Origin of the sequence: Actinoallomurus oryzae, assembly GCF_039541955.1 — a bacterium.
GTDB classification, from domain to species: Bacteria; Actinomycetota; Actinomycetes; order Streptosporangiales; family Streptosporangiaceae; genus Actinoallomurus; species Actinoallomurus oryzae.
The window spans coordinates 1-42,229 of sequence record NZ_BAABHF010000036.1 but is presented as its reverse complement, the minus strand read 5'-3'; the positions used below and the strand labels follow the sequence as shown (position 1 = coordinate 42,229).

At 71.0% G+C, this 42,229-nt stretch carries 28 protein-coding genes; 16 read left to right on the top strand and 12 right to left on the bottom strand.

Annotated features, from left to right (window positions below; genetic code table 11):
- Positions 1 to 83 precede the first annotated feature (83 nt).
- From ABEA10_RS29890 to ABEA10_RS29875, 4 genes are all read right to left on the bottom strand, one after another.
- Positions 84 to 695 (bottom strand): methylated-DNA--[protein]-cysteine S-methyltransferase, encoded by a 612-nt coding sequence (locus tag ABEA10_RS29890; RefSeq protein ID WP_345469559.1) that lies wholly within the window; start codon positions 693 to 695, stop codon positions 84 to 86.
- Complete coding sequence (locus ABEA10_RS29885; protein ID WP_345469557.1) at positions 692 to 1,180, bottom strand: RNA polymerase sigma factor; 489 nt, start codon at positions 1,178 to 1,180, stop codon at positions 692 to 694. Before ABEA10_RS29885 ends, ABEA10_RS29890 begins: the two co-directional genes overlap by 4 nt.
- Positions 1,181 to 1,400: 220 nt before the next feature.
- On the bottom strand, positions 1,401 to 2,135 hold the full coding sequence (locus ABEA10_RS29880) for a PIG-L deacetylase family protein (RefSeq protein WP_345469555.1): 735 nt from the start codon (positions 2,133 to 2,135) through the stop codon (positions 1,401 to 1,403).
- A gap of 163 nt (positions 2,136 to 2,298) precedes the next feature.
- Positions 2,299 to 2,658, bottom strand: coding sequence for a DUF805 domain-containing protein (locus ABEA10_RS29875; RefSeq protein WP_345469553.1), 360 nt, complete (start codon positions 2,656 to 2,658; stop codon positions 2,299 to 2,301).
- Between the two features lie 324 nt (positions 2,659 to 2,982).
- Here ABEA10_RS29875 and ABEA10_RS29870 point away from each other — a divergent pair, with 324 nt between their 5' ends.
- Together ABEA10_RS29870 and ABEA10_RS29865 are read left to right on the top strand one after the other, a co-directional pair.
- The gene (locus ABEA10_RS29870; RefSeq protein ID WP_345469551.1) at positions 2,983 to 3,762 is read left to right on the top strand and encodes an SAM-dependent methyltransferase; all 780 of its coding nucleotides are present in this window, start codon (positions 2,983 to 2,985) and stop codon (positions 3,760 to 3,762) included.
- Positions 3,713 to 4,453: an SAM-dependent methyltransferase gene (locus tag ABEA10_RS29865; RefSeq protein WP_345469549.1), complete on the top strand. Its 741-nt coding sequence runs from the start codon at positions 3,713 to 3,715 to the stop codon at positions 4,451 to 4,453. The genes ABEA10_RS29870 and ABEA10_RS29865 overlap by 50 nt, the downstream gene beginning before the upstream one ends.
- Before the next feature lie 154 nt (positions 4,454 to 4,607).
- On the opposite strand, the gene ABEA10_RS29860 is transcribed toward ABEA10_RS29865, so the two are convergent.
- The gene (locus ABEA10_RS29860) at positions 4,608 to 4,934 is read right to left on the bottom strand and encodes a hypothetical protein (protein WP_345469547.1); all 327 of its coding nucleotides are present in this window, start codon (positions 4,932 to 4,934) and stop codon (positions 4,608 to 4,610) included.
- Between the two features lie 323 nt (positions 4,935 to 5,257).
- Positions 5,258 to 6,313 (bottom strand): hypothetical protein, encoded by a 1,056-nt coding sequence (locus ABEA10_RS29855; RefSeq protein WP_345469546.1) that lies wholly within the window; start codon positions 6,311 to 6,313, stop codon positions 5,258 to 5,260.
- A gap of 123 nt (positions 6,314 to 6,436) precedes the next feature.
- Here ABEA10_RS29855 and ABEA10_RS29850 point away from each other — a divergent pair, with 123 nt between their 5' ends.
- The 5 genes from ABEA10_RS29850 (at position 6,437) to ABEA10_RS29830 (ending at position 21,156) form a co-directional block, all read left to right on the top strand.
- Entirely contained in the window at positions 6,437 to 6,925 is a 489-nt protein-coding gene (locus ABEA10_RS29850; RefSeq protein ID WP_345469544.1) for a pyridoxamine 5'-phosphate oxidase family protein, read from the top strand.
- A 106-nt stretch (positions 6,926 to 7,031) separates the two neighbouring features.
- Positions 7,032 to 13,523 (top strand): HEAT repeat domain-containing protein, encoded by a 6,492-nt coding sequence (locus ABEA10_RS29845; RefSeq protein ID WP_345469542.1) that lies wholly within the window; start codon positions 7,032 to 7,034, stop codon positions 13,521 to 13,523.
- A gap of 118 nt (positions 13,524 to 13,641) precedes the next feature.
- Entirely contained in the window at positions 13,642 to 14,220 is a 579-nt protein-coding gene (locus tag ABEA10_RS29840; protein ID WP_345469541.1) for a hypothetical protein, read from the top strand.
- A 28-nt stretch (positions 14,221 to 14,248) separates the two neighbouring features.
- Positions 14,249 to 16,255 (top strand): SPFH domain-containing protein, encoded by a 2,007-nt coding sequence (locus tag ABEA10_RS29835; protein ID WP_345469539.1) that lies wholly within the window; start codon positions 14,249 to 14,251, stop codon positions 16,253 to 16,255.
- Complete coding sequence (locus ABEA10_RS29830) at positions 16,252 to 21,156, top strand: DNA repair ATPase (RefSeq protein WP_345469538.1); 4,905 nt, start codon at positions 16,252 to 16,254, stop codon at positions 21,154 to 21,156. The genes ABEA10_RS29835 and ABEA10_RS29830 overlap by 4 nt, the downstream gene beginning before the upstream one ends.
- On the opposite strand, the gene ABEA10_RS29825 is transcribed toward ABEA10_RS29830, so the two are convergent.
- Positions 21,146 to 22,318: an FxsB family cyclophane-forming radical SAM/SPASM peptide maturase gene (locus ABEA10_RS29825; protein WP_345469563.1), complete on the bottom strand. Its 1,173-nt coding sequence runs from the start codon at positions 22,316 to 22,318 to the stop codon at positions 21,146 to 21,148. The two genes, ABEA10_RS29830 and ABEA10_RS29825, sit on opposite strands and share 11 nt — an antisense overlap.
- 381 nt (positions 22,319 to 22,699) lie before the next feature.
- Between ABEA10_RS29825 and fxsT the strand changes: the two genes are divergently transcribed.
- Positions 22,700 to 26,389, top strand: coding sequence for an FxSxx-COOH system tetratricopeptide repeat protein (gene fxsT / locus ABEA10_RS29820; protein WP_345469537.1), 3,690 nt, complete (start codon positions 22,700 to 22,702; stop codon positions 26,387 to 26,389).
- A gap of 186 nt (positions 26,390 to 26,575) precedes the next feature.
- Positions 26,576 to 27,616 (top strand): hypothetical protein, encoded by a 1,041-nt coding sequence (locus ABEA10_RS29815; RefSeq protein ID WP_345469535.1) that lies wholly within the window; start codon positions 26,576 to 26,578, stop codon positions 27,614 to 27,616.
- A gap of 1,141 nt (positions 27,617 to 28,757) precedes the next feature.
- On the opposite strand, the gene ABEA10_RS29810 is transcribed toward ABEA10_RS29815, so the two are convergent.
- Genes ABEA10_RS29810 through ABEA10_RS29800 form a run of 3 tightly spaced genes read right to left on the bottom strand, consistent with a single transcriptional unit; the run spans position 28,758 to position 32,778 of the window.
- Positions 28,758 to 31,007: a hypothetical protein gene (locus tag ABEA10_RS29810; protein WP_345469533.1), complete on the bottom strand. Its 2,250-nt coding sequence runs from the start codon at positions 31,005 to 31,007 to the stop codon at positions 28,758 to 28,760.
- Positions 31,007 to 31,939 (bottom strand): hypothetical protein, encoded by a 933-nt coding sequence (locus ABEA10_RS29805; protein WP_345469531.1) that lies wholly within the window; start codon positions 31,937 to 31,939, stop codon positions 31,007 to 31,009. Before ABEA10_RS29805 ends, ABEA10_RS29810 begins: the two co-directional genes overlap by 1 nt.
- Positions 31,936 to 32,778, bottom strand: coding sequence for a hypothetical protein (locus tag ABEA10_RS29800; protein ID WP_345469529.1), 843 nt, complete (start codon positions 32,776 to 32,778; stop codon positions 31,936 to 31,938). The genes ABEA10_RS29805 and ABEA10_RS29800 overlap by 4 nt, the downstream gene beginning before the upstream one ends.
- A gap of 413 nt (positions 32,779 to 33,191) precedes the next feature.
- Between ABEA10_RS29800 and uidA the strand changes: the two genes are divergently transcribed.
- The 6 genes from uidA (at position 33,192) to ABEA10_RS29770 (ending at position 38,248) form a co-directional block, all read left to right on the top strand.
- Positions 33,192 to 34,958, top strand: coding sequence for a beta-glucuronidase (gene uidA / locus ABEA10_RS29795; protein WP_345469527.1), 1,767 nt, complete (start codon positions 33,192 to 33,194; stop codon positions 34,956 to 34,958).
- Positions 34,959 to 35,003: 45 nt separating this feature from the next.
- Positions 35,004 to 35,447, top strand: coding sequence for an RrF2 family transcriptional regulator (locus ABEA10_RS29790; RefSeq protein WP_345469525.1), 444 nt, complete (start codon positions 35,004 to 35,006; stop codon positions 35,445 to 35,447).
- A gap of 72 nt (positions 35,448 to 35,519) precedes the next feature.
- Positions 35,520 to 36,722 carry a globin domain-containing protein gene (locus ABEA10_RS29785; protein ID WP_345469524.1) on the top strand — a complete coding sequence of 401 codons (1,203 nt, stop codon included), beginning with the start codon at positions 35,520 to 35,522 and terminating at the stop codon, positions 36,720 to 36,722.
- A 219-nt stretch (positions 36,723 to 36,941) separates the two neighbouring features.
- The gene (locus ABEA10_RS29780; RefSeq protein ID WP_345469523.1) at positions 36,942 to 37,151 is read left to right on the top strand and encodes a hypothetical protein; all 210 of its coding nucleotides are present in this window, start codon (positions 36,942 to 36,944) and stop codon (positions 37,149 to 37,151) included.
- Positions 37,148 to 37,417, top strand: coding sequence for a DUF6406 domain-containing protein (locus tag ABEA10_RS29775; protein ID WP_345469522.1), 270 nt, complete (start codon positions 37,148 to 37,150; stop codon positions 37,415 to 37,417). Before ABEA10_RS29780 ends, ABEA10_RS29775 begins: the two co-directional genes overlap by 4 nt.
- 60 nt (positions 37,418 to 37,477) lie before the next feature.
- Entirely contained in the window at positions 37,478 to 38,248 is a 771-nt protein-coding gene (locus ABEA10_RS29770; protein WP_345469520.1) for a hypothetical protein, read from the top strand.
- Positions 38,249 to 38,298: 50 nt separating this feature from the next.
- On the opposite strand, the gene phoA is transcribed toward ABEA10_RS29770, so the two are convergent.
- Together phoA and ABEA10_RS29760 are read right to left on the bottom strand one after the other, a co-directional pair.
- Positions 38,299 to 39,657 (bottom strand): alkaline phosphatase, encoded by a 1,359-nt coding sequence (phoA, locus tag ABEA10_RS29765; RefSeq protein ID WP_345469518.1) that lies wholly within the window; start codon positions 39,655 to 39,657, stop codon positions 38,299 to 38,301.
- A 207-nt stretch (positions 39,658 to 39,864) separates the two neighbouring features.
- Complete coding sequence (locus ABEA10_RS29760) at positions 39,865 to 41,484, bottom strand: CehA/McbA family metallohydrolase (RefSeq protein WP_345469517.1); 1,620 nt, start codon at positions 41,482 to 41,484, stop codon at positions 39,865 to 39,867.
- A gap of 191 nt (positions 41,485 to 41,675) precedes the next feature.
- Here ABEA10_RS29760 and ABEA10_RS29755 point away from each other — a divergent pair, with 191 nt between their 5' ends.
- Positions 41,676 to 42,179, top strand: coding sequence for an LURP-one-related/scramblase family protein (locus ABEA10_RS29755; RefSeq protein WP_345469561.1), 504 nt, complete (start codon positions 41,676 to 41,678; stop codon positions 42,177 to 42,179).
- Positions 42,180 to 42,229: the final 50 nt, after the last annotated feature.

The window sequence follows — 42,229 nt, the reverse complement described above, 5'->3', positions numbered from 1 at the left end:
GAGAAGGCCCCGGCCGCTCCCGACGCGGGCGGCATGGACTTCTAAGTCCCACAACGTCAGGGGCGGCCCTCAGTGTCCGGCGCTCAGCCGGTCTCGAGGGTCAGCAGGGCGCGCTTGGCCTCGGGGCCGCCCGCGTAGCCGCCGGGCGTGCCGTCGGAACGCACCACCCGGTGGCAGGGCACGACGATCGGCAGCGGGTTGGTGGCGCACGCGGTGCCCACCGCCCGCACCGCGCGCGGGCGGCCGGTGGCCGCCGCCACCTGGGCGTACGTCTCGGTGCGGCCGTAGCCGATGTCCGGCAGGTGGGCCAGCACATCGCGCCGGAAACCCCGGGACAGCCGCCAGTCGAGCGGCAGATCGAACCCGGTTCGCCGGCCGGTGAAGTACTCCTCGATCTGCCGGCTCACCTCGTCCAGGCGTACGGGCGCGTGGAGGACGCGGGGGCTGACCTGGTCGGCGAGCAGCCGCAGCGCCGCGTCGTGGTCCTGGACGGCGAAGGCCACCCGCACCAGCCCCCGTGCGGTGGCGGCGAGCAGGAGCGTGCCGACCGGTGTGTCCAGCGTGCGGTACGCGACGTCGAGGATCCCCTCGCGCTCGGCCCGGTCCGCGAGACGGTCGTGCAGACGGGCCAGCGCGGGCCGGTCCTCCACGGGCAGCGCCGAGAGCGGGTGCCGCGGGTCGGATGCGGTGTTCATGGAGCCATCTCCTCCTGGTCGGTGGCCGGGTAGGTGGAGCGCAGGGTCTTCAGGCCGTCGGCGGCGGCCCTGCGCGCGGCGTCCGTGCTTCCGCCGAGCAGGCCGGCGATCTCCTTGTACGGCAGCCCGGCGAGATAGTGGTACGCCACCGCCTGGCGCTGTTTGGCGGGCAGGCCGCGCAACGCCTGCCACAGGTCGCCGTCCCAGTCCTCCGGCCGGCCCGTACGGCTGGGGTGTTCCGGCAGGGTCTCGACGGGCGTGGGCCGGCGCGCGGCGGCGCGGGTGACGTCGATCGCCTTGCGGTGGGCGATCGTCACGAGCCAGGCCTCGACGTTCGCATCGGCGGGGAGTCCGGGATAGGCCCTCATCGCCGCGACGAAAGTCTCGGACCAGGCGTCATCGGCGTCTGCCGGCCCGAGCACGGCCCGGCAGACGCGCAGCACCATCGGGCCGTACTCGGTCACGATCTGCTCGAACGGTCGCATGGTCACATCCTGCAGACGCCCGACGGCGCGGAAACGTGAGATCGAGAGCGGCGGGCGCCGGGGCCGGCAGGATGGGGGGAGGGCGCTGGCGGCCCCGGCGTCCGCCGGGGGGATCCCGTCGCGGCCTGGCCGGTGACACCACCTTCCCTCCGGCACCGGCGGGGGACACCGGGATTAATACCCGTGTCGCTACCCGTGCCGTGACGAGGGAGTCCGGCTCTCAGAGGTCGATGACCTCGAACGCGACGCCGTAGCGGGCGCCGAGCCGGGTTCCGGCCGGACCGGCGATCGATGCGAGGAACTCCTCCGGGTCGGCCATCGCGTTCTCGCCGAGCCCCCGCAGGTACTCCGCGTGCGCCCGCAGGGACGCGACCCCGTCGGCGAAGGTGTCGGTGACGTCCACGCCGTGCGCCGCCAGCGGGCTGGAGGCCACGAGCACCCGCCCGGCGCGCCACGGCGGCAGGCCTTCGTCGAGCAGTTCGCGGAACACCCACCGGTTCGCGGCGTCGCGCACCCCGTCGATGACCGCGCGGCCCACCGCGATGTGGTCGGCCTGGTTGGGCGCGCCGGGCGCCCACGTGTCGTGGTGGTTGCCGGTGATCACCACGTCGGGCCGGTGCCGCCGTACGGCACGGGCGATGTCACGCCGCAGGTCCAGGCCGTACTCGATCACGCCGTCGGGATGACCGAGGAACTCGACCTCGTCGACGCCGACCAGCGCCGCGCCCGCGCGTTCCTCGGCCTCGCGCAAAGGCCCGGCCTCTTCGGGCTCGATCGCGTCGATGCCCGCCTCGCCACTCGTGGCCAGGCAGTACACGACCTTCTTGCCCTGGCGCGTCCAGCGGGCCACGGCTGCGGCGGTCCCGTACTCCAGGTCGTCGGGGTGCGCGACCACGGCCAGCGCACGCGACCATGACTCGTCGACCGTGTCCAGCCGGTCACTCGGATGACTCATGTCCGCCGACCCTACTCGGCGGCGGGAACCACCCGGCTCGCCGCGGCACGTTTTCGGGCCGGCGGTGAATTCTCGTTCGCGGAGCAGGGAATGCGCGGGGAGGAAAAGGTGAGGCCCGGGAGAAGAGACTTCTCCCGGGCCTCGGGTTCACTGGGTGGCCGGTTCAGGCCACGGCCGTGGCGTACTTGGGATTCGGCCCGTATTGGTTGTCGCCCGGCTGGCCGTCGGTGACCAGGAAGACGAGCAGGATGATCGTGCCGATGATGGGAATGAGGCCGATCAGCAGCCACCATCCGGTCCGGCCGGTGTCGTGCAGGCGGCGCACGCCCACCGCGATGGCGGGGATCAGCACCGCGAGAGCGTAGAGCAGGTCGATGATGCTGAACGCCCTGACCCAGGTCGCGAGGATGTTCAGCACGACCGAGATGACGAAGTTGACGAGGACGAACATCCAGTATTCGGTGCGGCGCGCCCGGCCGCTGAAACCCGCGTAGTTCTTGAGTACCGCCAAGTACCAGTTCACGGCATTCCCCTTCTGCCCCGCGTCGCGTTCAACCCCCAGGTTTCCGCGAGAGCAAAAACAGGGTAAATCGAATAATGTGCGGTGGCCAGTGAGATTCGCCGGGAAAGTCGGCGGATTTCATTCGATCTTCCTGGTGGCCCGCCGTAATGATCCGGACCGTACGGCCCGGTGTGGCGGAATAAGGTGATCCGGCGCCGGGCTGGTGCCGGCCGCCGCCTTGGCGATCCCCCCCGTGCGCCCGCGCCACGCCCTTGATTCGCGTCAGCGTCTGCCAGATTCCGCCCGTACGTCCGTTGTTACCTGGGCGGCAAGGACAATTACCGGGTGGACCGTGAGGCGGTCGACCGCGTCGCCGAGGCGATGCCCGAGATCCGGCAGTTCATCGACATCGGCTCGGGTCTGCCGACGGTGGGCAACACCCATGAGATCGCGCAGGAGATCAACCCGGACGCCCGGGTGGTGTACGTCGACAACGATCCGGTGGTGCTCGCTCACGGCCGCGCGCTGCTGGCCGCCGACGACAACACCACGGTGGCGACGGCCGACATGCATCGCCCGGAAGAGGTGCTCGAGCACCCGAAGACGCGGAAGCTGATCGATTTCAACGAGCCGGTCGGGGTGCTGATGATCGCCATGGTCCATTTCCTGACCGTGGAGGAGCGTCCGGCGGGCATGGGCCGCCTGCGCGACGCGCTCGCACCCGGCAGTCACCTGTCGGCGACACATGGCACTGCCGACGGTAAGTCCGCGGAGGCCGCTGCGGACATCGAGGCGGTGTACGCGACGACGCCGACGCCGGTCTCCTTCCGTAGCCACGAGGAGGTCAGCCCGGCGTGCCGCGGCACGTTCTCGTCGGGCCGGCGATTCGCGTCAGTGTCTGCCAGAACTTCTCGTACGTCCGTCGCTTCTCCGACTAAGATCATTTACTGCGGCGGGGAGGTATCGTGTCGGCGCGACCGGCCGCCGGCATGGCTTGGACGGAGGCATTCCCATCGGACAGCAGAGCGATCCCACGATCCCTCAGATCGACGTCAGCCGACCGAGTGTCGCGCGGATGTACGACTACTACCTGGGGGGCAAGGACAATTACCGGGTGGACCGTGAGGCGGTCGACCGCGTCGCCGAGGCGATGCCCGAGATCCGGCAGCTGGCACAGGAGAACCGCGCGTTCCTGCGGCGCGCGGTGCGGTACATGGCGCGGCAGGGGATCCGGCAGTTCATCGACATCGGCTCGGGTCTGCCGACGGTGGGCAACACCCATGAGATCGCGCAGGAGATCAACCCGGACGCCCGGGTGGTGTACGTCGACAACGATCCGGTGGTGCTCGCTCACGGCCGCGCGCTGCTGGCCGCCGACGACAACACCACGGTGGCGACGGCCGACATGCATCGCCCGGAAGAGGTGCTCGAGCACCCGAAGACGCGGAAGCTGATCGACTTCGACGAGCCGGTCGGGGTGCTGATGATCGCCATGGTCCATTTCCTGACCGTGGAGGAGCGGTCGGCGGTCATGGGCCGCCTGCGCGACGCACTCGCACCCGGCAGCCACCTGACGGCGACCCACGTCACGACCGACGGCAAGTCGGCGGACGCCGTCGCGCAGATCGAGGCGGTGTACGCGACGACGCCCACGCCGATCTACTTCCGCGACCGGGAGGAGATCGGCCGTTTCTTCGACGGGTTCGACCTGGTCGACCCGGGCCTGGTGACGCTGGACGTGTGGCGGCCGGACCCGCAGGACCCGGCGCCGGACGCCACCGGGTGGCTGTACGGAGGGGTCGGCCGCAAGAGCTGAGGTTCTCCCGCGTCACGGTCCTCCCGCGTCACGGTCCTCTCGCGCCACGGTCCGTCCGGCCGCCGGTCGCAGACGACGGCGGACGGACCGGCGGTAGGCGGACCCGCGGACCCGGGGCAGGGCCCCGGATCCGCGCGTCACCGGTGGTTCCCGCTCAGCGGTGGTCCCAGTGGTAGCGGCCGACCCGCGGGTCGTACCGGTAGTACCCCCAGCGCGGGTCGTGGCGGTAGTAGCCCCACCGCGGGTCGTAGCGGTTGCCGTTGCGCGGGTCCCAGCGCGGGTCGCGGTGGTGGCCCCAGCGGTCCCAGCCGTGGTCGTGGTCGTGGTCCCAGCCCGGCCATCCGGTGTGGCCGGCGGGGACGGCGGAGGTGTGCCCGGCGGGCGTCGCCGCTTCGGCGGCCTGCGCGGCGCCCGCGAGCGCCCCCGCGACGATGGCCGGCCCGACGAGAAGGCCCGCCACAGTGGACCGAGTCGATTTCATGGATCCCCCTGATGATGTGGTCCGTACTGACCAACGGCTCTCTACCCGCGTGCGACGGAATGGCAAGCCCAACGAATATTCAACCCAAGGCCGAGAATTGCGGTCCGCTATATCCCGCAAAAGCGCGCCGCGGCGTCATCGGTTACGCCAACTAATGGTTCTGTCGCGAACCTAGAATATGGCCAGGTAGCAGGCCTGGTCTGACGGGTGATATCGCCGTCGCCCGCACGAAGAGGCGGAAAACCGGCGCTCCGCGGAAGGGCGTCCGCAGGGCCGGTCGCTCATTCCCTTACCCGCTGTTCTCGCGTCCGTCACTTGCCGTACTAGATGGCGGCCACGTTCGCCTGTTCGGCGAAGACCCAGTTGCCGGCGTTCGTCCGCAGCCCGGGCAGCCAGGCGCCCGGAGTGTCGCGGCAGGCGGCGAGCTGCTGCGCCGCGTGTTCGCGCATGACGCTGTGGGCGTGGGCCAGGTGGAGGCCGACCAGGCCGAAGCCGGGGTAGCCCACGTCGTTCCCCTGCGCCTGGTCGTACGCGTCGGCGAGTGTCTTGGCGGCGCCGCGGTCCAGGTCCCGGCCCAGGGCCGTGATCGACGCCGGGTCGATCTTTTTGATCGCGTCCTGGTCGGCCGCGCTGGCGGCGCGGTAGCCGGTGGGCAGGGCCTCGCCGGGCTTGAGCCGCCGGGGCCAGTGCAGCGTGGTCTGGGTCTTCTCGAAGGCCGGCTCTGCCCGGGCGCCGATGTAGTACCCGCTCAGGCCCGCGCCGGCCCCGGTGAGAGCGGGCAGGGCCTTGATCTCCGCGGTGATGCGGCCGATGATCGACCCGGCCACGTCGTTGACCTTCGCCAGACCGCTGATCAGATCCCGGACCACCTGGGACGCATTGAGCATCCGTTCGTTGGCCACGAAGGTCGTGGCCACGTTCGCGCCGGGCACGGCGGCGGCCGCGAGCAGGCTCGCGACGTAGTTGAGGACCGCCGCCCCGATGACCGCCGACGCCAGGCCCGCCATCGTGTAGCCGACCGCGCACCCGAGGAGGGTGTCATGCACGTTGTCGTACATCTTCGCGGCCTGGTCGAGCGTGTCCTGGTAGGGCTTGACCCGGTTGGCGACGAAGGCGTCCCTGCCCTTTTCCCTCCAGTGGTCCGCGGAGGCGTGCCGGTCCACGGCCTGCGAGATCTCCGAGCTCGCCGTCCGGATGTGCTCGGCGACCGTGCCGTACCGCTTGCCGGCATGCCACATCTGCGCGGGATCCGACACGACCGCGGCGAGCGGCACCGCGACGAACGCCGCGAGCGGGTAGACGCTCGCGGCGCTCGCGGCGTCCGTGGCGCCCCACACGCTCGGCATGGAGGTGATCACATCGGAGGCCGTGATGCCCATGGCGTCCTCCCCGCTGCCGGACTCGCCGTGATCAATGAGCGTAGGACGTGCCGCCCCGCCGCTCAACGCATTCCGCGGAGCACGCCATGGCCCGTCCGGCGGAGGCGGCGCAGACTGGAGGACATGACACCGGAAGAACGACGCCAGTTCGTCCGCGACCACCGTACGGCGATCTTCGGCTATGCCCGCAAAAACGACGGGCCCGCGATGTCGGTGCTGTACTACATCGTGGAGGGCGACGAGATCCTCGTCTCCACCATGCGTGCGCGAGCAAAGGCCGCCGCGGTGCGCCGCGACCCGAAGGTCTCGCTGTGCGTCCTGGACGAAAAGTGGCCCCCGACCTACCTCAACGTCTACTGCGACGCGGTCCTGGACGAGGACCCGGAGGCCGGCGCCGACCTGTTCTTCAAGATCATGGGCGTCATGGCGGGCCGCCCGCTGAGCGAGGACTCCCGCGCCGAGGTCGAGGCGATGGCCCGCCGGGAGGAGCGGGTCGTGCTGCGCCTGCGCCCGTACGCGACGTTCGCCACCCCGCCCCGCCACGTCACCACCGAGGCGGACCTCGCCGGCCTCACCCACTGGACCAGCGCCTCGGTCCCCTGGGACGCCTGACTCCCGAGAAGCGCTCACGGACCGAAATGAACATTCGGTCTGCGACCGTTGATGGAATTGCCGGCGGTACGGGCTGGTTCGCTGGTGGCTCAAGTACGTTGACTTCGTGTCGAAGGTGTTCATCAGCCATACGTCGGACATGGCGGACTATCCGGCCTCGACGTCCTTTGTGCGTGCGGCGATCGACGCGGTGGCGAAAGCCGGCCGTGTGCCGGTGGACATGAGCTACTTCCCGGCGGGGGAGGAGGCACCGGCGGAGTATTGCCGGAACTGCGTACGCTCGTGCGACCTCTACGTGGGCGTCATCGGCTGGCGCTACGGCTCGACCGTCGCGGACAGCGGGATCTCCTACACGGAGATGGAGTTCCACGCCGCGGCCGAGGCCCGGATCCCGCGCCTGGTCTTCCTGCTGGACGAGGACTTCCCCCTGCCGCCCCGCCTCATCGACGCGGACCGGTCGGCCATCGACGACTTCCGCGGCCGGTTGAGCGACGCGGGCATCGTCATCGACACCTTCACTTCCGCCGAAGACCTCACCGGCAAGGTGCTGCACGCGATCCTCAGCCAGGCTCGCGCCGCCGTGTCCGGACCGCCCGCAGGACCGGACGATCAGGAGTCCTTCGCCGTCGCGACGGCGGCCTACCTCTCGCGGCTGGAGCGGCGTTACCGGCGGCTCGACCTGGACGTGCTTACGCCGGCGGAACACGACGACCACATCCCGATCCTGCTCCGCTCCGTGTTCGTGCCGCAGGACGTACGGGAGGACGTGCTGCTGCCGGAGATGCCCAAGGAACTCTGGCGGCGGTTGCTGGAGGCCGACGAGATCAGCGAGAAGGACCTCCCCGAAGGGCTCGACCCGGACCGGCTCGCCCGGGCCCGCAGCACGTACGGCGAGAAGGCGGCACGACCGGTCATCGAGGTCCTCGGCGTACCGGGAAACCGGCTGGTCGTCCTGCTCGGCGATCCCGGAGCCGGCAAGTCGACGCTGGCCCGCTACCTGATCCTGACCCTCGCCCGGCAGGAGCCGCCCGGTGAACTCGCGGTGCTGCGCGGATCGCTGCCCCTCCTGATCGAGCTGCGGGCCTACGCGGATCAGCACATGCGGCGCGACACCTTCCTCGACTTCCTCGAGCATCAGTACCGGACCGAGCAGGCCGGGCTTCCGGCCGAGCCGCTGGACCACCACCTACGCGACGACGGCCGGGCACTGGTCATCTTCGACGGGCTCGATGAGATCTTCGATCCGAAGGAACGCGAGACGGTGACCCGGCAGATCGCGGGCTTCGCGCTGCGCTATCCGCGCGTGCGCGTCATCGTCACCAGCCGGGTGATCGGCTACCGGCGGGCCGAACTGCAGGACGCGGGGTTCCGCCACTACATGCTCCAGGATCTGAACCGGGACCAGATACGGGAGTTCAGCACGAACTGGTTCGGCCTCGCGATCCACGACCGGAAGGAGGAGGCGGCCCTTCGCCGTGACCGCCTTCTCCGGGCGGTGGACGAATCGCCGTCGATCCGGGAGCTCGCGGGGAACCCGCTGCTGCTCACGATCCTGGCGATCATCGGACGGCGCCAGGAACTGCCGCGCGAGCGCCGTGCCGTGTACGCGCACGCGGCCACGGTGCTGGTCGAGCACTGGGACGTCAACCGCTACCTGCAGGACGCGCGGATCCAGGCCGACTACATCGACAGCGAGGACAAGAAGGAGGTCCTGCGCCGTGTGGCCTGGCGGATGCAGAGCGGCCGATCCGGCCATGCCGGCAACCACATTCGCCGGGAGGACCTGCTCGGGGAATTCATCGACTACCTGGTCGGGCGCTATCAGCACTCGCCGCCGGAGGCCAAGCGGATAGCGAAGATCATGCTCCGGCAGTTCCGGGAGCGGAACTTCATCCTCAGCCTCTACGGCGGCGGGGTCTACGGATTCGTACACCGCGCCTTTCTCGAATTCTTCTGCGCCGACGAGGTCGTCCGCCGCTTTCAGAACAAGCGGCAGCTCGACCCCGAGCAACTGGTCACCGACATCTTCGGGCGGTACTGGTCCGACCCGACCTGGCGCGAGGTCCTCCTGCTGATCGCCGGGATGATCGATGAGAGGTTCACGTCCGGCATCGTCGACCACCTGCTCGAGGACGCGAACCCGTTCTGGCCGTTCACCGCGGAGGACGCGCCGCCACACCACCTCCTCCTCGCGGCCGGATGCATCGCCGAGATGCGCAATCTGACCGCGATGGAGCGCCAGGGAGCCACGGTCGTACGGCGGGTGATCTCCTGGCTGGAGTACCTCGAAGAGAGTTACGGCAGCGACGACGAGGTGATCGAGGACAAGCTCCTTCCCTTCTTCCAGTCCGTGCAGCCGCGCTGGCCGGGGCGCGAGGCCTATCTCCGCTGGTATCTCATGCGAGGTGCGTATCTCACGAGCTACGCCGTCTCCCGGCTGACGGCGAAAGTGGCGGCGGCGCTGTTTCCGGACGACGACCGCCTCCGTGATCACCTGCGTCGCCGGGCGGCCATCGCTTCTTACGGGAATGCCCGCGAGGGCGCGATGCGCGCGGTCGCCGGGTCGTGGCCGCATCGTCCGGAGACCCTCTCCCTGCTGCGTGACCGGGCGCTCGGTGACGCGGACGAAGACGTGCGCGGGGCCGCGATCGAGCTGATCGGCCGGGAATGGTCCGACCACCCGGAGACGCCGGCCTTCCTCCGGGACCGCGTGGCCGCCGAGGGGCATGGGGAGGTCCGGGCGGAGGCGCTCCAGCAGCTCGTCGACGGCCGCCGCGCGACGCCGGACGCGTTCACGCTGGTCATGGAGCGCCTGACGACCGATCCGCACGCGGCCGTACGAACGGGCGCCCTGCTGGCGGCCGTCCGGCAACGGCGCGACCATCCGGATGTGCTGCCGCTGACGCGTGCGCTGGCGAGCGGGGACGAGCACGAGGACGTCCGGGCCGCCGCGCTCGGGGCACTGGCCGACACGTGGCGGGACGTGCCCGCCACGTTCACTCTGCTCCGCGAGCGTGGCGTCGCCGACGCGCACCACGAGGTGCGCGCCGCGGCCGTCCGGGCCGTCGCGGGCGGCTGGCACGACCATCCGGATGTGCCCGCGTGGCTGCGGGCGCGGGCCCGCGAGGATCCCCACGCGGACGTCCGGGCGGCGGCCGTGCAGGCGGTGGCCGGCGGTCGGCGTGATCACCTGGATCCCCTGCCGTGGTTGCGGGACCTGGGTTCCGGCGACGCGGACGAGAAGGTGCGGAAGACGGCCGTTCAGGCGGTCGCGGGCGGGTGGCGCGATCACCCGGAAACCTTGTCGTGGTTGCGGGACCGCGCGGTCGGCGACACGGACGACGACGTGCGGTCGGCCGCGCTGCAGGCGATCGCCGCCGGGTGGCGCGATCAGCCGGACGTCCTCTCGCTGCTGACCGCACGCGCGGCGGCGGATCCCTCCCCGAACACGCGGGCGATGCTCGTCGAGACGATCGGCCGGGACTGGCGGCCTCCCGGCGTGCTGACGTGGCTGCGCGAACGGGCCGTCGAGGACGGCGACGCGAACGTGCGTGTCGCGGCCGTACGGGCGATCGCCCTGGGGTGGCCGGACCATCCTGACGTCCTGCCGTGGCTCGCGGAACGCGTGACCGCCGACGGGCAGGGGCTCGTGCGGGAGGTCTGCGTTCTTCTCCTCGGACGAGGCGGGCACGAGCGTGCGGAGATCCGGCCGCTGCTCATGGCGTGCGCCGTCGGCGACCGCGGCTGGGCCGTACGGCAGGTGGCCGTCAAGGCGGTCGCGGACGGGTGGGCCGGCGATCCGGAGACGTTGTCGTGGTTGCGGGCTCGTGCGGTCGGTGACGTGGACGAGGATGTGCGGAAGGCGGCTGTTGAGGCGGTCGCGGGTGGCTGGGCCGATCATCCGGAGACGTTGTCGTGGTTGCGGGCTCGTGCGGTCGGTGACGTGGACGAGGATGTGCGGAAGGCGGCTGTTGAGGCGGTCGCGGGCGGGTGGGCCGATCATCCGGAGACGTTGTCGTGGTTGCGGGCTCGTGCCGTCTCGGACGTGGCGCCCGCCGTGCGGATCGCCGCCATGCGTCTCGCGGCGGCCCTCGGGCCCGGCCCGGAGACCTGGTCCTGGCTGGAACCTCGGCTCGGCGACGATGCCGGGGCCGTGCGCCGCGAAGCGCTGAGCGTACTGGCAGAGGCACGCCGCGACCGGCCGGAGACGTGGGAACGGCTGCGCGAGACCGCGGTGTCCGGAAGCGACCGCGACGCTCGGGTGGGCGCGCTGCGGGCGCTCGGAACCGTTCGTCCCGACGACCCCGAGACCCTGGCGACGCTCAGGGAACGTATCGCCGCGGACGAGGACTGGCGCGTGGCCGCGGCCGCGGTCGACGCGCTTCCGCGATGGTGGCGCCGCCGGCTGCTGCCCGATCTCCTCACGGACGGCCGGTGGCAGGTACGCCGTGCGGCCCTGCGCGCGGTCATGCTCGGCTCGGACGACACCGGCGCGATGGAGCGGCTTTTTGAGGGCGCGCTGAACGACCCGAGCTGGGAGATCCGCCGCCTCGCGGTCCAGCGGGAGGTCTTTCTGCGGAACGTCAGGGAGCGTCTGGCGTTGTTGAAGGTCGCCCTCTCGGACCCGCATCCTCGCGTCCGTCAAGCGGCCGTCTTCGGCCTGTCCCGGCTGTGGCAGCGCGATCCAGAGGCCCGCCGGCTCCTGTTCGACCGCGTGCTGACGGATCCGTACCCGGACGTCCGCGCCGCCATCGTGGGGATTCTCGCCGAGCAGCCGGACGAGGAGGTCATGGCCCTGCTGCGGCAGCGGGCCGTCGACGACGGCGCTCGGCCGGTCCGCCGCGCCGCCGTCGACGCCCTCGCCCAGACCAGAGGCGGGGACCGGATCCTCGTCTGGATCCTCGATCGCGTCCTCCGGGACGGCGACGGCGATCTGTGCTCGGCGGGCATCGAGGCGGCGGCGACCGGATGGCCGGACGACCCGCGGGTGCGGGACCGGCTGATCGAGCTGGCGGTGTCGGACAGTCGTCCGCGCGTCCGCCGGGCGGCGGTCGAGGCCGTGGAGCGGATACGGCCGGAGACGCCACCCGTGCTGCCCTGGCTGGTGGAGCGGGCCGTGTGCGACGGGCACGATACGGTCCGCGAAGCCGCGGCTCTGGCCGTCGCCCGTGGCTGGCCGGATCGGCCCGGCATCGCCTCGTGGATGCGCGACCGTGCCACCTGCGACGAGGACGAGTACCTTCGGGAGCGGCTGACCGGCGCCGTCGCGCGTATCTGGGCCGAAGCGCCCGAGGTCCGGGCCTGGCTGTTCCACCAGGGCACGGACGATGAGCACTGGAGAGTGCGCCGCGCGGGCGTGCGCGCGGTGGCACTGGTCGACGGCGACACCCCCGGCACCGTCGCATGGCTCCGGGACCGGGCGGAGAAGGACGCTCACCGGCAGGTCCGCCTCGCCGCCGTGGAAGCCGTCGCGCGGGTCGCGGCCGACGATGAGGCGACCCTGCCGTGGCTGTACGGCCGCGCGGACGGCGACGAAGACGGCGAGGTGCGCGCGGCGGCGGTCGCGGCCGTGATCAAGGGATGGCGCTCGCACTCCGCCGTACGGGAGTGGGCGCGTGCCAAGGCGTCCGACGCGAGCGCGGACGTCCGGGCCGCGACCGTACGGACGACGGCCGGGCCGTTCGCCGTGCTGCGGGAGACGGCGTGCGGCGACCGGGCCTGGGAGGTCCGGAAGGCGGCGGTGGAGACCGCGGCCGAACACTGGCGGGACGACGCGCACGAGCTGATCGAGGACCGGCTGGCGAACGACGCGTCCTGGCGGGTCCGCTCGGCCGCGGCGACCGCTCTGGCCGAGGCGCGAGCGGACGATCCGGAAGGTCTGGCGCCGCTGATCGAGGCGGTTCACGCCGACGCACACGGGAAGGTCCGCGCGGCGGCGCTGGAGGAGCTCGCCTCCCGCCGGCCCGACGTCCCGGCGGTTCCCCCGCTGCTGCGAGACCGGGCCGTCGCCGATGAGGACGCGCGGGTTCGGCGCGTGGCGATCCGCCTCCTGGCCGAAGGCCGGCGTCCGGACCCGTACACCGAGACGCTGATTCGCGACCGGGCCCTGCACGACGACCACTGGGCCGTGCGCGACGAGGCGGTCCTGGCGGCCGCGGCGGGAGTCCGGGAACCCGGGACCGTCGAATGGCTGCGCGACCGTCTCGCCCGAGACGGCGCCGTCGAGGTCGCCGCCACCGCGGTCATGATGGTCGGCGAATCCGCCGGGCACGATCCGGAGACGCTCGCCTGGCTGCGCGAGCACACCCGGGAGACGCATCACTGGGACGTACGGGACAGCGCGCTGTTCCAACTCGTCTTGCGAACGCCACGCCGGGACACCACGATCGTCGATCTGCTGTACGGCCTCACCGACGACTCCGTGTGGCAGGTCCGGTGCTCGGCCCTGACGGCACTCGGGTTCGTCCACGCGGATGCCCCGGGGGCCCTCGCCCGCCTTCGCGCGCTGGCCGAGCACGATCCGCACCCGGAGGTGCGCGAATACGCCGAGAAGATGCTTCGGCACATCTCCCACCGCACCCCCGGCACTGGGGCCTGAACGTTTCGTGTTGCATAAATCACATTAACGCCCTCTTTTTTGGGCGTAGAGTTCCGCTTCGGAGCGCCGGGAAGCCTGGTCGGCAACAACGACAGGCATGCCGGGGGAGGCGCGAGAGATGACGGAATTCCTACGGGCGGCATTGGGTTTTCCGGCGGCCATTCCAGGTGTCCTCCTCCTCGTGGTGGTCCTCTACTGGGCGCTGGTCGCGTGCGGGGTGCTGGACGCGCTGGTCGGCGCCGTCGCGGCCGTCCGAGTGTCGCTGCTCGTCGCGCTCGCCTGGTTCGCGAGCCTGGCCGGTGCCGTGCTGCTGCGCCGCGGCGACCTGTCCGGCGCGCTGCCCTCCGTCGGCGTGCTCATCGCCGCCGTTCTGCTGTCCGCCCTGGTCACCCGCCTGCTGATGCGTCCGCTCGGGCGGATGATCGCCGAAGAGGCCGTGCCCACCCGGCGCGACTTCGTCGGGCGGATGTGCGTGATCAGCACCGGGCGGGTGGACCTCGCCTTCGGCCAGGCCATGGTGCGGGCCGCCGACGGATCGGCCGCCGTGATCCAGGTTCGGCAGCAGCGGAACCGAGACGACGAACCCGCCCTCAAAGCAGGTAACACCGCACTGATATTCGACTACGACGCCGAGGGCGAGTTCTTCTGGGTGATGCCGTACGACGCGGAGCTCGACCCCCACCGTTCACCTCGTTGATCCATACTCCCGCAATAAGGACCCACTGATGGATTCGCTGTTCATCGGGCTCGGCGTGCTGCTCGCCGCCATCCTGCTCGTGTTCGCCGGCGTCATCGTCATGCTCAGGCTGTTCCGCAAGGTCGAGCAGGGGCACGTGCTGATCGTCTCGAAGATCAAGAAGGTGCACGTCACGTTCACCGGCGCGATCGTGCTGCCGATCCTCCACAAGGCCGAGGTGATGGACATCTCGGTGAAGACCATCGAGATCGAGCGCTCCGGTGCCGAGGGGCTGATCTGCCGGGACAACATCCGCGCCGACATCCGCATCACGTTCTTCGTCCGGGTCAACAAGACCGTCGAGGACGTCATCCAGGTGGCCCAGGCCATCGGCACGGCGCGCGCCAGCCACGAGGACACGCTCCAGACCCTGTTCAACGCCAAGTTCTCCGAGGCGCTCAAGACCGTCGGCAAGCAGATGGACTTCGTCGACCTGTACACCCACCGCCACGAGTTCCGCGACCAGATCGTGCAGATCATCGGCACGGACCTGAACGGCTACCACCTCGAGGACGCGGCCATCGACCACCTCGAGCAGACGCCGCTGGACAGCCTCAACCCCACGAACATCCTCGACGCGCAGGGCATTCGCAAGATCACCGAGCTGACCGCGATCGAGCACGTGCGCACCAACGAGTACCAGCGGAACGAGCAGAAGGAGATCACGCGGCAGAACGTCGACGCGCGTGAGGCGATCCTCGAGCTCGAACGCCGGCAGGCCGAGGCCGAGGTCAAGAAGAAGCGCGAGATCGAGACGATCCGGGCCCGCGAGGAGGCGGAGATCGCCAAGGTGCAGGCCGAGGAGCGGCTGACCTCCCAGAGCGCGCACATCCGTACCGACGAGCAGCTCGGCGTCCAGCAGGAGAACCGCAACCGGGAGATCGCCGTCGCGGAGAAGAACCGCGAGCGCGTCATCGCGGTGGAGAACGAGCGCATCGAGAAGGACCGCATGCTCGAGGTGATCGCCCGCGAGCGCGAGACCGAGCTCTCCCGCATCGCCAAGAACAAGGAGGTCGAGGCGGAGAAGCGGGAGATCGCCGACGTCATCCGCGAGCGCATCGCGGTGGAGAAGACGGTCGCCGAGCAGGAGGAGAACATCAAGAAGCTCCGCCTCGTCGAGGAGGCCGAGCGGACGCGTCAGGCCCTCGTCATCCAGGCCGAGGCGGAGGCGCAGGAGAGCCTCGTCAAGGACATCAAGGCGGCCGAGGCCGCCGAGGAGGCGGCCAAGTTCCAGGCCCGCCAGGAGCTGCTGCTCGCCGAGGCGCGCCAGAAGACCGCCGAGCTCGACGCCCAGGCCAAGATCCGGCTGGCCGAGGGCATCCAGGCCGAGGCCGCGGCGGAGGGCCTGGCCGAGGTCCAGGTGCGCGAGCGGGACGCCGAGGCCATCGAGAAGGTCGGCAACGCCGAGGCCGCCGTCGACCGGCAGAAGGCCCTCGCCGCCGCCGACGGCATCCGCGAGAAGCTCAAGGCCGAGGCGGAGGGCCTCACCGACAAGGCCGCCGGCATGGCCGCGATGGACGACGCGACCCGGGGGCACGAGGAGTACCGGCTGCGGCTGGAGGCGGAGAAGGAGATCCGCATGGCCGGCCTCGACGTTCAGCGCGAGGTCGCCGGCGAACAGGCGGCAGTGCTGGCGTCCGCTCTGGAGAAGGCCGACATCGACATCGTCGGCGGGGACGGCACCTTCTTCGACAAGGTCGTCGGCGCGATCGGCGTCGGCAAGAGCATGGACGGGTTCGTCGAACACTCGGCCGTGGCTCGCGGCCTCACCGGGCCGTGGCTGAACGGCGACCGCAGTTTCCCCGAGGACCTCACCCGGCTCCTCGGCTCGGTCAGCACCGATGACGTGAAGAACCTCACCCTGTCCGCGCTGCTCATGCAGCGGATTCGGGGCGGCGGGGCGGACGGCGCCAAGGCGCAGGAGCTGCTCGACCACGCCGAACGCCTCGGCGTCGCCGACGCCGCCGTCTCCTCCGTGGCCGTCATCGACCAGTGACGACAGAAGAGAAGAAGCCTGAGCCGAAGCTGGACGCGGGCACCTACGAGGTGCTCCGCGCCCGGCTCGGCGAGCAGGCCGAAGCGCTGGCGGGCCGGGCCGAGGCGCTGAACGCCCGGCGCGTGGAGACCTTCGGCGGCGCCGAGCTGCGGCTCGTCGGCGCCGAGCGGATCCGCACCGAGAACAACTGCGTGCCCCGCGACATCGCCGCCGTCGGCGACCTGCTGCTGTTCGGCTACAACGTCTTCATCGGGCTCCGCCCGGAGACGTTGGTGGACGACGTGTTCGCGATGCACCGGTTCGTCCGGGACGGAGAGGAGTTCCGGTTCGAGCCCGCCGAGTCCGGCCTGCTGCGCGACCCGCAGTTCGAGCGCGACTTCACAGAGCTGTACCGCTACTACCGCGACAGCCGGCTGCTCCAGCTCCGCCACGTCGAGGGCAGGCTCCTGGCCGTCTTCCAGACCGGCCTGGAGGCCGAGCACGACACGCGCGTGCTCCGGTGGAAGACCGGTACGGACGGCACCGTCGTCTACCAGGACAACCTGGGCGAGCCGGACCACGTCTTCCCGCCGTCGCACGACTTCACCTGGACCGAGACGACCCGCGACGACCACGTCCTGGGCCGGCACCCGCACATCTCGATCGAGGACGAGGTCTTCGTCGAGACCGTCGGCGGCGACCTGACGGTCAAGCTGGAGAACAACACCGAGACCGGCGAGGGCATCTACCGCGAGCCGGTCGCCGAGCCGCTGCAGAGCCTCGCCGACGCCGAGGTGGACTACGCCCGCGTCGGCGCGCTCATCCTGCTGCGCGTGCGGCCGTACAAGGAGGAGGACCGGCGGCACCTGGTCTTCAACACCCGCACCCGGACCGTCGTACGGCTCGACGGCATCGGCCAGGCGTGCCGCCGGCTCCCGGAGGACCAGGGCATCATCTTCCCCGGCGGCTACTACCTGGTCACCGGGGCGGTCAAGACCTTCGACACCGACACCGACCGGCTGGAGTACGAGCGCGTCATCCGGTCCCCGAACGGAGAGGACGCGCTCTACGTCTTCCACGCCCGCGAGGCCGGCCGGTACCTCCTGCTGCCGTACAACCTGATCCGCAAGGAGGTCGCCACCCCGATCACCTGCCACGGCTACTCGCTGTTCGACGACGGCACGATGATCTCGTTCCGCGCCGACTCGGCCGAGCCCACCCGGGTGCACCAGATGCAGGTGTGGCAGACCTCCTACGTGTCGGACACGTACGCGGCGACGCAGCCGGTCGGCACCGGGCCGCTGGAGCGCGTCGGCAACGCCGACCTGGTCCGCGGCATCTCCGACGCCCTCTCGATCGCCCGTACGGTGGCCGAGACCGCGCCGTCGGAGCCGATGCTCGAGGCGCTGATCGCGTCCTGCGACCGGGCCGCCGACCGCTACTTCTGGTTCGGCGAGCAGGGCCTGCGCGAGCCGCTCGACGGTGTGCGCGCCACCGCCGAGCAGGTCCTGGAGGAGTACGAGAACGTCCAGCGGCTCACCGCGCAGGCGTCCGGCGCGCTCGCCGAGGCCGAGGAGCGGATCACCGCGCTGATCCGGCAGACGAGGGGCGAGTCGCCGGCCACCGCCGACGCGTGGGTGAGCCGGCTCGCCGAGCTGCGCCGTTCGCAGGGCCGGCTCGAGACGCTGCGCGAGATGCGGTACGCGAACACCGACGGGATCGACGCGCTGGCCGGGCGGCTCGGCGAGGAGCTGACCGCGACGGGCCGGCGCGCCGTGGCGTTCCTCCAGGGGCCGGACGCCTTCACCGGATACCACGAGCGGATCGGCCGGATCGCCGCCGACGCCGAGGCGATCACGACCGCGGCCGAGGCCGATCCCGTACGCGAACGGCTCGCCGAGCAGACCCACGGCCTGGAGACGCTCACCGAGGTCGTCGGCTCGCTCGACGTCGCCGATGCCCGTGTCCGCACCTCCATCCTGGAACGCATCGGCGAGGCGCTCGCCGAGATCAACCAGGCCCAGGCGAGCCTGACCGCCCGCCGCCGCGAACTGCTCGACGCCGAGGGCCGGGCCGCCTTCGCCGCGGAGTTCGCGCTGCTCGGCCAGGCCGTGACCGCGGCGCTGGCGATGGCCGACTCTCCCGGCCACTGCGACGACCAGCTCGGCCGCATGATGCTCCAGCTGGAGAACCTGGAGTCGCGGTTCGCCGAGTTCGACGACTTCGTCGCCCAGCTGTCCGCCAGGCGCGAGGAGGTCTACGAGGCCTTCTCCACGCGCAAGCAGGCGCTCGTCGACGAGCAGGTGCGCCGCGCGGACCGGCTCGCCGAGTCGGCGGAGCGCATCCTGACCGGCATCCAGCGGCGCGTCGCGGAGCTGGACTCCCTCGATGAGATCAACACCTACTTCGCCGCCGACCCGATGGTGGCCAAGGTCCGCGGCGTGGCCGATCAGCTGCGGGACCTCGGCGACTCCGTGCGCGCGGAGGAGCTCGACGGGCGGCTCAAGGCCGCCCGCCAGGACGCCGGCCGGGCCCTGCGCGACCGCGTCGACCTGTACGAGGGCGGCGGGCAGACGATCCGCCTCGGCCGGCACCGGTTCGCGGTCAACGCCCAGCCCCTCGACCTGACCCTCGTGCCGTACGAGGGCGGCATGGCGTACGCCGTGACCGCGACGGACTACCGGGTGCCGGTGCGCGACCCGGACTTCGCCGCGACCCGGCCGTACTGGGACCAGCCGCTGGTCTCCGAGACGCCCGAGGTCTACCGGGCCGAGTACCTGGCCGCGGACCTGCTCACCGGACCGTCGCTCCCCGCGTTGCGGCGCGCGGCCGAGTCCGGCGACGGCCTGCTCGCCGAGGTGCGGCGCGTGGCCGAGACCCGCTACGACGAGGGCTACGAGCGCGGCGTCCACGACCGCGACGCCGCCCTGATCCTTCAGGCGCTGCTGCGGCTGCACGACGGCGCGGGGCTGCTGCGCTACCCGCCGGCCGCGCGGGCCGCCGCCCAGCTGTTCTGGGCGCACGGCACTACGAAGGAGGCCCGTACGGCCTGGGCCGCGCGGGCCCGGTCCCTCGCCCGCGCGCGTGCCGCGTTCGGCGACGCGGCGGCGCTGACGGAGCTGCGCACCGAGCTGACCACGGCGATCGCGGCCTCCGCCCTCGACGCCGGGCCGCCCGACCTCGCGGGGGAGTACCTGGTCGAGGAGCTGGCCGCCGCGCCGGAGGGCTTCGTCACCGGCGCGGGCGCGCGCGCCCTCCTTGAGGGGTTCCGGCGGGCGCTCGGCGACGATCCGGGGTACGCGGCCGACCTGCGCGAGCTGGGCGATGACCTGGCGGCCCGGCGCCAGCTCGTCGAGGCCTGGCTGAGCGCGTACGTGACCTCCACGGCCTCGACGGCCCCGGCCGGCGCGCTCGCCGGCGACCTGGCCGAGGCGGTGGCGATCGAGCTGTGCGGGTCGCTGCCGCGCCATGAGTCCTCCGCGCCGCTGACCGCGACCGTCGAGGGCCTGCTCGGCACGCATCCGCGCGTCACCGCCCGGCGGCTGGAGCTCCGCCTCGACGAGGTGCTGACCCGCACCCGCCGGTTCCGCGCCGAGCGCGTGCCCGCGTACCGCGCGTACCAGAGGCGGCGCGGCGAGCTGGTCGCGGCGGAGCGGTCGCGGCTGCGGCTGGAGGAGTACCGGCCGAAGGTGATGAGCGGGTTCGTGCGGAACGGCCTGCTGGACGAGGTCTACCTGCCGCTGATCGGCGACAACCTGGCCAAGCAGCTCGGCGCGGCGGGCGACGCCAAGCGCACCGACCAGATGGGCCTGCTGATGCTCATCTCCCCGCCCGGGTACGGCAAGACGACGCTGATGGAGTACGTCGCGGGGCGGCTCGGCCTGATGTTCGTCAAGGTCAACGGGCCGGCGCTCGGCCAGTCGGTCACCTCGCTGGACCCGGCCGAGGCGCCGAACGCCACCGCGCGCCAGGAGGTCGAGAAGATCTCCTTCGCGCTGGAGATGGGCAACAACGTGCTGCTGTACCTCGACGACATCCAGCACACCTCACCGGAGCTGCTGCAGCGGTTCATCTCCCTGTGCGACGCCCAGCGCCGCATCGAGGGCGTCTGGCAGGGCCGCACCCGCACGTACGACCTGCGCGGCAAGCGGTTCGCGGTGTGCATGGCGGGCAACCCGTTCACCGAGTCGGGCCGCAGGTTCCGCGTGCCGGACATGCTGGCCAACCGCGCCGACGTGTGGAACCTGGGCGACGTCCTGTCCGGACGCGAGGAGCTGTTCGCGCTCAGCTACGTGGAGAACGCCCTGACCTCCAACCCCGTGCTGGCCCCGCTGTCCACCCGCGACCGCGCCGACGTCGAGCTGTTCGTACGCCTCGCGCGCGGCGACTCCACGGCCGTGCCCGACCGGCTCGTCCACCCGTACTCGGCGACCGAGGTGGAGCAGATCACGGCCGTCCTGCGCAAACTGCTGCGGGTGCGGCAGGTCGTGCTCGCGTGCAACCGCGCCTACATCGCCTCGGCGGCGCAGAACGACGCGTCGCGGACCGAGCCGCCGTTCCAGCTCCAGGGCTCCTACCGCAACATGAACAAGCTGGCCGAACGCATCGTGCCGGCGATGAACGACGCCGAGCTGGAGGCGGTCATCGACGACCACTACCTCGGTGAGGCGCAGACGCTGGCGTCCGGGGCCGAGGCGAACCTGCTGAAACTGGCCGAGCTGCGCGGCACGCTGACGGCCGGGCGACGCGAGCGCTGGGCGGAGGTGAAGGCGGCGTTCGTGCGCTCCCAGGCGCTGGGCGGCGCCGAGGACGATCCGATGAGCCGGGCGGTCGGGGCTCTCGGCCTGCTCGCCGACCGTATCGCCGGAGTGGAGACCGCGATCGACCGCGCGAGCCACCCGGACGGCTCGCCTACGGAATGACGGTCAGCGGAGAGCCGTGGAGCGCCGGTGGACGGGAGGTCCCGGCGCGCACCGTGAGTTCGTCCACCAGTGCCGTACGGATGTGGTCGAACAGCGCGAAAAGGTCGGAACAGTAAACCGATCGGTGGTCAAACCCTTTTTGGTCCTGATAACGATGGGAATAATGCCCGCCCGCACATACCGCCGCCCAGCGGCACGGGCGGCACTCCCCGGGTATTCCGGTCGCGCCTAATTGACGGGCGACGGTGGCGGGATGTCGTAACGCGGCGTCGAAATCGTCGTCCACGACGTCCAGGCCGAGGTATGCGGCGCCGTCGAAAGCCGCGGCGAGGATGTCCGACTGCTCGATCTGCCCGTCGGTCTCCACGACGATCATCGCGGCGGGGCTCGTCCCGATTCCCTCCACGGCGGAGGAGCCGCCGAGCAGCACATTGATGATCTCCTCGAACAGCCGGATGCGCGTCTCGCGCACCGGAGCGTGGAACCAGCGGTCGAAGATGGGGATCAGCCAGGACGCGTACGCGCCCGCCGGCCCCGCCGGAGGACTGCTCCAGGTGGCGTGCGGCAGCAGCAGGTCGATCGCGGGCGGTGAGAACGCCAGCAGCGCCTCGTAGGTCGCGATCGGGTCGTTGCCGAGGTCGATGACGCACAGCAGCCCGGAGAACAGGTGACGGAACTCCGGGCTCGTGAGCTCGGCCAGCCCCTGCGTGACCTGGGCGTGGCTGCCGCCGCGCGCCCTCCGCCGAGCGCGGTCGTGGGCGGCCGCGTCGCCGTCGAGGCTGACGCCGACGCGGACTCCCAGCTCGTCGAACAGGTCCAGGAACCCGCGGCCGATCAGGGTGCCGTTGCTCTGGAGGGAGAAGCCGACCGTCGCGGTGTCGCCCACCGCGCCGCGCACGGCCTCGACGACGTGGCGCAGCCGGTCGGGCCCGGCCAGAAGCGGTTCGCCGCCGTGCAGGACGACCGCGATGTCGGTCAGCCCGTGCGCACGTACGTGCTCGGCGATCCGGGCCGCGGCTAAGCCGGCTATTCGGTCGGACATGACGGGTGGCCGATGCCGCCAGCGCTGATCGGCCATCGTGTACAGATAGCAGTAGGTACAGGCGAGATTGCACCTACTGTGCACCTTGAGAATGAACTGACGGAAGGGGGTGGGCTTCATGATCGGCCGATTGCGGCCATTAAGTCCTTTGATCATGATCTAGAGCCTACGTCCGGTCGGACGACTCGATAGTGTCGAGTGACGCTTTACGAACCACTTTAGTGGGGGAGCATGTAAAAAGCGGTGTCTATTATAGAAGTCGGTTCTGGGCGTGGGTGGTGGAGGCATGCGGGGAAACGGGCAACCGGCTCTGGTGGATCTCTCAGGGGTCGATCTGGAGGCTCCGGACCTACAACAGGACGGGTCGGTCATGGGCTGGGCGCTGGCCCGGATACGCCGCGAGGGCGATGAGGGCGCGCGGGGATACGCCAGTTTCATCAATGACACGGTCCTCGAAAGTCCGCCCCGGGCGGCGCGCGGCACCACGCCGGGGCGTCCGGCGTGAACGGCCGGCACACCACCCGCTGCGTGACGTTCACCTCCGCCGCACGGGGGCTCGGCCGCACCGCGGCCGTCGCGAACACCGCCATGATCCTGGCGGGTGCGCGCGAGCGCGTCCTCGTCGTCGACTGGAGCGGCGAGCGGCCCACCGGCCGCGGCTACTTCAAACGCTTCAGCGTCGGTGAGCCGCCCGAGGTCGCCCGGCTCGGCGAGCTGCTCGACGGGCTGACCACGCAGGAGCCCGGCACCTGGCGGCCCGAGCGGTTCCAGCCTCCCGGAGACGCCGGCCCGATCGACCTGGTCACGCCCCTCGACACCGGGCGAGCCGAGTCGCTGCCGGGGCTGCCCTGGGCCGAACCCGCCGACGTCATCGTCCAGCGGCTGCGCGACGCGATGGAGGATCTCCCGTACCGCTACATCCTCGTCGACGCGCCCACCGAGCCGAACCCCGACATCGTCGACGTCATCGCCCGGGGCAGCGACGTCGCCGTCGTGGTGTTCGGGCCGGGCCGGCTCGCGGCCCTCCAGGCGGCGAACCTCGCCGAGACCATCCAGACGCAGGCGGCGGCCGGGATCGACCTGCTGCCGCTCCAGTCCGGCCCCCGCACCACCGGGCCGGAGACCGCTCAGGTCGACGCGGGCTTCCTCGCCCAGCTGTTCGAGTCGCCGCCCGGCGCCGGCAAGGCCGGCAAGGAGGTCATCGCCGTCCCGTTCCTTTCCCGGCAGGCGGGCCGGTCCATCCTCGCCACGCTCGCCGAGGAGCCGGGCAGCGAGGTGGTGCGCGCGTACGCCCGGCTGGTCGAGCGGCTCTCCGGCGGCCTCGTCACCGGCCACGCCGAGCTGCCCGCCGCGCTGCGCGCGAACTACCGCATCGCCGTGGGCCTGGACGAAGCCCGGGAGACCGAGCGGTTCACGATCGTCCACGACCGATCCGACCGGCGCTGGGCCGACTGGGTCCAGGCGCAGCTGCGGGGGCTCGGCGCCGACGTCGCGCTGGCCGCGGTCGACGAGCCGGTCATGGGCCGGGCCATCGTGATCGCATCGCCCCGCCTGCTGTCGGCGCTCCCCGACGGACGGCCCGGAACGGATCCCGACCTCGTGCTCTGCGTGTCCGACGGCGTCGCCGAGCGGCTGCCGGACACGACTCTCACCCTGGACCTCTCCCGCCGGGGACAACCCGAGGCGATCCGGCTCTTACAAGGCCATCTCGGCCTCGTGTCCGGCGGCCTCGACCCGACGCCCGTGGGCTTCGTCCCCGCGTACCCGCTCGACCGTCCGCGCGGTGTGGTCACCAACCACGTCCCGTCCGACGACGGCCCGGTCGTCGGGCGCGAGGGCGACCTGGCCGCGATGCGCGACCGGCTGATGTGCGACGTCGACGGCTGCGAGCCGTACGTCCTGGGCGGCCCGCCGGGCATCGGCAAGACCGCCATGGTCGAGCACTACATCCGGGCCTTCGGCGACGACTACAAGGTCATCTGGTGGATCTCGGCGCGCACGCCCGAGCTCGCACGGCTCGACCTGAACACTCTGGCCCGGCGGCTGGAGATCCCGCCGGAGGGCGACCCCGCGGTGGCCGTCGTCGCCGCGCTGCGCTCCTCCGGGCAGGACAACTGGCTGCTGATCTACGACGACGCCGACGACCTCGCCGCTCTGGAGGACCTCATCCCGTCCGGCGGCCCCGGCCACGTGCTCGTCACGAGCCGTACGGCCGAGGGCGCCGACGACCGGCTCGCGCCGGTCGGCACCGGCCCGGCGAAGCGCTTTCTGCGTGAGCGGATCGACGGGCTGACCGACGAGCGCGCCGAGACCGTCGCCGGCCTCGTCGAGGGCCTGCCGCTCGCGCTCAGGCTCGCGGGAGCGTGGATCCGCGAGACCGTCGACTACCTCCTGGCCATCAGGGCGCTCGACACCGAAGGCGCGACGGCCTGGGCGGTGACGGAGTTCACGGCGCGCGTCGCCCAGCGGACGCGGACCCCCGGGACGGAGGTGACCGCGGCCTGCCTGGACGTCACGTTCGAGTCGTTGGAGGACGGCCCGCTCGGGTGTCTCGCGGCCCGGCTGCTCGAGCTCTGCGCCTGGCTGGCTCCCGAGGGCGCCAGCCACCGGCTGCTGTCGTCGACGCCGTTCCTCGACCGGCTCGCCGCCGCGGCCGATCCCGCGGGCGCCCAGCTCATCGCCGACGACAGCATGGTGCTGGACCAGCTCCTGCGGCTCTGTGTGCGGTTCGGCCTGGCCGACGTCCAGTGGAGCCGCGATCCGCGGATCCGGGTGCACCGGAGGGTGCAGGAGCTCATCCGGGGCCGTCTCTCTCCGGACGAGGCGGGCGAACGGCAGCGGCAGACGGTCTGCGCACTGGCGGATATCGTGCCCCCCGAGGCCGACGGCCCGGTGAGCCTCCACCATGAGGTGTTCTCCGAGCTCCACCGGCATCTCGGCCCGTCCGGGGCCGCCGGGAGCCTCGACGTCCACGCTCGCCGCTGGCTCGTCGAGGAGGTGCGCTTCCAGTACACCACCGGCGACCGGGGGAGCTGGCGGCTCATGCTCCCGACGATCGAGCGGCTGCTGCCGACCTGGCCGGACGACCTGCTCAAGGGGCGGCTGCTCGTCCAGGTCGCCAACCTCCGCCGTGACCTCGGCCGGTTCGAGGACGCCCTGCGGGCGAGCGAGCAGGCGCTGACGATCCTGCGCGAGGCGGACGCCGCGGGCCGCTACTGGGCGCTGACCGCGGGCCGCGGTCGTACCGGAGACCGGCGCGGCCTGGGGCAGTTCGCCCAGGCACTGGGCGAGATCGAGGGCATCTACGAGGAGACCCGGCTGCTTCTCGGCGACGGGCACCGCGACACGGTCATCGCCCGTAACAACCTCGCCGAGGCCGCCTTCCTCACCGGGCAGCACCAGCTGGCCGAGGACACGGCCGTGAGCGCCTGGCGGCAGCAGGTGGCCGAGTTCGGCGAGACCGACCCGATCGCTCTGCGCATCGCCCGCCGGGTCGGCGACTACATGTTCGCGAACGGGCGGAAGGACGAGGCGCGGCGCCTGCTCGCCGTGAGCCTCGGCCAGGCCCGTGACCAGAAGACGCCCGACCGGCTCAGCGAGCTCGACCTGTTGCGGAGCCTCGCGATCGTCGACCGGCAGCGGGGCATCGACGCGGCGGACGAGAAGATCCGGAAGGCCGTGCGCGGCTACCGCTGGGTCCTGGGCGCCGACCATCCCAGCACCCTGGCCGCCGAGCTGAGCCAGGCGATCGAGCTCGACGAGGCCGGCGATCATCTGGGGGCCGCGCGCCTGGGCCGGCGGCTCCTCGACGGCCTGACCGCGGCGTACGGTCCGGACCATCCCTTCGTCCAGCTGTGCCGGCTCGACCTCGCCCTGTTCGAGAGCGCGATGGAGGCGCCCGAGAACACCCTCGCCGCGGTGCGGGACGCGAGGAGCCGGCTCGTCGCCGCGCTCGGCGAGCAGCATCCGTGGACGATGGTGGCCGCGCTGCACGAGGCGCGGGCGCTGACCGGCCTCGGCCGATCGGACGAGGCGCTGCGGCTGCACGAGACGACGGCCACGGACATGCTCGATTATCTGGGGGACGAACACCCCTATACCGCGATCGCCGCGGAGGCGCTTGAGACGGGCCAGAATCTGACCGAAGCGAGCATTACGTCCGCAATTTACCTGGACATTCCAACCATCTGACGGGGAAAAGCGGATTTGGAGGAGGCGGCAATGGGGGACCTTCGCACAAGCCGTGCGAGCGTCCATGAATGGACGGGAAGCCGCAGCGCTGAGCCGGTTACGGTCAGCACTTTTCACGACTACGTATGCCGGCGCGGAGGGCCGCACTACCTGGCCAAGTACGACCACGGCTTCTATGAGTTCGCCGTGGACGTGCTCGACGACCCGAAGCTCTTCTCGAGCGGTTCCGACGCGTCACCGGACCGCCGTCACTTCTACCAGGCGGCCGCGCAGCAGCTCGCCTTCATGATGACCGCCCTGGACCAGCGGCTGAGCGACCTCGAGACGGGCCGGCTGATCCGCATGGTGCTGCACGCCGAGCGCGGGGCCATGTTCTCCATGTCCGTGACGCCGAAGAACTATGTGCTGGCGATCGTCTTCGGGGCCGCCGCGGCCGTGAAGGGCCGGGCGACCCGGGTGCTGCCGCACGTCGATCTCGTACGGGACGCCGACAGGTTCGTCAGCGGTATCGCCGACGGCCTCCGCGACAGGCTCGGGATCCCGTCCCAGAACCCCGGCGGCTGGAAGACCTCCATGCCGGCGGTGGAAGCGCCGTCGGCGGAACCGCCGGTGCCGGAGGTGCCGTCGGCGGAAGCATCGTCCGCGAAAGCATCGTCGACGGAAGCGCCGTCGACGGAAGCGCCGTCGACGGAAGCGTCATCGACGGAAGCGTCGTCACCGGACGCGCCGATGCCCGACGCGCCGTCACCGGAAGCGCCGGCGCGCGGGGAGGCCGTTCGTTCCGCGGTCCAGCTCCGGAGCTCGCCGCTGTCCACGCTGGGCGGGCGGCTGTCCGACCTGCTGAGCCCGGACGAGCTGATCTACCTCGCGCACTGCCGGAGGGGAGACATCCTCGCCGAGGCGGACCTCCTCGACCATGAGCAGGTCATCGAGCTGCGGCCGCCGCATCTGCCGCCCTCGGCGATGCGGACGCTCTACCGGCGCATGGCCGAGGAATTCGCCATGTTCACCCGGCAGCTGAGCCAACTCGCCCGCCAGGCGATTCGCGGCCGAATGCTGCGTATCGTGCTGGATGTCGAACAGGGTGCGTTTTTCTACTACCGCCTCGGTCCCCGCGACTACCTCGTCGGCGTGACCACCAATCAGAAGCGCGTGAGTCAGGCCGACCAGGCGATGGGAGAACTGGTGGCAGGCCTTATCGGCGCCGGAGTGAGTTTCGGACAGTAGCAATTGCCGTCCGTCTGACAATATTCTACACTCGTCACGACAGTGTCGTCATTGCCTTGTCCCCTGCTCGCGGGAAGTGTCCGGCGCCATGGCGAAGCGATTTGTGCTAATGCTCGGAATGGTCGGATTAGGCCTTCTCGCAGGCGGATACTTCGGGCATGTCGGAGCGCTGCTCGACAGTGGTTTTTATGCTCCCGTGGTGACGGCGTTTCTCGCGCTCGGCCTCTATGGCAGCACGCACGCCATCGATCTCAAGCATCTGCGTGCGGACCTGCGCACGGTCGTGCTCGCCGTCACGGTGGGCGTCGTGCTGAAGGCCGCGCTGATCAGCGCCGTCATGCTCGCGTTCTTCCCGAGGCCCGGCTCGCTGGTGCTCGGCATCGCCGTGGCGCAGATCGATCCTCTGTCGGTGGTGGCCCTCGGCCGTTCCTCCCGGCTGTCTTCGCGCGGGCGCGGACTGCTTCTCGCCTGGGCGTCCTTCGACGACCCGGTGACGACGCTTCTCACGATCTACGTCGCGGCTCTGGCGCTCTCGGCGCGGCACGACGGCTCGTCCGCCGCGCTGGACCTCGGCGGACCCGGGTCCTTCGCCCTCGATCTCCTGGGCAACCTGCTGCTGGCCGGCGTGGTGTTCCTGCTCTACCGGTGGGTCCGGCGGTTCCGCCCGTGGCCCCGGCTGGTGGTCACCTGCCTCCTGCTCGCCGGCACGGCCGCCATCGCGATCTGGCAGGTGTGGATGCTGGCCGTGGCCCTCGTCGGCCTGGTGGCCCGGCCGGTCGTCCCGGGCAGACCGCTCGCCGTCGGCCGGCTGCTGGACCGCGCCGTCGACCTCGCCTTCGTCGGGGCCACCGCTCTGCTCGGCCTGATCCTCGCGCTCGGGATCTCGCCCGGAGCCGGGCTCGTCCTGGGGCTCGCGGCGTTCTGCGCCCAGGCGGTGGTCAGCCTTCCGCTGACGCGCTCCCAGAGCACCGGCGACACGGTGTACCTGGCGCTGGCGCAGCAGAACGGCATCACGGCGATCGTGCTGGCGCTGCTCCTCGAACCCGCGTTCGCCGGCACGGTGGCCGTGGTGGCCCCCGCCATCCTGGTCATCAACCTGCTCTATCTCGTCACCAACGCGGCGTACGCCCGGCGCGCCCCGTCAGTGGCCGTGGAGCCCGCCGGGGCCCGCGCCGGCGAAGGCCTGGCGCACCCGGTGCCCAAGCTCGCTGAGCAGCCCGTACATATCGGTCTGCCGCCGCGAGCGGGTGTGGTGTTCGATGACCGCGGTCCGCGATGACGACCGCGGGAGCAGGTCGCCCAGCGTGTTCAACTGGTAGATCGGCAGATCCTCCAGCACCGTGTCGAAGGCGCGGCAGAAGACGGTCAGCCGTTCGAGCTGCCGTACGCTGGGCGGCCCGTCCAGCTGCCCATGCCAGTCCTCGACCGCGGTGCGGAAGGCCGTGATCACCGCCTCGGTCAGCTTGGCGACGCCGACCGTGCGTACGGCCTCGCTGTTGTGCAGCCGCAGCAGGACACCGGTGATGCTGCCCGGCGACTCGGCACCGAACATCTCGCTCAGGGCGGCGTCCAGGCCGGTCAGCGCCTTCAACTCGGTGACCGCCTCGGTGAAGAGCATCTCGACGTCTTCCGGCAGCGGCCGGCGGCGGCGCGCGGGATCGAGGTCCTGGAGATCACGGGCCAGGGCGGCGTACTGGCGTTCGGTGGTGTCACGCATCGACTGGACCTGAAGCGCCAGTTGCTCCATGTAGCGCTGGGCGTTGGTCTGCGCCGCCGCGAGCCGGCTGATGTTGGCCCGGATCACGGCCGTCTCGTCCTCGGTGGCCTCCAGCGGTCCGGTCAGCCGGCGTAGGAGGAGCTCGAAGTCCTCGGAGAACCGCTCCCTGGCATAGATGAGAGGCGGCTCGGAGAAACCGTCCTCAAGGTCCCTGCGCACCGTGTCCACCACGAAGCCGTTGACGATGAGCGCGGTCCTGACGCGGGGAGCCGTCGTACGGACCGCCCTGGCGCTCGAGATCAGCCGCTGCGCGTCGGTGTCGTCCATGACCGAGTCGGTGAGGAAGATCGCGCAGCCCGTGTCGTAGACCGGGACCCAGTAGGGGACGCGCGGGCCGTCCTCGCCCCCGACCGGATGGTCGGTGTGGTATTCGCGGGCCTGGTTCTGCAGCTCACTGCCGATCTGCTGGCGGACCGTCCGCTCATCGACGACCTCGGACCTGCCCTTCGCCGCTCGGCGGACCATGGATCGGTCGACCCGGCGGCTCTCGAGGGACATGCGGTAGCACGACTGGCAGATCTGGACGACCCGGCGAGCGTTGCCTCCGGCGAGCAGGGCGATGAACTGGACGATGTCCGCGCTGAAGGGGCCCAGCCCCGGCCCGTAACGCGTGGACGCCATGCTCCGCCTGATGTAGGTGAGCACCTGGTCCGTCGACAGACCGTCGTCGGTGGAGATCGTCGCCGTGATGGTGTGCTCGGTGTTGTTCTGGCCGATCGCCTCCAAGAACTCCGGCAGGCCGCAGAGCACGAGGAAGATCCCTTGCCGCGTCGCGAGATCGGTCAGCGCGCGGAAGGCCGCGATGGTCTCCGCGGGTGGACGGCTCGAACTGGGCAGCACCTTCTCCAGTTCGTCGAAGACGAGAACGAAGTGGCGGGACCGCCCGCGGTAGAGGAGCGCCAGCACGCCCATCGCCTCGAGCGCCCGGGGCTCGTCGTCGATCCGGCTGGTGATGCCCCGCTCGCGGAGCAGGGGATCGGGCTCCTCGCCGCGGAGCCACTCCCAGACCTGGTCGGCCAGATCGTTGCGGAGAAGGAGCATGAGCGCGGTGCCGTACTCCTCATTCCGGGTGACCTTCGCCAGATCCGCGTTGAGCCGTTGCAGGAAGGTGCTCTCGGCGAGGTTGAACTGCGTGACGAAATGCTGCGGATCGATCTCCAGCTCGCGCAGGCGCCGGGTGACCTGAGCGGGGAATCCGGTGTTCTCAAGGGAGTCCGCCACGATATGTGCGTAGTATTCGCGGATATGGCGGATCACGTCGTCCCGGTTGAAAGTTGCAAGAAAGTTGCCGCGATAAAGGGTGTGAAATCCGCCTCCGCCCTCCTGCGCGCCCACATAGGCGTAACGCGCCTCGTCGCCGGGCAGCGCGCGTGCCTTGCGGAGTAACTGGGCGGCCAGGTGGGTCTTGCCGGTGCCGTAGTCGCCCGAGACCGCCAGCACGACACCCTCGGCGCCGTCCTCGGCGAGGTGGGCGTCGAGCAATCGCATCGCCTCGTCGATCGCGGGAGTCGGCACACTGACCACGTCGACGCCGAGTTCCCACGGGTCGGCCGAGGGGCGGGGGAAGGGGTTGTCGTCAATGAACTGCTCGTCGCGTGCGTTAGGGGCATTCATCACAATTTTCCCGCCCGCCCCTCTAGATCCTTCTCGATGAAGCTTGTCAAGTCGCGCCGTCTTACTATATCTCCAGTCGGCCACGGATTATTCTTATAATGTTCGTAGATCATCCATAGCAGCGTCTGCACAGATCCAATGGACAAGTCTCGACCTCCGGTGAATTCGTCAATGGCGTCGGGGTCCAGATCGGGAAAGGTTTCTCCCCGGCCCGGAATATTGATTCTGGCGTTGCGGAAGGCGACGCCGTCGCCCGGTCGCAGGGGTCCGGTCCTCAGGTAGATCGGCTGCGCCACATTGTTGATCTTCCATTCGTTCTTGCGCCGATGGAGGCCCTCGTCCGACGACTCGGAGAACACGAGCATCTTCTGCTGGGTGCCCGCCCAGTACGCGGCGACCTCGTCGGCGCGCTCGGCGGGCGGGGCGATGACGATGAGGACGGTGTCAGGCGCCATCGCCCTGCTCAGCGCGTACGTGAGCTCCTCGATGTCGATCTTCCGGTCGATCTGCGGAAGGTCAGCGGTGACGAGCTGCTGGGTCGAGGAGACCTCCTGGTACATCCTGGTGCCCACCTTGCGGACGCGCCGCTCGATGGTCTGACCGTCGCGTTCGAGGCCACTGAAATTGAGCAGGAGGGTCTTGGTGTTCTCGCTCTCCAGCCTCTTTCGCGCCCAGGTGGCACATCGGTTGACCAACGAGGTCTTTCCGCAGCCGGTGGGGCCGCCCACCGCGACGAAGAGGCCGGCCTCCTGCAGCGTCCCGACGCCCTTCAGCGCGGTCTGGAAGAACTCGTAACTCTCGTTGGCGTGGTCGATGTCGACATGGCACGTGCAGTGCGCGTCATGGGTGCACTTCAGTGGAGGATTGGGCGTGGTGAGCGCCTCGTCCCTGCGGAAGGGATTGACGCGTTGGTTCGGCGAGGGGTCGCTCATGACGCGTCCGGCGGCGTTTCGGCGTGTTCGGCGGGCCCGGCCTGCTCGACCCGCACCGGTCCGTGCCGCCGCCAGGGGCGGTCCAGCCGGGAGACGACTCCCATGACGTCGGCGTGCCGTGCCTCCAGCCGATCGAGGAGTCGCTGCGTGAGGCGTCTCAGCGCCTCGGTCTCGGTCGGCCAGTCGGCTTCGCGGATGTCCCGGTCGAGACCTCTGATCGCGGTGATGAGGCGTTCGAGCCTCCACCGGGGATGACGGCTCTTGCAGCGCTGGAGCTCGGCCAGCAGCCCGCTGAGCGGCGCGTCCATGGCCGCTTCGAGGGACCGTCCCTGCCCCCGGCGCCACGCGATCAGACAGTCGCGGCAGGCCCGCTCGTACGCCGTCGCCGCGGCGTGCAGTTCGCCCGCCTCCCGCTCGGCGCTCGCCTTCCGCGTGGTCAGCAGGCCGGAGCCCAGCGCGAGCAGCGCGCCGACGGCGACGGGAATCAGCCCGATCACCGTTTTGACCAGATCGCCGGTCCAGCTGCTGGAGGTACTCGGCAATTTCCGGACCGCGACGAGCGCCGCACAGGCACGACCGAAATCGGCGGGGAAGGTCCGTCTCCAGTCCGTGACCGTGAAATCGCGTCCGTTGACCTTTAGCGGCTTGTCGTGAGTTCCCGAGTCGGCCATGCCCAGGGCCACCGCGGTGTCCACAAGCGGACGCGTATTTTCCGGTTTTGCGCAGTAAAGCGTCTGGGCGTCTCCCGTCGCATCGGCACGGGCGGGGGAGGCGCCCAGGCCGTAGACGGTCTCTCCCAGCAGCGCGGCGACCATCAACCACCTGGTCTGCCGCCGCATGTGAGGACTCCCCCTTTGCCGACCCCAAACCACGATAACGTCGAGGAAGCAGCAAGATAAGAAGCTTAACGGAATCTCTATCGGTTCCCCTAGGTGGGGTTTTGTGGCCGCTGCATTTGCAATAGCGGACGCCCTTCGGCCGAGGGCTCGGCAACGCGCGGACCGGGCTCGCCGCGCGCAGTGAAACGCCATTTTCGGTATGTCCTAAATGCGGGTGGAATGGCGCTCGCCGAGGCGAGCTCGCGCCGGCGGCGTGGCCGGCGTCCGGCCGCGATCCCGCTGCCGCGCTGGGCGCCGCCCTGCTCGCCGTCCGCCACCACCGGCACGCGGCACGCCGCGCGACGCCGGGGCCGGACGAGCCGGTGGGTTAGATTCGGGTCCCGGACCCGCCCCGACCGCCACCGGAGGCACCCGTGCTCCGTCCTCAGGAGACCGCCAGCCGCGAACGCGTCCGCCTCGACGGGCTCTGGGCCTTCGCCTTCGACCCCGGCGACCGGGGACGCGCCGAGGAGTGGTGGCGCGGCGACCTGCCCGACGCGTCGGAGATGCCGGTGCCCGCGAGCTACAACGACGTGCCCGCCACCCGTGACGCCCACGAGCACGTCGGTGACGTCTGGTACCAGCGCCACGTACGCGTGCCGGCCCGGTGGGAGGGGCGCCGCGTCGTGCTGCGCTTCGACGCGGCCGCCCATCGCGCCGTCGTCTGGTGGAACGACGTCGAGGTCGGGCGGCACGAGGGCGGCTACACCCCGTTCGAGTGCGACGTCACCGGGCACGTGCGGTTCGGCGAGACCGCGCGGGTGACCGTCGTGGTCGACAACCGGCTCGACCTGACCTCCATCCCGCCCGGCATCGTCGACGTCCTGCCGGACGGGCGCCGTCGCCAGCGGTACTTCCACGACTTCTTCAACTACGCCGGGCTCCACCGTACGGTCTGGCTGTACACGACGCCTCCCGTGTACGTCGAGGACATCACCGTCACGACGGAGGTGAACGGCGCCGACGCCCGGGTGCGCTACCGCGTCGACGTCGCCGGCGGGCGGGTCGCCGAGGTGGTGCTCGGCGACGCCGACGGCACCGAACGCGCGCGGGCCACCGCCGCCGAGGGCACGCTGGAGGTCGCGGACGCGACGCTGTGGCGGCCCGGCCACGGCCACCTGCACCGCCTGACGGTCCGTACGGCCGGCGACGACCCCGACGAGTACGTCCTGCCGGTGGGCCTGCGCGACGTGGGGGTGGACGGCGACCGGTTCCTCATCAACGGTGAGCCGTTCCACTTCCGCGGCTTCGGCAAGCACGAGGACAACGCGGTGCGCGGCAAGGGCCACGACGACGTGCTCATGGTGCACGACTTCGCGCTGCTGGACTGGATCGGCGCGAACTCCTTCCGCACCTCGCACTACCCGTACGCCGAGGAGGTGCTGGAGTACGCCGACCGGCACGGCGTGGTCGTCATCGACGAGACGCCGGCCGTCGGGCTCAACTTCGAGATCGCCCACACGCTGGTGCCGGGAGACCCCGCGCACGTCTTCGCCGCCGTCGGCGACGCCACACAGGAGGCGCACCTGCGCGCGATCCGGGAGCTGATCGCCCGCGACAAGAACCACCCCAGCGTGGTCATGTGGAGCATCGCCAACGAACCCGACTCCGCCCGGCCCGAGGCGCGCCCGTACTTCGAGCCGCTCGTCCGCGCGGCACGCGCCGCCGACCCGAGCCGGCCGGTCTGCTTCGCCCAGGTCCAGCTTCCGCCGGACCGCGACGTGATCAGCGACCTGTTCGACGTCATCTGCCTCAACCGCTACAACGGCTGGTACGTCGACACGGGCGACCTGGTCACCGCCGAGCGCGAGCTGGAGGCCGAGCTGCGGGAGTGGGTGCGGCGGCACGGCAAGCCGATCATCGTCACGGAGTACGGCGCGGACGCCGTCGCCGGCGTGCGCTCGGTCGCGGCCGGCACCTGGACCGAGGACTATCAGGTGGAGCTGCTGGAGACCTTTCACCGGGTGTTCGACCGGATCGACGCGGTCGTCGGCGAGCACGTCTGGAACTTCGCCGACTTCGCCACCGGCTACGGGGTGAACCGCGTGGACGGCAACAAGAAGGGCGTCTTCACCCGCGACCGCCGTCCCAAGGCCGCCGCCTTCGCCCTGCGCCGCCGCTGGACGGGCGCCGACCGTTAGGCAATTCCCCTTAATAAGCATTAACAATGCAAGTATTATTGGGGCATGCGCCTAACGAAGTTCACCGACCTGGCCCTGCGTGTCACGATGCTGCTGGCGGTGGCCGAGCCGGACGAGACGCCGACCGCCCGTGACGCCGCCGAGGCCGTCGCCGCGCCGTACAGCCACGTGGCCAAGGTGGTGAGCCGGTTGCAGCATCTGGGCGTGCTGGAGGCCAGGCGCGGCCGGGGCGGCGGCCTCGCGCTCACCGGGTTCGGCCGGGACGCGTCCGTCGGATGGCTGGTCAGAGAGCTGGAAGGATCCGACGAAGTCGTAGGATGTGAGGACGCGCCGGCGTGTCCGTTGCGGGCCGTGTGCCGTCTGCGGGGCCTCCTGCGCCAGGCCCAGGAGGCCTTCTACGCCACGCTCGATCCGGTGACCGTCCGCGACCTGGTCGCCGCTCCGGCCCAGCCGACGCTGGTCAGGTTGCTGGCCTCCCGCTCCGGGTGAGCCACCCCACCTCGAGCGACCCTCCCTGAGTAGGTAATATGCATCTCAGATACCACTTTTAAGGGGGTCGTCATGCTGTCCGAGAGATCAGCCGCCGTCGTGCGGGCCACCCTGCCGGCCGTCGGGGGAGCGATCGAGGAGATCACACCGCTCTTCTACCGGCGGATGTTCACCGCGCACCCGGAGCTTCTGCGCGACCTGTTCAACCGCGGGAACCAGGCGAACGGGGCCCAGAGCCGCGCGCTCGCCGCCTCGGTCGCGGCCTTCGCCGGGATGCTCGTCGAGAACCCCGACCAGCGGCCCGACGCGATGCTCGCCCGCATCGCGCACAAGCACGCGTCCCTGGGCATCACGGCCGATCAGTACACGATCGTCCACCGTCACCTGTTCGCCGCCATCGCCGACGTCCTCGGCGACGCGGTGACCCCGGAGGTGGCGGCGGCCTGGGACGAGGTGTACTGGCTGATGGCGGGCAGCCTGATCACGCTGGAGACCCGGCTGTACGCGCAGGCCGGTGTGGCCGACGGTGACGTCTGGCGGCCGTGGACGGTGGTGTCGCGCATCGAGGAGACCTCCGAAGTGGCCACCTTCATGCTCCGCCCGGCCGACCGCGTTCCCAGCCCGCCGTTCCTGCCCGGACAGTACGTGTCCGTCCGTGCCGACCTGCCCGACGGCGCCCGCCAGATCCGCCAGTACAGCCTGTCGTGCGCGCCGAACGGCACCGACCGGTGGATCTCGGTGAAACGGATCGGCGGCACCGGCGACTCGCCCGAGGGCGAGGTGTCCAACTGGCTGCACGCCAACGTCCGCGAGGGGGACGTCCTCAGCGTCAGCACGCCCTTCGGCGACACGGTCCTGCACGAAGGCGACTCGCCGCTGGTCCTGGCGTCCGCCGGCATCGGCAGCACGCCGATCATCAGCATGCTGGCCCACCTCGCCGCCACCGGCTCGACCCGTCCGGTGATCACCGTGCACGCCGACCGCTCCGAACGCACCCACGCCTTCCGTGCCGAACTCCGGACCTGCGTCGGCAAGCTGCCGCGCGCCCAGGCGCACGTCTGGTATGAGCACCCCGAGGGCCCCTGGCCCGCGGACCGTACGGGCCTCGCGGACCTGTCGGCGATCGACATCCCCGACGGCTCCCGCGCCTACCTCTGCGGACCGGTGCCGTTCATGCGTTCCGTCCGCTCACAGCTCCTCGACCGCGGCGTCCCCGCGGAGCGGATCCACTACGAGGCCTTCGGCCCGGACATGGGACTCGAGACCGCCGCCTGAGCGGTGGTGGAGATGCCGGACGGCGGGTGGCCGTCGCGGTGATCGAAGACGACGCGCCGTCGCCCGGCTAGGGTGCGGCCATGACCGGGACCGTGAGATGGGCCGAGCGGGTCGCGACCTGCTGGAGTTCGTCCGGGTCGCGCACCTCGCGCTGTCCACGGTGCGGCTGGGCAACCTGCTCGGCGTGGCGTTCGAGCGGTTCACGGAGGCCGGTACGCGGTGGACATGGTCGTACTGCGCCTGGCGGACGGCCCGACGGTGGCCCTGGCCCGCGAGGCCGGTTCGTCCCGGCCCGGCACCGGCCTGCTGGTGCGGGGCGTCGAGCCGGCGGACGCCGTCCTGGCCGCGTTCCTCGGGGCCACCGGCATCGGCCGGGACCAGGTGACGTGGGTGGCCGATGACGATGTTCGCGGGAGAGAGCGCGCATGACCGGCCCGGTGGGACTGCGGCACGGCCGCGCGTACGACGTGGACACCGGGCGGATCGGCGTCGGCCACGTCAGTGATCCCGCGAGTGGCCGGCCGGTGGAGGTGGAGTTGACCGTCGTGCCGTACCAGGGCGACGAGCGGGACCTCACGCTGCACGCCGGGGACCGGTTCCGGGTCGGATCCGCCAGTTGGCGGCTGGTGCGGGTGGACGGCGCCGGCGGCTACGACTACGTGGTGTGGATCGCGCCGGCGGACGAGGCGACATGACCACCGCGGAGCGGGCCGGCCGGTCCGAGCACTGCGGTGGACGGTGAGAGGAGCGCGCCGATGTGGCTGGTGACGCCGTGGTTGAACCGGCGGGCGGTGCGGCGGTGGGAGCGGTTGCACATGCGGGCGGTGTCGACGCTGCGCTGGGAGGAACAGGGCCGGTGGGCCGAAGTGGCCGACGAGCTGGCCTCGATCATCACCGGTTACGGCCGGCTCCGCCGTCTGCCGGACGTCGTCGACTCGCTGATCAGCGCTCGCATCCGGCGCTGCAACGCGCTGATCCGTGCCGGTGGCGTCCGGCAGGCGCTTGCCGAGGCCGATCAGCTGACCACGATGCTGCGGCCCGACAGCGCGTCGCTGCGCCGGTTGCGGGAGACGGTCGTCGCCGCGGCGCGGGACGCCCGCGACGACACCGCCGAACGACTGGTCGCGGAGTGGAGCGCGGCGGCGTGCCCGTCCGACGGCTTCCGGCTGGCCCGCGCGGTGGACGTGCCACAGGACGCGAGCGGCCGTGCGGTCCCGGCCGGACCGGGGCTGGAGACCGAGGAGCGGGCGGCACTCGTCCGATACCTCACCGAGGCGCCGCTGGTGGCCGTCGCGTGGGGTTACGACCCGGACCCGTTCGACCCGGACCGGCCGGAGGTCGTCCCGCTGAACCTGCACACCGACGGCACCTGGGTGTGGTCGGAGGGCCTGGCCTACTTCGCCGATCGGTACGGCATCGCGCCCGAGCCGGACCTGCTCGCGGCCATCCGGCAGCGCGGCTACCGGCCGCCCGAAGTCGATGAGGCCACCGTGCACCGGGCGGCCGCCTGGGTGCGGGAACGCTAGGCGCGTCCGGCCGGGCCGGCCACCCCGTGGGATGACCGGTCCGGCGGAGGTCAGCGGCCGACGCCGAGGGCGCGGCTCAGGGTGTGGAACAGGTCGGTCTGGTCGGTGACGCCGACCACGTTGGCCGCCTGCGGGCCCTGCGCGGCGATGCGGACCTCGGTGCCGGTGTGCTCCTGGGAGACGCCCGGCTTCGTCGTCGCGTAGTTGATCTTCATCTCGGCTCCGTCGGCGGTGATCAGCGTGGCGGTCTGGCCCGGGCTGTCGGCCTCCACCGGGATGATCTGGCTGGTGTGACCGTGGTCGGCGGTGACCACGACCAGCGTGTCGGCGTGGTGACGTGCGTAGTCGAGTGCGGACTTCACCGCGTTGTCGAACTCGATGTGCTCACCGATCTGGCCGCACGGGTTGGCGGCGTGGTCCTGCTTGTCGATCGACGCGCCCTCGATCTGCAGGAAGAAGCCCTTCTTGGCGTGCCTGGTCTGGGCGTCGAGGAGCTGGAGCGCCTTGCCCGCCATGTCGGTCAGGTGCGGGCCGGTGAACTCGGCGTTCGGCGCGCAGCGGGACGGTTCGGTGCCGCCGGCCTTGGCCAGGGGACCGGTCTGCTCCAGCGGCAGGTTGCCGTCGGCGAACAGGCCGAGCAGCTTGCGGTCCGCCTTGGCGGCGGAGAGCCCGGCGGTGTCGGTGACGACGTTGTAACCGGCGGCCTTCGCCTGGTCGATGACGGTCCTGCCCTTGTACGGCCCCGCCTTGACCGTCTGGGCGAACCGCGCCCGGCCACCGCCGAGGTAGATGTCGGCTCCGGTCTGCACCTGCTGCTCGGAGATCGAGCCCGGGCCGCCGTTGACCTTGTCCTGCTTCGGGCACTTGGCCATGTCGGCCGGTCCCTCGCAGGACCGGTCCGCGACGTGCGCGGCCAGGACGGCCGGGGTCGCGTCGCCGAGCTCGGCCGTCGTGACGTCGCCGGTGCGGAAACCGGCCTTCCTGGCCAGCTCCAGCACGGTCGGCTGGGCCTTGCCGTCCGGGGTGACGGAGATCGCCCCGTTGTAGGTCTTGTGGCCCGTCGACCAGCCCGTACCGCTGGCGGCCGAGTCGGTGACGTAGTCGGGCCTGCTCGGGTCGGTCTTGTTCACCGCGTACGTGGTGTACTCACCCGTCAGCGGAAGCGTGTCCATGGCCAGCCGGCCGGCCGCGCCCTTGGCGTAGTTGCGGGCGATCGTGATCTCCGAGTCGCCCATGCCGTCGCCGATCAGCAGGATGACGTTGCGGGCCTTCCCGCCCTGGACCGCCGCCCGGACCGCGGTGGTCCTGTCGCCACCGGAGGCGAACGTCGGGAGGGCCGCCGCGGTCAGCGCCCCGAGGGCGACGACGGCGACGGCGCCTCGGCGGATCAGCCTCGACGATGAGGTCATGAAGAGTTCTCCTCTGCGGGGAAGGGACGTTGCGAGAACGTCATCAGTGCCCGATGGCCACCAGCCGCGAAAAGGGCAAAGGAAAGGTAAAGCAAGAGCAAAATGACCAGGTCGTGTGCTCGTACTCTCACGGTCGGTCGCCATGCGGGCCGCCCGTGCGAATGCGAACGGCCCGGGTGGAGGTCCCGGGCCGTCGGCGGATGCGAGTCAGGCGCGCTTGAGGAAGATGGGGTTGGTCAGGGCGGCCATCGGGCCCCAGACCAGGGCGGGACCCATCGTGTTGCCCTTGCCGGGGCTGCCGTCGGCCATCGGGTGGCGGACCTCGGCCCGCACGTACGCCGCGAGCGACGTCGTCGTCCGCCACACCACGGTGCCCGTGCCGGAGGCGGGCAGGGACTCCTGGTGCATCTGGCCCTCATCCGTGATGAAGCGGACGGTGCCGTTCGGTACGCCGGCCACCTCCAGCCGTACGTCGACCGGAACGTCGGCGCGGGCGGTCAGTGTCCCGGCGATGCCCGCCTGCCGTCCGGCGGCACCGGCGGTGAACGTCAGCCCTACCGACGACGACTCGGCGATCCAGTTACGGCCGGCGCGGATCCCGCTCATGATGGCGGATGTGGTCAGGTCGTCGGCGTACACCACGTTGTGCGGCAGTCCGATGACCTGCGGTTCGCTGTGGGCGTCGCTGTTGCCCACGGCGGGCAGCCAGCGGCTCCCCGTGCGCACCGCCTCGGCGAGCCGGGCGTCCCAGGTGTCGACCGCGGACTCGTCGTCGTAGGTCCACGGGCCGTTCCACACCTCGACCGCGTCGGCGTCGGCGTAGCCGAACTTCCACTGGGAGGCGATGTACGGACAGTACGGGTGGGCGGGCACCACGAGACCGCCGGAGCGGCGCACCTGCCGGGCGAACCGGCCGAAGGCGTCGTCGCGCGAGCGGTACCGCCAGTCGATCCACTCGCCGGCGGGCAGGCCGAGCGCCAGCCAGTGGCCGTTCCGCGTGGTGACCTCCTCGCCGGTGATGATGAGCAGGTCCTCGCCGGCGTACTCGCCCCAGACCGCGTGCGAGGAGGAGGTGTTGTGATCCGTCGAGACCATGAAGTCCAGCCCGGCCTGCCGCGCCCCGGCGGCCACCTCCGCGGGGAGCCGCCTGCCGTCGGAGTGCACGGTGTGCAGGTGGCCGTCACCCCGGTACCAGGCGCGGCCCCGGCCCCTGGCCCTCGTCGGCGGGTGGTTCGGCGTGAAGGACGCGCCCTCCGCGCCGTACGTGAGAGTGATCTTGACCTGGTAGTTCATGCCCTGGGGTGCGACCTGGTACGGGCCGAGGACGATGTTCCAGGTGCCGGCCTCGATCGGGCCGGGCAGGTAGCCGGGCGTGGCCTCCGTCGCGCTGATCTCGAACGCGGTGCGGAAGCCGCCGGACCAGCCGCGGAAGCCCTTGCCGCCGAGCTTGGTGCCGCGCTGGTCGAAGACGCCGATGTCGCACGAGTTGCCGGGCGTGCCCGCCGGCACGGACGGCTTGTCGTAGGAGTACTCGACGGCGATCTTCCGCACGCCCTTCGGCACCTCGACCGGGAGGTAGACGAAGTCGGCCGCGCCGGTTTCCAGGCGCCCGGTCACGGTACGCGTGACGTCGCCGTCGGCGGGTGTGCCCTTCGGCGTTCCGGCGTCGGCGCGCGCCGGGGCGAAGGAGACCGGGGCGAGGGTGAGCGCGGCCCCGGTCGCGGCGGCCATCAGCAGCCGCCGCCGGTCGAGCATGCCGGTGCTGTCGTGGTGGCCGGCCGCGGGCGGGGCGGCCCCGCCGCGCTCACAAGGTCCGTCAAGGCACATGATGATCCTCATCGAGTCGGTCAAAACCGCACGTAATGCGGCATAAGCCCCTGAATGCTCGGCCAGTGCGCCGAATTTCAGATGATCATCCGATGTCGCGACCGGATCGCGGACGTGACGAATGCGCCGCCCTCGGCGCCACGGCGGCGGTCACCGGTTTGCCCGGCTTCATCCCGGGGATGCCAGGCGGCGTGAAGTTCATGATGCGCGAGCGCGTGTTCGGGATCGGCGACGACTTCTGGGTCGAGGACGAGACGGGTCAGCGCGCCTTCCTGGTCGACGGCAAGGCGCTGCGGCTCCGCCAGACGTTCGAGCTCAAGGGGCCGGGCGGTGAGGTCCTCGCCGTCATCCGCAAGAAGATGGTCAGCATCCGCGACACGATGGTCGTCGAACGCGACGGCGAGACGGCGGCCAAGGTCCGCAAGAAGCTGTTCAGCCCGCTCCGGCACTCGATGACGGTCGAGCTCGCGGACGGGCAGGAGTGGACCGCGACCGGCGACCTCATCGAGAAGAACTACGAGATCGAGAGCGACGAGGGCACCGTCGCCACGACGTCGCGCAAGTGGTTCCGGATCCGCGACACCTACGGCATCGAGGTCGGCCACCCGGACGTGCCGCTGGTCCTCGCCGTGGCCGTCGCCGTGGACGAGCTCGCCGCGGCGGACCGCGACAAGGACAAGGACGACGACGACTGACAGTGATGATGTAGATGAGCGCCTCCCGGCCGGGTCTGACCCAACGACTG

Excerpts from the sequence above, each read along its gene's own strand:
- ABEA10_RS29890 (WP_345469559.1), bottom strand. The coding sequence starts at position 695 with ATGAACACCGCATCCGACCCGCGGCACCCGCTCTCGGCGCTGCCCGTG.
- ABEA10_RS29885 (WP_345469557.1), bottom strand. The coding sequence starts at position 1,180 with ATGCGACCGTTCGAGCAGATCGTGACCGAGTACGGCCCGATGGTGCTG.
- ABEA10_RS29880 (WP_345469555.1), bottom strand. The coding sequence starts at position 2,135 with ATGAGTCATCCGAGTGACCGGCTGGACACGGTCGACGAGTCATGGTCG.
- ABEA10_RS29865 (WP_345469549.1), top strand. The coding sequence starts at position 3,713 with ATGTACGACTACTACCTGGGGGGCAAGGACAATTACCGGGTGGACCGT.
- ABEA10_RS29860 (WP_345469547.1), bottom strand. The coding sequence starts at position 4,934 with ATGAAATCGACTCGGTCCACTGTGGCGGGCCTTCTCGTCGGGCCGGCC.
- ABEA10_RS29855 (WP_345469546.1), bottom strand. The coding sequence starts at position 6,313 with ATGGGCATCACGGCCTCCGATGTGATCACCTCCATGCCGAGCGTGTGG.
- ABEA10_RS29850 (WP_345469544.1), top strand. The coding sequence starts at position 6,437 with ATGACACCGGAAGAACGACGCCAGTTCGTCCGCGACCACCGTACGGCG.
- ABEA10_RS29840 (WP_345469541.1), top strand. The coding sequence starts at position 13,642 with ATGACGGAATTCCTACGGGCGGCATTGGGTTTTCCGGCGGCCATTCCA.
- ABEA10_RS29835 (WP_345469539.1), top strand. The coding sequence starts at position 14,249 with ATGGATTCGCTGTTCATCGGGCTCGGCGTGCTGCTCGCCGCCATCCTG.
- ABEA10_RS29825 (WP_345469563.1), bottom strand. The coding sequence starts at position 22,318 with ATGAAGCCCACCCCCTTCCGTCAGTTCATTCTCAAGGTGCACAGTAGG.
- ABEA10_RS29810 (WP_345469533.1), bottom strand. The coding sequence starts at position 31,007 with ATGAATGCCCCTAACGCACGCGACGAGCAGTTCATTGACGACAACCCC.
- ABEA10_RS29805 (WP_345469531.1), bottom strand. The coding sequence starts at position 31,939 with ATGAGCGACCCCTCGCCGAACCAACGCGTCAATCCCTTCCGCAGGGAC.
- ABEA10_RS29800 (WP_345469529.1), bottom strand. The coding sequence starts at position 32,778 with ATGCGGCGGCAGACCAGGTGGTTGATGGTCGCCGCGCTGCTGGGAGAG.
- ABEA10_RS29790 (WP_345469525.1), top strand. The coding sequence starts at position 35,004 with ATGCGCCTAACGAAGTTCACCGACCTGGCCCTGCGTGTCACGATGCTG.
- ABEA10_RS29785 (WP_345469524.1), top strand. The coding sequence starts at position 35,520 with ATGCTGTCCGAGAGATCAGCCGCCGTCGTGCGGGCCACCCTGCCGGCC.
- ABEA10_RS29775 (WP_345469522.1), top strand. The coding sequence starts at position 37,148 with ATGACCGGCCCGGTGGGACTGCGGCACGGCCGCGCGTACGACGTGGAC.
- ABEA10_RS29770 (WP_345469520.1), top strand. The coding sequence starts at position 37,478 with ATGTGGCTGGTGACGCCGTGGTTGAACCGGCGGGCGGTGCGGCGGTGG.
- phoA (WP_345469518.1), bottom strand. The coding sequence starts at position 39,657 with ATGACCTCATCGTCGAGGCTGATCCGCCGAGGCGCCGTCGCCGTCGTC.
- ABEA10_RS29760 (WP_345469517.1), bottom strand. The coding sequence starts at position 41,484 with ATGTGCCTTGACGGACCTTGTGAGCGCGGCGGGGCCGCCCCGCCCGCG.